Annotated in this window: 36 protein-coding genes; 18 read left to right on the top strand and 18 right to left on the bottom strand. The window is 70.5% G+C overall.

The window, feature by feature from the left end; all coding sequences use genetic code 11:
• Positions 1-105 precede the first annotated feature (105 nt).
• Positions 106-501: a VOC family protein gene (locus Pka01_RS12390; protein WP_203882840.1), complete on the top strand. Its 396-nt coding sequence runs from the start codon at positions 106-108 to the stop codon at positions 499-501.
• Between the two features lie 141 nt (positions 502-642).
• Here Pka01_RS12390 and Pka01_RS12385 read toward each other — a convergent pair whose 3' ends face one another.
• Complete coding sequence (locus tag Pka01_RS12385) at positions 643-1,113, bottom strand: Lrp/AsnC family transcriptional regulator (RefSeq protein ID WP_203882839.1); 471 nt, start codon at positions 1,111-1,113, stop codon at positions 643-645.
• Positions 1,114-1,245: 132 nt separating this feature from the next.
• Between Pka01_RS12385 and Pka01_RS12380 the strand changes: the two genes are divergently transcribed.
• Entirely contained in the window at positions 1,246-2,130 is an 885-nt protein-coding gene (locus tag Pka01_RS12380; protein WP_203882838.1) for a phenylalanine 4-monooxygenase, read from the top strand.
• 30 nt (positions 2,131-2,160) lie between these two features.
• Here Pka01_RS12380 and Pka01_RS12375 read toward each other — a convergent pair whose 3' ends face one another.
• From Pka01_RS12375 to Pka01_RS12360, 4 genes are all read right to left on the bottom strand, one after another.
• Entirely contained in the window at positions 2,161-3,723 is a 1,563-nt protein-coding gene (locus tag Pka01_RS12375) for a phosphodiester glycosidase family protein (protein WP_203882837.1), read from the bottom strand.
• A 128-nt stretch (positions 3,724-3,851) separates the two neighbouring features.
• The gene (locus Pka01_RS12370) at positions 3,852-4,058 is read right to left on the bottom strand and encodes a hypothetical protein (RefSeq protein ID WP_203882836.1); all 207 of its coding nucleotides are present in this window, start codon (positions 4,056-4,058) and stop codon (positions 3,852-3,854) included.
• 154 nt (positions 4,059-4,212) lie between these two features.
• Positions 4,213-5,823: a PucR family transcriptional regulator gene (locus Pka01_RS12365; protein ID WP_203882835.1), complete on the bottom strand. Its 1,611-nt coding sequence runs from the start codon at positions 5,821-5,823 to the stop codon at positions 4,213-4,215.
• Positions 5,824-5,861: 38 nt separating this feature from the next.
• Entirely contained in the window at positions 5,862-6,605 is a 744-nt protein-coding gene (locus Pka01_RS12360; protein WP_203882834.1) for a TetR/AcrR family transcriptional regulator C-terminal domain-containing protein, read from the bottom strand.
• Between the two features lie 83 nt (positions 6,606-6,688).
• On the opposite strand from Pka01_RS12360, the gene Pka01_RS12355 reads away from it, so the two are divergent.
• The 4 genes from Pka01_RS12355 to Pka01_RS12340 all read left to right on the top strand — a co-directional run bounded on the left by Pka01_RS12355 (position 6,689) and on the right by Pka01_RS12340 (position 12,339).
• The gene (locus Pka01_RS12355) at positions 6,689-8,152 is read left to right on the top strand and encodes an MFS transporter (protein ID WP_203882833.1); all 1,464 of its coding nucleotides are present in this window, start codon (positions 6,689-6,691) and stop codon (positions 8,150-8,152) included.
• A 107-nt stretch (positions 8,153-8,259) separates the two neighbouring features.
• Positions 8,260-9,588, top strand: coding sequence for an aspartate aminotransferase family protein (locus tag Pka01_RS12350; RefSeq protein WP_239114926.1), 1,329 nt, complete (start codon positions 8,260-8,262; stop codon positions 9,586-9,588).
• Entirely contained in the window at positions 9,575-11,068 is a 1,494-nt protein-coding gene (locus Pka01_RS12345) for a CoA-acylating methylmalonate-semialdehyde dehydrogenase (protein WP_203882831.1), read from the top strand. The genes Pka01_RS12350 and Pka01_RS12345 overlap by 14 nt, the downstream gene beginning before the upstream one ends.
• A 50-nt stretch (positions 11,069-11,118) precedes the next feature.
• Positions 11,119-12,339 carry an extracellular solute-binding protein gene (locus Pka01_RS12340; protein ID WP_203882830.1) on the top strand — a complete coding sequence of 407 codons (1,221 nt, stop codon included), beginning with the start codon at positions 11,119-11,121 and terminating at the stop codon, positions 12,337-12,339.
• On the opposite strand, the gene Pka01_RS12335 is transcribed toward Pka01_RS12340, so the two are convergent.
• From Pka01_RS12335 to gabT, 3 genes are all read right to left on the bottom strand, one after another.
• Entirely contained in the window at positions 12,260-12,781 is a 522-nt protein-coding gene (locus Pka01_RS12335) for a DoxX family protein (protein ID WP_203882829.1), read from the bottom strand. The genes Pka01_RS12340 and Pka01_RS12335 overlap by 80 nt on opposite strands.
• Positions 12,782-12,821: 40 nt before the next feature.
• Positions 12,822-13,070: a hypothetical protein gene (locus Pka01_RS12330; RefSeq protein WP_239114925.1), complete on the bottom strand. Its 249-nt coding sequence runs from the start codon at positions 13,068-13,070 to the stop codon at positions 12,822-12,824.
• Between the two features lie 171 nt (positions 13,071-13,241).
• The gene (gene gabT, locus Pka01_RS12325; RefSeq protein WP_203882828.1) at positions 13,242-14,603 is read right to left on the bottom strand and encodes a 4-aminobutyrate--2-oxoglutarate transaminase; all 1,362 of its coding nucleotides are present in this window, start codon (positions 14,601-14,603) and stop codon (positions 13,242-13,244) included.
• Positions 14,604-14,706: 103 nt separating this feature from the next.
• Here gabT and Pka01_RS12320 point away from each other — a divergent pair, with 103 nt between their 5' ends.
• Complete coding sequence (locus Pka01_RS12320; RefSeq protein ID WP_239114924.1) at positions 14,707-16,140, top strand: PucR family transcriptional regulator; 1,434 nt, start codon at positions 14,707-14,709, stop codon at positions 16,138-16,140.
• Between the two features lie 18 nt (positions 16,141-16,158).
• On the opposite strand, the gene Pka01_RS12315 is transcribed toward Pka01_RS12320, so the two are convergent.
• Positions 16,159-16,785, bottom strand: a complete 627-nt coding sequence (locus Pka01_RS12315; RefSeq protein WP_203882826.1) for a TetR/AcrR family transcriptional regulator — start codon at positions 16,783-16,785, stop codon at positions 16,159-16,161.
• A 215-nt stretch (positions 16,786-17,000) separates the two neighbouring features.
• On the opposite strand from Pka01_RS12315, the gene Pka01_RS12310 reads away from it, so the two are divergent.
• From Pka01_RS12310 to ppk2, 4 genes are all read left to right on the top strand, one after another.
• Complete coding sequence (locus tag Pka01_RS12310) at positions 17,001-18,446, top strand: aldehyde dehydrogenase family protein (protein ID WP_203882825.1); 1,446 nt, start codon at positions 17,001-17,003, stop codon at positions 18,444-18,446.
• A 94-nt stretch (positions 18,447-18,540) separates the two neighbouring features.
• Positions 18,541-19,686, top strand: coding sequence for an inorganic phosphate transporter (locus tag Pka01_RS12305; RefSeq protein ID WP_203882824.1), 1,146 nt, complete (start codon positions 18,541-18,543; stop codon positions 19,684-19,686).
• A complete protein-coding gene (locus Pka01_RS12300) occupies positions 19,683-19,913 on the top strand; it encodes a hypothetical protein (RefSeq protein ID WP_203882823.1) in 231 nt (76 codons plus the stop codon). Before Pka01_RS12305 ends, Pka01_RS12300 begins: the two co-directional genes overlap by 4 nt.
• Before the next feature lie 85 nt (positions 19,914-19,998).
• Positions 19,999-20,928, top strand: coding sequence for a polyphosphate kinase 2 (gene ppk2, locus Pka01_RS12295; protein WP_203882822.1), 930 nt, complete (start codon positions 19,999-20,001; stop codon positions 20,926-20,928).
• 21 nt (positions 20,929-20,949) lie between these two features.
• On the opposite strand, the gene Pka01_RS12290 is transcribed toward ppk2, so the two are convergent.
• Positions 20,950-22,452, bottom strand: a complete 1,503-nt coding sequence (locus Pka01_RS12290; RefSeq protein WP_203882821.1) for a hypothetical protein — start codon at positions 22,450-22,452, stop codon at positions 20,950-20,952.
• Positions 22,453-22,588: 136 nt separating this feature from the next.
• On the opposite strand from Pka01_RS12290, the gene dxr reads away from it, so the two are divergent.
• Positions 22,589-23,740: a 1-deoxy-D-xylulose-5-phosphate reductoisomerase gene (gene dxr / locus Pka01_RS12285; RefSeq protein ID WP_308442236.1), complete on the top strand. Its 1,152-nt coding sequence runs from the start codon at positions 22,589-22,591 to the stop codon at positions 23,738-23,740.
• A gap of 19 nt (positions 23,741-23,759) precedes the next feature.
• Here the strand turns inward: dxr and Pka01_RS12280 are convergent, their stop codons facing one another.
• Entirely contained in the window at positions 23,760-24,725 is a 966-nt protein-coding gene (locus Pka01_RS12280) for an oxidoreductase (RefSeq protein ID WP_203882819.1), read from the bottom strand.
• A gap of 109 nt (positions 24,726-24,834) precedes the next feature.
• On the opposite strand from Pka01_RS12280, the gene Pka01_RS12275 reads away from it, so the two are divergent.
• From Pka01_RS12275 to Pka01_RS12260, 4 genes are all read left to right on the top strand, one after another.
• Positions 24,835-25,440 carry a TetR/AcrR family transcriptional regulator gene (locus Pka01_RS12275; protein ID WP_203882818.1) on the top strand — a complete coding sequence of 202 codons (606 nt, stop codon included), beginning with the start codon at positions 24,835-24,837 and terminating at the stop codon, positions 25,438-25,440.
• Between the two features lie 330 nt (positions 25,441-25,770).
• Positions 25,771-26,934 carry a flavodoxin-dependent (E)-4-hydroxy-3-methylbut-2-enyl-diphosphate synthase gene (gene ispG / locus Pka01_RS12270; protein WP_203882817.1) on the top strand — a complete coding sequence of 388 codons (1,164 nt, stop codon included), beginning with the start codon at positions 25,771-25,773 and terminating at the stop codon, positions 26,932-26,934.
• Between the two features lie 116 nt (positions 26,935-27,050).
• Positions 27,051-28,664 carry an alpha/beta hydrolase gene (locus tag Pka01_RS12265; RefSeq protein WP_203882816.1) on the top strand — a complete coding sequence of 538 codons (1,614 nt, stop codon included), beginning with the start codon at positions 27,051-27,053 and terminating at the stop codon, positions 28,662-28,664.
• A 90-nt stretch (positions 28,665-28,754) separates the two neighbouring features.
• The gene (locus Pka01_RS12260; protein ID WP_203882849.1) at positions 28,755-29,597 is read left to right on the top strand and encodes a GNAT family N-acetyltransferase; all 843 of its coding nucleotides are present in this window, start codon (positions 28,755-28,757) and stop codon (positions 29,595-29,597) included.
• Here the strand turns inward: Pka01_RS12260 and Pka01_RS12255 are convergent.
• From Pka01_RS12255 to Pka01_RS12235, 5 genes are all read right to left on the bottom strand, one after another.
• Positions 29,578-29,964 carry a DUF3037 domain-containing protein gene (locus tag Pka01_RS12255; protein WP_203882815.1) on the bottom strand — a complete coding sequence of 129 codons (387 nt, stop codon included), beginning with the start codon at positions 29,962-29,964 and terminating at the stop codon, positions 29,578-29,580. The two genes, Pka01_RS12260 and Pka01_RS12255, sit on opposite strands and share 20 nt — an antisense overlap.
• Positions 29,961-30,785, bottom strand: a complete 825-nt coding sequence (locus Pka01_RS12250; RefSeq protein ID WP_203882814.1) for a HipA family kinase — start codon at positions 30,783-30,785, stop codon at positions 29,961-29,963. Before Pka01_RS12250 ends, Pka01_RS12255 begins: the two co-directional genes overlap by 4 nt.
• A gap of 546 nt (positions 30,786-31,331) precedes the next feature.
• A complete protein-coding gene (locus Pka01_RS12245; protein ID WP_203882813.1) occupies positions 31,332-32,654 on the bottom strand; it encodes an alkyl sulfatase dimerization domain-containing protein in 1,323 nt (440 codons plus the stop codon).
• Between the two features lie 57 nt (positions 32,655-32,711).
• A complete protein-coding gene (locus tag Pka01_RS12240) occupies positions 32,712-35,306 on the bottom strand; it encodes an AAA family ATPase (RefSeq protein ID WP_203882812.1) in 2,595 nt (864 codons plus the stop codon).
• Between the two features lie 129 nt (positions 35,307-35,435).
• On the bottom strand, positions 35,436-35,849 hold the full coding sequence (locus Pka01_RS12235; protein ID WP_203882811.1) for an organic hydroperoxide resistance protein: 414 nt from the start codon (positions 35,847-35,849) through the stop codon (positions 35,436-35,438).
• Positions 35,850-36,039: 190 nt separating this feature from the next.
• Between Pka01_RS12235 and Pka01_RS12230 the strand changes: the two genes are divergently transcribed.
• Positions 36,040-37,158 carry an acyl-CoA dehydrogenase family protein gene (locus Pka01_RS12230; protein ID WP_203882810.1) on the top strand — a complete coding sequence of 373 codons (1,119 nt, stop codon included), beginning with the start codon at positions 36,040-36,042 and terminating at the stop codon, positions 37,156-37,158.
• Positions 37,159-37,277: 119 nt separating this feature from the next.
• Here the strand turns inward: Pka01_RS12230 and Pka01_RS12225 are convergent, their stop codons facing one another.
• Positions 37,278-38,810 (bottom strand): CHAP domain-containing protein, encoded by a 1,533-nt coding sequence (locus Pka01_RS12225; protein ID WP_203882809.1) that lies wholly within the window; start codon positions 38,808-38,810, stop codon positions 37,278-37,280.
• 153 nt (positions 38,811-38,963) lie between these two features.
• Between Pka01_RS12225 and Pka01_RS12220 the strand changes: the two genes are divergently transcribed.
• Entirely contained in the window at positions 38,964-39,659 is a 696-nt protein-coding gene (locus Pka01_RS12220; protein ID WP_203882808.1) for a PaaI family thioesterase, read from the top strand.
• A gap of 24 nt (positions 39,660-39,683) precedes the next feature.
• Here Pka01_RS12220 and Pka01_RS12215 read toward each other — a convergent pair whose 3' ends face one another.
• The gene (locus tag Pka01_RS12215; protein ID WP_203882807.1) at positions 39,684-41,606 is read right to left on the bottom strand and encodes a serine/threonine-protein kinase; all 1,923 of its coding nucleotides are present in this window, start codon (positions 41,604-41,606) and stop codon (positions 39,684-39,686) included.
• Positions 41,607-41,673 lie beyond the last annotated feature (67 nt).

Raw genomic sequence — 41,673 nt, 5'->3', positions numbered from 1 at the left:
GGGGTGGCCCCACTTTTGTTTTCCCACGAAATCCAGCACACCCGGATTATCGTTGGCCACGGAACACGACCCTGAGCCGACTTCCCCCCGGAAAGGGATCATGCCGTGATCGGTGCCCTTCAGTGCGTGGTGCTCGACTGCCCGGAGCCGGTGTCGCTCGCGCGGTTCTATCAGGCGCTCGTCGGCGGCACCGTGAACAGACGTGATCGTCGATGGGCGCTCAACGACGAATGGGCGACCCTTCATCTGCCTTCCGGGCAGGTGCTCGCCTTCCAGGGCGTGGACGACTACCGCCCTCCGCGCTGGCCGGATGGGACCCATCCCCAGCAGTTCCATCTGGACGTAGGAGTGGCGGATCTCGACGCCGGCCATCAGCAGGTGCTGGCATATGGAGCGAAACTGCTCGACGACGGTGGCGGCACCCGCGGCTGGCGCATCTACGCCGATCCCGCCGGCCATCCCTTCTGCCTGGTGCTCGAACGACCGCCTCAGTCCACGTGACCGACCGGTAGGCATGCGCACCAGATGGTGCATGATCACGCAGGATGTCCGTCCAGCTCAGGTAGAGTGCGCGCGAATCCGCGCATGAGCACGGCCGGTGTTTCCGCAGGCCGTCCGGCATTCACACGAAAGTGTGCATGATCACGCCGGGGGTGGGACGGCGGCGCTGAGGAGAGGCTCGATCCGGAACGGGATCTGAGTCGACAGCGCGATGGTCGTATCCGTGCGTTGCACCGCGGGTGAGGCCAGGATCTCCGCAATGATCTCCTGGAGATGCGGAGTACTCCGGGCGACCACCCGGCACAGCAGGTCGGCCTGGCCGCTGGTGCCGTACACCTCGAGGATCTCCGGGATCTCGCCCAGTGTGCGCACCGCTTCGGTGAGCCGTCCCTGTGCGATCTGGAGGGATGCGAACGCGAGGATCGGGTAGCCGATCTCTTCCGTCGCCACCGTCGGCCCGAAGTCGTTGATCACCCCGCGCGCGGTGAGCTTCTCCAGGCGGGCCTGGACCGTGCCCCGGGCCACCCCCAGGAGACGGGCGAGCTCGGTCAGCCCGATCCTGGGATGAGCACGCATGGTGATCAATAGTTGACTGTCGAGCGCGTCGAGCATGCGCCAGAGGCTACGCCCCGACTGAACGAATCGGCTAGCACGATCCGCCATATTGGCCACAGATTGTGCGTTTCGCCCACTCTGATTGGTCGCTCTTGTCAGTCAAACGGCGGCTTGCTGTCATATGGGGTTATGTTCGAGGAAGCACAGTACTTTGCTCCGGTCGCGACGCGCGACGACGGATCGGTCGTCGTCGAGTTGGCCAGCGGCCACCCCGGTTTCGCGGACACCGTGTACCGGAACCGCCGCAACGCCATCGCGGCTCTGGCGCTCGGCCACAAGCCAGGTGAGCCCATTCCCCACGCGGAGTACACCGACGAGGAGCACCACGTGTGGGCGCTCGTCATGCAGGAACTCGCCGTCAAGCATGACAAATACGCTGTGCGGGAGTTCATCGACGCCGCCGTCCGGCTGGGGTTGCCGACGGACCGCATCCCGCAGCTCCAGGAGGTCAGCGACCTGCTGAAGCCGATCACCGGTTTCGGCTACCTGCCCGCGGCCGGGCTCGTCCCGTTACGGGAGTTCTACGGCGTCCTCGCGGACGGCCTGTTCCACTCGACCCAGTACATCCGGCACCACTCGGTGCCCTTCTACACTCCCGAGCCCGACATCGTGCACGAGGTGATCGGGCATGCGAACACGCTCGCCTCGCCGCGTTTCGCCGCGCTCTATCGGCTCGCCGGCCAGGCCGCGCGCCGGGTCGAGACCGACGAGGCACTGGAGTTCGTCTCCAAGGTCTTCTGGTTCACGCTCGAGTTCGGCGTCATGCGCGAGGACGGGGAGTCCAAGGCGTACGGCGCGGGCATCCTGAGCTCTTCCGGCGAGATCGAGGAGTTCCGCGGGATGGACATCCGCCCGCTCGACCTCAAGGCCATGGGCTCCACCCCGTACGACATCACGAAGTACCAGGAGGTGCTTTTCGAGGCGGAGTCGTTCGATCACCTGGAGGACGTGGTCGGCACGTTCTGGGACACCTGCGACGACGACTCGATCGCGCGGCTGGCCGCGTCCCGCTGACGGCGCGACCCTCGCGGCCCCGCAGCGGGGTCACTTGCCGATGACGAGCAGGGCGTCGCCGACGCCGCGCTCTGCTCCGTCGGAGGGGTGGTTGACCACCTTCCCGCCGACCACCATGGTGCTGGAGCCCCCGCCGTCCAGGCTGATGGCGTCACGCGCGCCGAGCCACCGCATGAGTTCCGCCGACTCGAAGAAGGACGCGCCGACGGTGGTCCCGGGGGCGCGGCCGTCCACGACCGCGATCACCAGTCCACCCGACGCCGTCACTCCCGCGAGGGTGCGAGGGTGCCGCCGGACGATCATGTTGACGTTGGCCATGCCGTCCGTCGCAGCGGTGATCGAGGTCCGTCCGTCCCGGACGAGGCCGATCCCACCGCCGATGATGCTGGTCTCCGAGGTCAGCGGGACGACCTTTCCCGTACGCAGGTCGGTGACCGTCGCCGTGACGTCGACCGTCATGCCTGTGGCGGCGTGCGCCCTCAGCCAGTCGGCTGAGGCTCCTCGCCCGTGAAGCACCCGGGTTCCGCGCGCCACCGGGGCGCCGGGACCGCGTGGCCGCAGGACCTTGCCCGACGTGTCGAGCACCACTTCCACTCCGTGGTCGGCGGGAGTCGCGCGGCCGAGTTCCTCGGTGTACATGACCAGCTCGTCGGGCCCGGCGACCCGGTTGAGGCCCCCGACCTCCAGCTTCGCCCCGTCTTCGGACACCGCCATGACAGACGACGCCAACTCGGTGACGCGAGCCCTCCGCCCTGCGAGGACCAGTGCCGTACGGCCGGAGACCGCCTCGCTGAGCAGGTCACCGCTCACCACGGAGATCCCGGTCGGATCACCGCTGAAGTCCTTCAGCGTGTGGATGTCGAAGAAGCCGCCGTTGACCGCCGCGAGGGCGCCCGCCGCTGACGCCATCGACGAGACCGTCTCCCGAGCAGCCACTCCGGCTCCGAGGGACGAACGGAAGACGCCTTGGAAGGAGCGGGGGTCGACCATCAGGACCCGCACGGTCCAGGGGCCGCCGGTCTGGAACCCGTCGTCACCGCCGAAATCGATCTTGGTGGTGATCCCGTCCTTCTTGAGTCGCTTGACCACGCGAGCGGCTTCGGCCTGCTCCCCGAGCGGCCACGCGCCGACCCGGACCATCCAGAAGTCGGCAGCGGGATAGTCCGCCACGGCCGGCCGGGTGAACTTCACGATGGAGGGCTGGAAACCGGCCTCCTCGATCGCGAGCGCCTGGGCGCGTGCGGTCTTCTCGGACAGGGCGTCCTTGCCGCGCACCACCACGCTCACGGTGTAACCGTCGGTCGGGGCGCCCTGCGTCAGCGTGAAGTAGTCGACGCCCGGTGCGACCCGGTCGGTCACCACCTTCGGCGCCTTCGCGGATCCGAGGGGGAAGCCGGTCGAGGGGAGCGACGTCGTGGGGCGGCGCGGCGGTGGGGGAGGAGCGGCGGGCAGGTCAGGAAGGCCGGGGATCTCCGGAAGCAGACGCAGCATGGAGCGGGGGCCGGGGAGCGGGGAGTTCGCGCTGGCGAAGGCCGAAAGCGTGATCATCGTCAGGGCCACGGTGGCGGTTCCGACGATCAGATGGCGTCGCATGCGGTCTTCTCTCACTCGTGATCCCTCGAAGGACCATGGTGACGAGGATCGACGGCTGCATGTGCCGTACACGCCAAAGAACGTGAGAAATGGTCACTACGTTCCGGTGAAACCGCCCGCGCTGACGATCACGGCGTCTGCGCGTCGATCTCGCGTGCCTGCTGAACGAAGTCCTGAGCCGACCTGGCCTCCACGTGGAGGAGCAGACCGTTGCGGCGCCGGGAGACGCCCCAGTAGTGCGTGGTGGCCTGACCCCACCAGATGGTCCACCGGGGGAAACGGGCGGACAGGGCTCGCACCACGATCGCCGGACTGATCTGAGGTTCGCTCGTCATCTGCACCCTTCGAGACAAGCACGATTCTCACCGTGTGCGCGAGTGCACGGAGAGTAGCGGGGTGCCATAAGACTTACACCCGGGGAGGCAGACCTCTATCCGCGTATGCGGCCTCATCCCGATCCTCATTCGGGTAGGGAGGTGGCTTCACAGGTCACGGACTTTCGCGGCGGAATGTCTCCAGAGCCAGCAATGCCACGTGCAGGGACATGCACGACTCGACGTCGTCGAGGTCGGTCTCGAGGATGCGCTCGAGCCGCCGGAGCCGGTCGTAGAACGCGGGCCTGGACAGGTGGGCCTTCTGCGCGGCGACCGCCTTGTTCCGCCCGGCGTCGAGATAGATCCGCAGGATCCGCGTCAGATCGCCGTGCCGCTGGGCGTCGTGGGCGAGTAACGCGCCGAGTTCGCGCTCGGCGAAGGTCTGCAGCCGCGCGTCGTCGCGGAGCAGGTGGAGCAGGCCGCGCAGGCGAAGGTCGGGAAGGCGGTAGAACGCGCGTCCGTCCGGCTGCCGCACCGCCACGTCGGCCACCTGCTCGGCCTCGAGGAAACTGCGCCGTACGTCTTTGATCGATTCGACCACGGAGCCGGCCGCCAGCACGAACGGCGTGGAGAAGGTGGTCCGCAGGCGGTCGGCGAGGGCGCCGAGGGCCGCTTCGGCGAGCGTACGCGGCGGAAGAGGCAGCAGGACGCCCACCCGGCTCTGGTCGAGCGCCCCCACCAGGGCGGGCAGCCGCGCGTCGCGGCAGGCGGCCGCCGTGGCCTCGGCGAGCTCGCCGAGCTGGGCCTGCTCTCCCAGCGCGGTTCCCGTGGAGGCGGTCAGCCGGATGACGGCGCTGATCAGCTTGCGGCCGCTGAGCGGCACCCCGACCGCCCGGGCGCGGGCCGCCGCCTCGTCCGGATCGGAGTAGGCGTGGGTGAGGATCCCGGCGATGATCGTGCCGTGCGCCTGTCGTTCGAGTGACTCCTGATGGCGCTCGAGCAGCCGGCTGAGCGCGAGCGTGGTCGCCGCGCGTTCGGCGAGGACGATGTCGTGAGGACTCGGCGAGGCGTCGCACAGGAGGATGAGCCGTCCCCAGTCCTGTCCCCGGGCGCCGACCATGGTGACGAGCCATCCGGCGGCGGACTCGTACGCGGTGCGGCCCTCGGGCGAGACCGAGCGGGACCGCATCTCCCAGTTGGCCAGGATGGTGCCGGTGTCGCCTCCGGAGGCGTCGCAGGCGAGTACCTGGTGGGCGAGGTTCTCCAGGACGACGGGCCGGCCGGAGAAGCGGGCGACCTGCGCCAGCACCTCGGACGGCGACGCGCCCTCGACCGACAGCTCGGTGAAGACCTCGTGCAGCTGCTCCGACGCGCGTAGCTCCTGGAGCTGGATGTCGATGATCCGCGCGTGCACCGACTCGGTGATCTGCACGAACGGCGTCTCGCGCGTGAGGGTGACGAGCGGCAGGCCGTGATCTTCCGCGGCCTTGATCACCGCCGGGGGCAGTTCGCGGACGAACCGGCGGCCCAGCTCCACGACGAGCCCGGAGGCGCCGACGGAGGCGAGGTCGGAGATGTAGTCGGCGAGCTTGTCCGGCTCGCTCGGCAGGGCCACGCCCGTGGTGAGCACGAGCTCGCCGCCGCGCAGCAGATGAGCGATGTCGGTGATCTCGCCGACGTGCACCCAGCGGACCAGGGTGTCGAGCCGGTCGCCGCCCGCCACGACGCGCGGATCACCGCGTCGGACCGCGTCCAGCGCGAGCACATCGGCGACCGTGGGCAGCATGTACCGAGGCTACCTGATCATTGTGTAAAGGCGATGGGTCAGTCCCTGACAGGGTGGTCTCGCCTGGCCGCCGCGGGAAGCCGGGCGGCGAGGCCGTCCAGCAGCGCCACCAGACCGAAGTCGAACGCGAGCCGCCGGGCCGTCAGGGGGTCGGTGGACGTGCCGGTATAGGCGCGGTACCGGTCGATCAGGTGGGGGTAGTCCGCGGCCACCTCGTGGATGATCGGCTCCATCACGGCCTGGGCGCCGGTCACGTCGGTGCCGGCCCGGGCGAGCGAGTTGAGATAGGCGACCTCGGGGATGGTGGCGCCCAGGGTGTAGGACACCACGGCGGCGACGGCGTAGTCGACGTCGGGGCCGTCGAAGCCCGCGTCGGAGAACGCCGCCATGAGCCGGTCGGCGGCGGTCAGGGCTTTGGGGCCGAGGCCGGGCAGCACACCGATGAGCGTCACGCACCACGGGTGTGTGGAGACGGCGGTGTGCATGCCGTACGCGAACGCGGTGGCGGCGTCGTGCCAGCTCGCCCCCTCGGGGATGACGACATCGGCGTAGACCTCGTCCATGACGAGCTCGAGCAGCTCGTCCTTGTTCGCCACGTGCCAGTAGAGGCTGGTCGCCCCCGCGCCGAGCCTCGCCCCGAGCTTGCGCATGCTGAGCGCGTCGAGTCCGTCCTCGTTGAGGAGTTCCATCGCCGCCCGGACGATCTGGTCACGACTCAGGCCCTGATCGCGGAGGCCCCTGCGCTCACGCGTCCAGACCGAGGAGAACGGCTTCGCTGACACGGCCTCAGAATATTCGCTCGCACACTGTGCGGCGCTGTCGTACAGTGTTCCAGTCTTATCGCACACTGTTCGAGGTGGCCTTCATGTCGCATCCCCGCCGATGGTGGATCCTCGGTGTCCTCTGCCTGAGTCTGCTGACACTCGTCGTTGACAACACCGTGCTCAACCTGGCGATACCGTCGCTCATGCGCGAACTGGGCGCCTCTCCGTCGGACGTCCAATGGATCATCGACGCGTACATCCTGGTGTTCGCCGGCCTCCTGCTCACCGCGGGGAGTCTCTCCGACCGGTACGGCAGGCGCCTGTTCCTGATCCTCGGCCTGGCCTTCTTCGGCGGAGCCTCGGTGGCGGCCATGCTCGCGACCGAGCCGTGGCAGCTCATCGGCGCCCGGGCGCTCATGGGTGTCGGCGGCTCCCTCGTCATGCCGTCCACCATGTCGATCATGATCACCGTGTTCGACGAGAGCGAGCGCAGGAAGGCGTTCGCCGCGTGGAGCTCGGTGGCGATGGCCGGCGTGATCGCCGGTCCGACGCTGGGCGGATTCCTGCTCCAGCACTACTACTGGGGATCGGTCTTCCTGCTCAACGTGCCCATCGCGATCCTGGCGATCATCGCGGCGCTCGTCCTGATGCCGGAGTCGAAGGGGGAGGCCCGGACGATCGACCCGGTGGGCGTCGTGTTGTCGATCGTGGGAATGAGCGCCCTCGTCTTCGCGGTCGTCTCCGCGCCGGCGGAGGGGTGGAACCCGATCGTGGTGGCGGTGGCCGTGCTCGCCCTGCTGGGCTTCGTGCTCTGGGAGCGCAGGGCCGAGCAGCCGATGTTGCCGCTGTCGCTGTTCGGCGACCGGTCGTTCAGCGGGGCGTCGTTCTCGATCGTCCTGCTGTCCTTCGGGTCCGGCGCGCTGATGCTCGCCCTGACGCAGTACCTCCAGTTCGTCCTCGGCTACGAACCGCTGAAGGCCGGCCTGGCCCTGCTGCCGTACGTCGTGGCCGCGCTGGTCTTCAACGGCCTCGGGGCGACGCTCGGCAAGAAGCTCAGCAACCGGACGCTCATCGTCGCCGGGCTGCTCGTGATGGCCGCGGGCTTCGGCGTCCTCGCCACGCTCGACGGCGGGTACGGCATGCTCATCACCAGCCTGATGATCATGGGCGTCGGCGGCGGCCTCGCCGGTCCCGCGGCGTACGCCACGCTGATGGGCGCCGTCCCGCCGGAGCGCGCGGGCGTCGGCTCGGCGCTGAACGACACCGTGCAGCAGGTCGGCATGGCCCTCAGCGTCGCCGTGCTCGGCAGCGTGCTCGCGGCGGTCTACACGTCCTCGATGCCGGACTCGGCTCCCGCGGCCGCCCGTGACTCGATCACCGGAGCGCTCGCGCTGGGGGATCCCTCCGTGGCGGCGGCGGGCCGTGACGCCTTCGTGTCGGCCATGTCGGTCGGATCCCTGGTCGGGTTCGGCTTCTGCCTCGCCGCGGCCGTGATGGCGCTGCTGTTGCTGCGCCGCACCCCGGCCGCGGAGAAGGTCGTCCAGAAGGAGGCGGCCGCGGTCTGAGCTGCGTGTTCTCGCGCAGCGGGCCGTTTCCAGCATGTAAGGCGAATGTCTCGCATGCCGACATGGTGAAGGTGGGAGCGGCGGCTCGGAGCGGCGATACTCGACTTATGTCTTCCCGTGAATCCGAGTCGCCCTCCGGCACCGCCGACCTGCTGGCGCGCCATCGCGCGGTCCTCCCGAACTGGATGGGCCTTTACTACGACGAGCCCATCGAGATCGTCGGCGGCAAGGGCAACCGCGTCGTCGACGCGTCCGGGAAGAACTATCTGGACTTCTTCGCCGGCATCCTCACCAACATGATCGGGTACGACGTGCCCGAGGTGCGGGAGGCCGTCGAGCGGCAACTGGCCACCGGCGTCGTCCACACCTCGACGCTCTACCTGATCCGCGCCCAGGTGGAGCTGGCCGAGAAGATCGCCCGGCTGTCCGGCATCCCGGACGCCAAGGTCTTCTTCACCAACTCCGGCACCGAGGCCAACGAGACGGCCCTGTTGCTCGCCACCTACGCCCGCAAGACGGACCAGGTACTCGCGATGCGGCAGAGCTACCACGGCAGGTCGTTCGGCGCGATCAGCGTGACCTCCAACCGCTCGTGGAAGAACAACTCGCTGTCGCCGCTCAACGTGCACTTCCTGCACGGCGCCGACCGCCACCTCGCCCAGTTCCGCGGGATGTCGAACGCGGACTACATCAAGGCGTGCGTCGACGACCTGCGCCATGTGCTGGCCACCGCCGTGTCCAACGACGTCGCCGCGCTCATCGCCGAGCCGATCCAGGGAGTCGGCGGCTTCACCATGGCGCCCGACGGCCTGTTCGCCGCCTACAAGGAGGTCCTCGACGAGGAGGGCATCCTGTTCATCTCCGACGAGGTCCAGTCCGGCTGGGGCCGTACCGGCTCGGCCTTCTTCGGGATCGAGAACCACGGCGTGACGCCCGACATGCTGACCTTCGCCAAGGGCACGGGGAACGGCTTCGCCGTCGGCGGTGTCGTCGCCCGCGCCGGCCTGATGGACGGCCCGCACGCCGTCGGCCTGTCGACCTTCGGCGGCAACCCGATCTCCATGGCGGCCGCGAACGCGACCCTCGACTACGTACTCGACCACGACCTGCAGGCCAACGCCGCCAGAACCGGGGAGATCATCATCGCGGGCCTGCGCGAGGCCGGCCGGCGGCTCGGCGTCGTCGGCGCGGTGCGCGGCAGGGGCCTGATGTTCGCCGTCGAACTGGTCGACCCCGCCACCGGCGCCCCCGCGCCCGCCCTGGCCGTCCGGCTCCTGGAGGAGACCAAGAAGCTCGGCCTGCTCGTCGGCAAGGGCGGCCTGTACGGCAACACCCTGCGCATGGCCCCGCCGCTCACGCTCACCGAGGACGAGGCCAGGGAAGGCCTGGGCATCCTCGTCACCGCGCTGGAGACCGTCGACGATGAAGCACGTTAGCCACTGGATCGACGGCGCACGCACCGGGGGCGACGGCCGGACCGCTGAGATCTTCAACCCGGCGACCGGCGCGGTCAGCGGTCGGGTGGCCCTGGCGTCCGTGGCCGAGGTCGACGCGGCGGTCGGCTCCGCCGCGCGCGCCTTCCCCGCCTGGCGGGACACGTCCCTGGCCAAGCGGGCCCAGACGTTGTTCCGCTTCCGCGACCTGATGGACCGTCACCGTGACGACCTCGCCGCATTGATCACGGCCGAGCACGGCAAGGTCCACTCCGACGCCCTCGGAGAGGTCGCCCGCGGCCTCGAGGTGGTCGAGTTCGCGTGCGGCATCCCTCACCTGCTCAAGGGCGGGTTCTCCGAGAACGTCTCGACCAGGGTCGACTCCTACTCGATCCGCCAGCCCCTCGGCGTCGTCGCCGGGATCACGCCGTTCAACTTCCCGGCCATGGTGCCGATGTGGATGTTCCCCGTGGCGATCGCCTCGGGCAACGCCTTCATCCTGAAGCCGTCGGAGAAGGACCCCTCGGCGTCCCTGCTGATGGCCGAGCTGTGGGCGGAGGCGGGACTGCCCGACGGCGTGTTCAACATCGTCCAGGGGGACAAGGTCGCGGTGGACCGGCTGCTGGAGCACCCGGACGTGCAGGCCGTGTCGTTCGTCGGCTCGACCCCGATCGCCCGGTACGTCTACGAGACCGGCACCGCGAACGGCAAGAGGGTCCAGGCGCTGGGCGGAGCCAAGAACCACATGCTGGTGCTGCCGGACGCCGACCTCGACCTGGTCGCGGACTCGGCCGTCTCCGCGGGCTTCGGCTCGGCAGGCGAGCGCTGTATGGCGATCTCCGTCGTCCTCGCCGTCGAGCCGATCGGCGACGAACTCGTCGAGAAGATCGTTTCCAGGGTGGCCCGGCTGAAGGTCGGTCCCGGCGACGACCCGGCGTCCGAGATGGGGCCGCTGGTGACGGCGGCACACCGCGACAAGGTGGCCTCCTACCTCGACCTCGGCGTGGAGGAAGGGGCAAAGATGGTGGTGGACGGCCGCGAGACGCCCGTCTCCGGCGGCCGCGGCTCTGGCTTCTGGCTCGGCCCCACGGTGCTCGACCACGTGCCGGCGAACTCGCGCGTCCACCGCGAGGAGATCTTCGGCCCGGTGCTGTCGATCGTGCGGGTGAAGTCCTTCGAGGAGGGGCTGCACCTGATCAACACCGGCGAGTACGGCAACGGCACGGCGGTCTTCACCAACGACGGCGGCGCCGCGCGGCGCTTCCAGAACGAGGTCGAGGTCGGGATGATCGGGGTCAACGTGCCCATCCCGGTGCCGATGGCCTACTACAGCTTCGGCGGGTGGAAGTCCTCGCTGTTCGGCGACACCCATGTTCACGGGACCGAGGGAGTGCACTTCTACACCCGGGGCAAGGTCGTCACCTCGCGCTGGCTGGACCCCTCCCACGGCGGAGTGAACCTGGGCTTCCCCACCAACGGCTGAGGAACAGCGAGGGCGGGAGGCGGCCACCGGGGACAGTAGGCTCGTGGCGTATGTCTCGTGAGGGGGTCGGCTCGGTGAGGCTTCGCCGTACGCAACTCGTGGTCGCCGTCGCGGCCGCGGGGTTCCTGGCTGCGGCCTGCGGAGGAGGCGGAGACTCCCGGGTGGTCGCGGCAACCCCCGGGACCGGCGGCGCCGCGCCCAAGACCCCCGTCAGCGCCTCGGCGACGGCCTCGTCCCCGGCGCCGAGCGGCTCCGCGGCCCCGACGCCGATGGCGTCGACCGGACCCGGCGAGGGCGCGCTGCGCGTTCTGGCGATCAGCGGATACGCCGAGTGGGGCGGGACCGACTCCACGGTCAACTGGGTCAAGCCCTTCGAGGACCAGACCGGCTGCAAGGTCTCGCTGTCGTTCTACGACCCCGGTCTCGAGGCGACGCCGGCAGGCGCCTCCCTCGGTCAGTTCGACGTGGTGTCGGCCACGCCGGAGATCGCGGGAAGACTGATCGACGAGCGCACGGTCTCACCGATCAACACGGCCCTCGTCGAGGGCTACGAGAAGATCCCCACCCACCTGCGCGAGCTCCCCGCGTACACCAGGGACGAGCAGGTGTACGGCGTGCCGTATTTGTGGGGGATCGACCAGGTGCTCTACACCGGTGCCAAGCCGAAGGACGAGGGGGCCCTGTTCACCGGCAAGGGCCGGGTGCTGCTCAGGGACGACCCGCTGACGATCGCCGACGCCGCGCTCGTACTCAAGCGGCGGGGCGCGGACATCAAGGATCCGTTCGATCTCACCCCGTCCCAGTTGGACGCGGCCGTGGACCTGATCACCTCGAACAAGTCGGCGGACAGGACCTTCTGGCGCGATCCCATCGACGTGGTTGAGGGGTTCGCCTCCGGCTCCACGCGCCTCGCGCAGGGCACTCCGTACCATCTCGACGTGCTGAAGACCGGGAACAAGCCCGTCAAGGCGCTCGACGGCCGGCCGTTGACGGGCTGGTCGGACTCGTGGATGGTCGCGGCGGGCACCGCCCATCCGTCATGCGCCTACCAGTGGCTGGACTGGACGGCCTCCGCCCAGGCCCAGGGCCCGGCCGCGGCCTGGACCGGCCTCGCTCCCGCGAACCCCGCCGCCTGCACGGGCGACGCGAAGCGGGTGTGCGCTGACTACCACGTGGGAGAGCCCGCGGCCTTCAAGGGCGTCTACTTCGCCGCTCGTCCAGGTGACTACGCTCAATGGGCGGAGCGCTGGTCGAAGATAGCTCACGGTTAGCGATCCAGACGCCGAGGTCGGGTCCGCCCGACCGTGCGCGGTTCCTGCGCCGCCGTACCAGCGTGTCCAGCGCCCATGTGCCCGGGCCGAGTACGGCGATGAGGAAGAACGACCAGCAGAACAGCGCCGACAACTCGCCGCCGTTGACCAGAGGCAGCACGCCTCTCGGCTGGTGTGCCATGAAGTACGCGAAGGCCATGGAACCCGACGCGAGGAGCGCCGCGACCCGGGTGCCGAGCCCGACGAGGACGAGCGCCCCGCAGACCGCCTGGATGAGTGCGGCCCACCAGCCCGGCCAGGTGCCGAACTCCACCGCGTGACCCATGCCGCGGCTGCCGCCGAACACGTTGAACAACGAAGCCACCCCGTGGCACATGAACAGCATGGCGGCCACCATGCGGAACAGCGAGAGGACCGGCCCGTGGAAACGGTCGAGTCTCATGAGATCACCTCTCGGGTTCGCGTGCGGTGCCGCCCGCGCGTCAAGACATGGCGGCGCGGGAGCGGCGAGGAAGCGGCACCTTGCCCTCCGGGGCGGGCAGCAGCGCCTCGGCGCAGTCGTCGCAGGCGTGGACCGGGGCGTTGTCGGGAAGCAGGCCGACCTTCACGCGGGGGCGGGGCCACTTCTTGTGGCAGACGACGCAGGCGTCGCCCTCGCGTTGGACGGGGGTGAGGCCGGCCGGGTCGAACGTCAGCATGAGCCGCTCGGCACCGTTCGGTTTCCAGCCCATGCCCCGTCCCCCCTCGATCGAGTATCGAAACCGTTATAACGCGGTTACGGGCTGTGATCGGCGCGTGTCAGGCCAAGGGGCGGTTAAATCGCGGCATGGTGCGGGCGTTACAACAACAAAAGGGACACCCGGCGCCAAGCCGGGTGTCCCTTTTAATCTTATTTAAGGGCTCTAGTCAGCACTGATTGCTCTCTCCAGGATGGAAAGCCCTTCCTCCAGCAAATGGTCCGGAATCACCAGTGGCGGAAGGAATCGGAGCACATTGCCGTAGGTGCCTGCGGTGAGCACCAGGAGCCCTTCGGCGTGGCACCTGGCCGCGATCGGGCCGGCGGGCAGCGGGTCCTTGGTGCCCGGGACCACGAGCTCGATCGCCGTCATGGCCCCGCGGCCGCGGACGTCTCCCACGATGCCGAACCGCTCCTTGAGGGAGCGAAGGCGAGGCAGCATGATCTCGCCGATGTGCGCGGCACGGTCGACGAGCTTGTCCTGCTCGATCGTCTCCAGGACGCCGAGGGCCGCCTCGCAGGCGAGGGGGTTGCCGCCGTAGGTTCCCCCGAGCCCGCTGACGTGGACCGAGTCGAGCAGGTCCGCGCGACCGGTGACGGCGGCCAGCGGAAGACCGCCCGCGATGCCCTTGGCCGTGCAGATGATGTCGGGGACGATGCCCTCGTCCTCGCAGGCGAACAGGTGACCGGTCCTGGCGAAGCCCGTCTGCACCTCGTCGGCGACGAAGACGATCCCGTTGGCCCGGCAGAATTCGGCGATCTTCGGCAGGAACCCGCGCGCGGGCTCGATGAAGCCGCCCTCGCCGGCGATCGGCTCGATGACCACGGCGGCGACGTTGCCCGCGCCGATCTGCTTCTCGATCATGTCGATGGCCTGGGCCGCGGCCTCGTCCGCGCAGTTCTCCGGTCCGGACGGCCAGCGGAACGGGTAGGCGAGCGGCACCCGGTAGACCTCGGGGGCGAACGGGCCGAAGCCGTCCTTGTACGGCATGTTCTTGGCGGTCAGCGTCATCGTGAGAAGGGTCCGGCCGTGGTAACCGTGGTCGAACACCACGACCGCCGGCCGTCCGGTGGCGTGCCTGGCCACCTTCACCGCGTTCTCGACGGCCTCGGCGCCGCTGTTGACCAGGAACGTGCGCTTTTCATGATCGCCGGGGGTGAGCTCGTTGAGCTTCTCGCACACCGCGACGTACGACTCGTACGGCGTGACCATGAAGCAGGTGTGGGTGAAGTCGGCCACCTGCCGCTGAACCCGCTCGACCACGCGGGGGGCTGAGTTCCCCACGCTCGTCACGGCGATGCCCGAGCCGAAGTCGATGAGGGAGTTGCCGTCCACGTCCACGACGACGCCGCCGCCGGCGTGGGTCACGAAGATGGGAAGCGTGGTGCCGATGCCCGGGGGCACGGCGGACTGCTTGCGCGCGAACAGTTCACGCGACCGGGGGCCCGGTATCTCGGTGACGAGGCGGCGTTCCTGCGGAAGCCGCGGGCCGCCATGGACGGTGCCGGTGGTGCCTTCGACGGTCATGTCATCGACGGTACGGCCGCCGCCTCCACCTGCCGATACGTCGTCATGGCAGAATAAGGCCATACTTTTGGCCAACTCGGACAAGTTGGGCTTTGGGGGGCTGGTGGCGCCGACGCTGCGCCGGGTGACGGCGATCACGCCGCTCCACCTGGAGGTCCTGGCCGGCCACGACACGTTGGATCGGCCGGTCCGCTGGGTGGCGGTCAGCGAGCTCGAGGATCCCACACCGTTCCTCGAGGGCGGGGAGCTGGTGCTGACGACCGGCATGCGGCTCACCCCGGACGACGCGGTGCCGTACATCTCGCGGCTGGTCGCCCGGGGCGCGACCGGGCTGGGATTCGGCGTGGGCCTCGGCCACGATCTGGTGCCGCCTTCCTACGTGGACGCCGCGGCGGCCGCCGGTCTGCCGCTCGTCGAGGTGCCGCGAGACACCCCGTTCATCGCGATCGGCAAGGCCGTCAGCGAGCTCATCGCGGCCGAACAGTACGAGGAGATCAGGGGGGCCTTCGCGGCGCAGGGCCGCCTCACCCGGGCAGCGCTCCAGCCGTCGGGCACCGGGGCGGTCATCGACCGCCTGGCCCGGGAGATCTCCGGATGGGCGCTCCTCCTCGACGACGCGGGAGCGGTCAGGCATTTCGCGGACGCCACGGGGACGGGCCCGCCGGCGGAGGAGAAGGCCGCCGCGTTGCGGCCCGAGCTGGCCCGGCTGAGGCGGACGTCGTCGCCGGCCAGTCTCGCCCTGGCCACTCCCGGCGAGCACGTGATCGTGCAGCCGGTGGGCCGCCGTGGATTCGTCGTCGTGGGGGCCGTGCGGGCGTTCTCGCCGATCGAGCACACCGTCGTCAACGCGGCGGGCTCCCTGCTCACGCTCGCCCTGGAGCAGGGCCGCGACCAGCGCGCCGCCGCGGGCCGCGTCCGGGCGGCCGTGTTCCGTCTGCTGCTCGCCGGTCAGGCGGAGGCCGCCGCCGACGTGCTGGCGGCGCTGGGCGGGACACTGTCGGAGGGAGCGGTGGCGGTGCTCGCCTGCGAGACGGCCGACGCTGAGGCGCTCGCCGAGGCGCTGCCGTGCTTCACCGCTCCGTGGGGCCGGGTGGTCGTCGCGCTGGCCCCCGCGGGCGACGTGGAACCGCTCGCCCGCCGCGCGGCCGGGCACGGCCGGGTCGGTGTGGGCGTGCCCGGAGCCGGTCTCGCCCTCGGCCTCGATCAGGCCGAGCGCGCGCTGGCCTCGGCCGACCCGGTGGCGTACTTCGCCGAGCTGGCCGGTCAGGGGCTGCTCGCGCTGCTGGACCCCGGCCAGGCCACGGCTTTCGCGGCCGCGCTGCTGGCGCCGCTGCGCGAGTACGGCTCACGAGGCGACCTGGTCGAGTCGCTGCGCGCCTACCTCGCCAGCAACGGTCACTGGGACGCGGCGGCGCAGCGGCTGGGGATCCACCGGCACACGCTCAGGTACCGGATGAAGCGGGTCAGCGAGCTGCTCGGCCGTGATCTCGACGATCCGTCGGCGCGGGCCGAGCTCTGGATCGCGCTGCGCCTGTGAGGCGCCGCCTGCGGTCGGTCAGCCGTGCCTGGTCAGGAACGAGGAGATCGTCGCGGTGGTGACGGTCTCGAAGGTCTTGGAGTCCTGCAGGTGACCGGCACGTTCCAAGCTCAGCGCCCCCTGAGCCGCGGCCCACAGCGCGTCGGCCACCCTCCTGGGCTGCGTGGGGACGAGGTGACCGGCCGAGATGCAGTCGGCGATCACCCGGTCGAAGATGTTCAGCGCGGCGCGGGCGAGCGTCCTCGCCCGCTCGCTCGGCACGAATCCGGGGATGGCCCGCTCGAACATGAGGCTGTAGTAGCCCGGCTCGGCGAGGGCGGCGTCGCGGTAGGCGACGCCCAGGGCCGCCAGGTAGTCGAGGGGGTCGCTGCGCAGCGGCACGGTCTCGAGACGCCGGCGGAACCGCTCGAAGCCCTCCAGGTACAGCGCCTCCGCCAGACCTTCCTTGCTGCCGAACATCGTGTAGATGACCTGGGTCGGGCAGTCGGACTCGGTGGCGATCCGCCGTACGGTGAGGCTCTCCGGGCCGTCCGTCGTGAGGAGCCCGCTGGCGACGTCGAGGAGCTTGGTACGGAGCTCGTCGTAGTTGCTCCGTTGGCCGCGCGCGTAGGCACCCTGAAGACCGAGCGGCGCCGGCGTACCCATCAGCGACGAGCCCTTCTCGAATTAGAGTCCTCCGTCGAACCCGGATGATGACTTAACCATGCCGCTCGGCTTTCAAACCGCTCTGAAACGGAAAACATCCTGAAATTGCGCTGCATTTGTGACGTACCAAACTTGTCCACATCGGTACACCTCTGCCGGAGGGTTGTGCCGGAAGGCGTAGAGCCTGTCCCGACCTGCTGACATACCGTCAGAACATGGACGTGCGCCGTGACACCGACCTTCGCCCCTTCTGGCTCGCCGGCCGCCCCGCGACGGGGGACGCCGAGCTGACCGTGACCAACTCCCATGACGGGCGGATCGTCGGCGTCGCCTCCGTGCCGACCGCGGATCAGGTCGAGGAGGCCGTGGCGGCCGCACACGCCGTCAGCCGGCAGGCCGCGGCGCTTCCCGTCCACGTCCGGGCCGAGGCCCTCGCTCACGTCTCCCGGCGTCTCGCCGAGCGCTCGGAGGAGATCGCCCGGCTGATCACCGCGGAGAACGGCAAGCCGATCCAATGGGCCAGGGGCGAGGTCGGGCGGGCCGTGGCCACGTTCCGGTTCGCCGCGGAGGAGGCCCGGCGGTTCAGCGGCGCCGTACAGCGCCTCGACACCGAGCCGGCGGCCCAGGGACGCCTCGCCTACGTCACCCGCGTGCCGTACGGGCCGGTGCTGGCGATCACGCCGTTCAACTTCCCGCTGAACCTGGTCGCGCACAAGGTCGCCCCGGCGATCGCCGTCGGCGCCCCGATCATCGTCAAGCCCGCGCCCGCGACCCCGCTCTCCTCACTCGTGCTGGGGGAGATCCTCGTCGAGACCGACCTGCCCGAGGGCATGTTCTCCGTCCTGCCCGTCCCGAACGACCGGGCCGGAGCGCTCGTGACCGACCCCCGGCTTCCGGTGGTCTCGTTCACCGGCTCGGGGCCGGTCGGGTTCGCGATCAAGGACCAGGTCCCGCGCAAGCACGTCACGCTCGAACTCGGGGGCAACGCCGCCGCGGTCGTCCTCGGGGACGCCGACCTCGACTGGGCGGCGAGCCGGATCGCCCTGTTCTCCAACTACCAGGCCGGCCAGAGCTGCATCGCCGTACAGCGGGTGATCGTCGAGGACTCCGTGGCCGAGGAGTTCACCGGGAAGCTGCTGTCGGCCGTCGGCACGCTCGTCACCGGCGACCCCGAGGACGACAAGACCCAGGTCGGGCCGCTCGTCAGCGAGGACGCCGCGGTGCGTGTGGAGAACTGGGTCGCCGAGGCCGTCTCGGCCGGCGCGCGGCTGTTGACCGGGGGCACGCGGGACGGCGCGACCGTCGCTCCCACCGTGCTCACCGACGTGCCCTCGGACGCGAAGGTCGTCAGCGAGGAGGTCTTCGGCCCCGTCATGGTCATCCAGCGGGTGGGCTCCGTCGACGAGGCTTTCGCGGCGGTGAACGACTCCAAGTACGGCCTGCAGGCCGGCGTCTTCACCCGGAGCCTCGACGCGGCCTTCCGGGCGAACCGCGAACTGGAGGTCGGCGGCGTGATCATCGGCGACGTGCCGTCCTACCGGGCCGACCAGATGCCCTACGGCGGGGTCAAGGAATCGGGCATCGGGCGCGAAGGGTTGCACTCCGCGATGGACGACCTGACCTACGAGAAGGTCATGGTCCTCACCGGTCTGGCGCTGTGATCCGAGGCTCCGAGCACCGAAACTGAAGGTGAACGCGAGGCGAAAAATCGGATAAAAGGGATTATCGCCCCGAAGTTGGTGCAGGGACCGTGGCATGGACGCCAGCACCCTGCTCCTGGGAGTAGTCGTTGTCACGGCGCTCGCCTTCGACTTCACCAACGGTTTCCATGACACCGCCAACGCCATGGCCACGTCGATCGCGACCCGTGCGCTACGTCCGCGCATCGCCGTCGCCCTGTCGGCCGTGCTCAACTTCGTGGGCGCGTTCCTGTCGCTGAAGGTGGCCGCGACGATCGCGAGCGGGATCGTGGAAAGCGGCGCGATCACGCTGACCGTCGTCTTCGCCGGCCTGGTCGGCGGATTGGCCTGGAACCTCCTGACTTGGTATTTCGGCATACCGTCCAGCTCGTCCCACGCGTTGATCGGGGGCGTCGTGGGAGCCACCCTCATCGCGGCCGGAACCGGCGCCGTGAAGGTGGACGGCCTGATGTCCAAGGTGATCGTCCCCGCGTTCCTGTCGCCCGTCTTCGCCGCCTTGGTGGCCATCGCGGGGACCTTCCTGGTGTACCGGATCACGCAGAGGGTCCCGGCTTCGACCAGGACCCGGGGGTTCCGGCTCGGCCAGATCGGCTCCGCCTCGCTGGTCTCACTCGCGCACGGCACGAACGACGCCCAGAAGACGATGGGGGTCATCACGCTGGCGCTGATCGCCAACCACACGATCAGCCCCGGCGCGGGGACGCCGTTCTGGGTGATCGTCGCCTGCGCCCTGTGCATATCGCTCGGCACGTACATCGGTGGCTGGCGCGTGATCAGGACGCTGGGCAAGGGGCTGACCGAGATCGAGAGCCCCCAGGGCTTCGCGGCCGAGGGCTCGTCGGCGGCCGTGATCCTCGCTGCGACCCACTTCGGATTCCCGCTCTCCACGACCCACGTCTGCAGCGGGTCGATCATGGGCGCCGGGGTCGGCAAGCGCCTGGCGGAGGTCCGCTGGGGCGTCGCGGGCCGCATGGTCACGGCCTGGCTGTGCACGATTCCCGCGGCGGCGCTCGTCGGAGCGGGCGCGTGGAAGGGAGCGGACGCCATCGGCGGCGTGGGAGGCGTCGCGGTCGTCTTCGGCGCCGCCGTGCTGTTCGCCGGAGGGCTCTATCTGGCGGCGCGGAGGATTCCCGTCACGCACGCCAACGTCAACGAGGAGTGGACGGGGTCCCTGGCACCTGACAAGGAGCAGGTGGCATGAACCAGTACGTCGACGTCGACGCCCTGTGGAAGGTGCTGGTCGCCGGTCTGGCCGGGGGCGTCGGCCTGGTCGCCCTTTTCGCCGTGGGACTGGTCGGGCTGTCCATGCGCACATCGGAGCACGCGGCGTCCCGGACCGGAGCGGCGGGCCTGGCCGTCGCGCTGGTGTGCTTCACGCTCGTCGTCGCAGGGGCCGCGCTCGGGTTGTACGTGATGTTGAAGAAGTGACGGTGCCCTGCCGCAATCTCCCGTTTGAGATGGTTGTGTAGTGTCACCGACTTCTGTGGGACTTTCGAGGTCAGGAGATGCTCACATGACCGAACTGCCGGACAAGGTGGGCGACTGGGAACTGCTGCGCCGCACGCCCGGGCTGACGGTGGTGGACAACGACGACGACGATCCCATCCTCGTACGTGAGGACGGCCGGCCGGTCGACACCTGGCGCGAGCACTACCCCTACCGGGAGCGGCTGCCCAGGGCCGCATACGACCGCGACAAGAGGCTGCTCCAGATCGAGCTTCTCAAGCTGCAGTACTGGCTGAAGGACACCGGCGGCCGGTTGGTGATCCTCTTCGAGGGGCGCGACGCGGCAGGCAAGGGCGGCACGATCAAGCGGTTCATGGAGCACCTCAACCCGCGCGGGGCCAAGGTGGTCGCGCTGGAGAAGCCCTCCGAGCGTGAGCGCACGCAGTGGTACTTCCAGCGTTACGTCAACCACCTGCCGGCCGCGGGGGAGATCGTGCTGTTCGACCGGTCCTGGTACAACCGGGCCGGGGTCGAGCGGGTCATGGGCTTTTGCAGCCACGAGGAGTATGTGGAGTTCATGAACCAGGCACCGCAGTTCGAGCGGATGCTGGTGCGCGACGGGATCCACCTGGTCAAGCTGTGGTTCTCCGTGTCCCGGGCCGAGCAGCGCACCCGCTTCGTGATCCGCCAGGTCGACCCGGTCAGGCAGTGGAAACTGTCGCCGATGGACATCGCCTCGCTGGACCTGTGGGACGACTACACCCGCGCCAAGGAGGACATCTTCCTCAACACGGACACGGCCGACGCGCCCTGGACGATCATCAAGAGCAATGACAAGAAGCGCGGGCGCCTGGAGGCCATGCGCTACGTGTTGTCGTTGTTCGAGTACGAGGACAAGGACTTGTCGGTCGTCGGCCTGCCCGACCCGGTCATCGTCAGATCCGCCGTCGACATCGTCGACGAGGACAACGCGGAACCGCTGAATCCGCTCGTCTGATCCGGCGGACCTGGGCCTCCGTCAGGCGCCCTCGGCCAGCCGGAACAGGTCCCTCGCGGCCGTGCTGAAGTAGGGCCCGTACATCGTGCCCTGGTCGTTGCTGTACTTGAAGCTGCTCACCGAGGTGAGCGTGCCGCGACCGGTCGCGGGGTCGAAGTCGGTGAGCCACGGCCCGCCGCTCGCGCCCGCAGTCAGGTCGCACCGCAGGCCCTGGTCCTGGGTCTGGCGCTGCGGGTCGCCGTGGACGGTGCCGGCGCAGTACAGCAGGTGCTCGCCGTCATAGGGCGGGTCGGCGGGGAACCCGAACCCGTAGGTGCGCACGCCCCGCTTGGGGTAGAAGCCGATCTCCTGCCCGCCCACCAGGTCGGTCAGGTGCCGCCCGTCGCGGCGGGTCACCGCCACCATGCCCATGTCGTAGTCGTCGTCGCCCCCTCGCGACCACGGTCCGGGCACGAACATCCGCCGGGCGGAGTAGGCGCCGTACGGCTGCCGGCCCCCCTGGTAGCCGGGGACGAAAGTCCAGTTCTCCGCCCAGGGCCCGGCGCCGTCCTTCACGCAGTGGCCGGCGGTGACGACGACGTCGCGGTTCGCGCTGCGCACGGCGCTGGCGGAGCACACGAAGTCGACGCCCTTCATGGTGAGGAAGACCCGGCCGGTCGTCCTGGTCACCGAGCCGCCCGACCCCCAGTGCGAGCCGTTCGTGGTGGACGCGGGAGCGGCGATCGCGGCCTTGCCCCTCGCCGAGCCGGGAGCCACGGCCTGCCCGGCCGACTTGAACTGCCTCAGGCGCGCCGCGTCGCCGGTCTCCCGCACCGCCGCGCCTGGCAGGGCGAGGCCACGCCGCAGGGTGCCCGCCGGCTCGGCCCCCCGTGGGAGTGGGCGGCCGTGGTCGCGCAGGAACTTCGCGGGGGGCGGCAGTAGGCGCCCCGCCGCGAGCAGATCCGGATTCGTGAGCGCCTGGCCCGGAACAGCGAGTGTGCGTTTCGGCCTGGCGAGCGTCTTCCCCGGCTTCGTGAGCGTCTTCCCGGGTGTCGCGAGCGCCTTACCCGGCGTCGCGAGCCTCTTCGCGGGGTCCGTGAGCGTCGCGGCCGGGCCGGTCTCGAGAGGGCCGGTCTTCTCGTGGGCGGTCGTCTCGCGCGCGGCCTTCTCCGCGCGGGAGGGCTCCTTCGCCCCGGCGGTCAGGTCGCGCGCGGTGAGATCACGGGGGAGCGCCTTGCCGGCCCCGTCCAGGCCGCCGACGGGCGCCGGCAGGATTGCGGCCGGTCCACGGCCGGTTCCGCCGGGTGCGGGCAGCACCTCCCGGGCCATCCCGCCGATCTTCCCTGCGCCGCCCACGTCGCCGAGCGCGGGCAGCAGGTCGATCGGGATCGCCCGCGCCATCCGCTCGGGCGTCCAGTAGCCGCCGAGCGCCGGTGCGACGGCGTGCTCCACGATGTCCGTCACGGGATCGCCCTGACCTGCGGGAGGCGTCAGAAGCCCGGCGGCCAGCGTGACGACGGCAAGCAGGGGGAGGCTCGGAGTCATGGCACCCGAGTTTGGACCACCACCAGTGGCCGTGTGACTACTTTCGGTAAATCGTGCATCGCCTGGCTCCGCGCGTGCCGTGAACGTCCCGCTCCTCGGGGACAATGGGACGGTGACTTCCCAATCCCGGTCGATCGTGGTGCTCGGCTCGACGGGCTCCATCGGCACTCAGGCACTCGACGTGGTGGCCCGCGCGGCGGACCGGTTCCGGGTGGTGGGACTCGCGGCCGGCGGCGGCAGAGTGGATCTGCTGGCCCGCCAGGCGGCCGCGTACGGCGTGGAGGCGGTGGCCGTCGCCGACGCGGGAGCCGTGCCGGCGCTGGCCGAGGCGCTCGCGGCGCACGGCGTCAGGCCCAAGATCCTCGCCGGCCCCGAGGGTGTGGCCGAGCTCGCCGCCTGGCCCTGCGACGTCGTGCTCAACGGGATCACCGGGGCGCTCGGGCTGACCTCCACGCTCGCGGCCCTCGAGGCCGGGCGAGTGCTCGCCCTCGCCAACAAGGAGTCGCTGATCATCGGCGGGCCCCTGGTGAAGCGCCTGGCTGCTCCGGGACGGCTGCTGCCCGTCGACTCCGAGCACTCTGCCCTGGCCCAGTGCCTGTGGGCGGCCGGCCCGTCCGGGGCCGAGGCGAAAGCCGTACGGCGCCTGATCGTGACAGCGAGCGGCGGCCCGTTCCGCGGCAGGACGCGGGCGGAGCTGCGCGATGTGACGCCGGAGATGGCGCTCAACCACCCGACGTGGAGCATGGGCCCGGTGATCACCGTGAACTCGGCCACCCTGGTCAACAAGGGACTCGAGGTCATCGAGGCGCACCTGCTGTTCGACATCGGCTTCGACCGGATCGAGGTCGTGGTCCACCCCCAGTCGATGATCCACTCGATGGTGGAGTTCACCGACGGTTCGACGATCGCGCAGGCGAGCCCGCCCGACATGCGGCTGCCGATCTCGCTGGCCCTCGGCTTCCCCGAGCGGGTGCCCGACGCCAGTCCGGCGGTCGACTGGACGGCCGCCCACACCTGGACCTTCGATCCGCTCGACGACGAGGCGTTCCCCTCTGTGGCGCTGGCACGTCACGTCGGGGCCGCGGGCGGCACGGCTCCCGCTGTCTACAACGCGGCCAACGAGGTGTGCGTGGAGGCCTTCCTCAAGGGAGGCCTGCCGTTCCTCGGCATCGTCGACACCGTGGAGCGGGTCGTGGCCGAGCATTCCGCGGGCCCCGCGTCGTCGGTCGAGGAGGTCCTCGCGGCCGATTCCTGGGCCAGGGCGCGGGCCGCCGAACTGGTGGGCTGAGTCGCTGGGCCAGGACGGCTCAGGACGGTGCGACACGTGCCCTCTCGCTGAGGGGGTAGGCGACTCCGGTCAGCCGTTCGGACTCCTGCCACAGGCGGAGTTGTGCCGCGGCGACGTGTGAGGCGGCGCTGGACTCGACCCGGGCGGGATGTCCGGTGAACTGGGCTCGGCCCGGCGGGCCGTAGTATTCGCCGCCGCGCACGTCCGGGTCGACTGCGGCGCGTACCGCGGCCAAGGCCGCCACCTGCGGACTCTGCATCAGCCACCAGGTGATCATCCGAAACCGGGGGCGCATCAGGACCCTGACAGGAAGAGGCATCTCGCGGCCGAACTCGGTGCGCGCGTTGCCGGGATGGGCGGCCACGGCGACGGTCGGCGCGCCGGACGCCGCCAGCCGCCTGTGCAGCTCGTAGGTGAACATGAGGTTCGCCAGCTTGGCCTGAAAGTACGCGTGCGTGTACCGGTACCGGCGGGTGAAGTGCAGATCTTCGAAGTGGATGGCGCCCCGGCGGTGCCCGATGCTGCTCACCGTGACGACCCGGGATCCGGGTACGGCCAGCAGCCGGTCCAGGATCAGCCCGGTGAACGCGAACGGGCCGAGGTGGTTGGTGGCGAAGGTCGACTCGAAGCCGTCCTCGGTGACCGTGTACCGCGGCCTGACCCCGCCCGCGTTGTTGATGAGCAGGTCGAGCCGGGGGTGTTCGGCCCGGAGCCGTTCGGCGGCGCTCCGGACGGACGCCAGTGACGCGAGGTCGAGTTGCAGCGTGTGAACCGTCGAATCCGGCACCGACGCGGTGATGGCGGTCGCGGCCTTCGCCGCCTTGTCGGCGTTCCGGCAGGCCAGGATCACTGTGGCGCCGTGCTCGGCGAGCAGCTTGGCGGTCTCGAAGCCGATCCCTGTGTTCGCGCCGGTGATCACCGCGGTGCGTCCTCGCTGGCCGGGTATTTCGGCGGACGTCCAGCGCCGCCTGGTGCTCAGGGTCATCCGATGCTCCGATTCGATCGAGTAGAATCGGGACAGTCATCCCGGTTCTTCGAACGATACGGGACGGCCATCCCGTTTGTCGATGGTTGAGATGAGGTGCCGCGCCGCGATGGCGAACCCGCCCGCCGCGACCGATGCCGACGGCCAGAAGCCCGGCAGGGCGCTTCGCGCCGACGCCCGGCGTAACCGTGCCCGGGTGCTGCAGGTCGCGGCCGAGGTCTTCGCGACAGAGGGACTGTCCGTGCCGGTGCATGAGATCGCCCGCCGCGCCGGCGTGGGCACCGGCACCGTCAGCCGCCACTTCCCCACGAAGGAGGAGTTGTTCGCGGCGATCCTGCTCGACCGCATGGAGCACCTCACCGGGCAGGCGGACGCGCTCGCCGAAGGCCACGACGCGGGAACGGCGTTCTTCACCTTCTTCGCCACGCTGGTCCACGAGGGCGCGCAGCACCGTGGACTGGCCGAAGCCCTAGCCGGCGCCGGCTATGACGTGGAGACCGCCGCCGGCGAGGCCGGCTACGACGTGCGGGGCCGGCTACGAACCATGCTCGCCCGTGCGCAGGAGGCGGGTGCGGTGCGGGCCGACATCACGTATCCGGATGTGAAGGCCCTCATGGCGGGCTGCCTTTCGCGCGAGGCGGACGACACCCACGGCGAAGCGCTGGGCCGGCTCGTCGCTGTGGTGTGCGAGGGGCTCCGAGCCCGGCAGGACTGAATGGACCGAGGCCCGCGTGAGGACGGGTGGCGGCGGTCGGGCTCATGGGGCAGTAGGTGGATCGCCGGTCGGGCTCATGGGGCAGTAGGTGGATCGCCGGTCGGGTGGAGCGTTCACGGGTTCCGGACTTCGACGCGGATCATCCCGGCGCACGAAGGAACCGGGGGTGCCAGGGGCGCCGGCCGCTGGACGTCGTCCCAGGTCAGACGGGAGAGGGCGCGTGAACGGCGATGGCACCGCCATCCTGTGACACCCGGCTGCCGCTCAGCGCGCCCGCTGCATTGCCTAAACTGATGACGTCGCCCGATAGCCAGCGCAAAAGGGACTGAAATGTCTGTTGATCTCGGCATTCCTTCGGTTAGATCCCAGCCGATCGCTTCGAGGAGGGTGTCCCGGCAGATCATGGTCGGTTCGGTTCCGGTCGGTGGTGACGCACCCGTTTCGGTGCAGTCGATGACCACCACGCTGACCTCCGACGTCAACGCGACGCTGCAGCAGATCGCCGAGCTCACCGCGTCGGGGTGCCAGATCGTGCGGGTCGCCGTGCCTTCGCAGGACGACGCGGACGCGCTTCCCATGATCGCGAAGAAGTCGCAGATCCCGGTCATCGCGGACATCCACTTCCAGCCAAAATACGTCTTCGCGGCCATCGACGCCGGTTGCGCGGCGGTCCGGGTCAATCCGGGCAACATCAAGAAGTTCGACGACAAGGTCGGCGAGATCGCCCGTGCCGCCCAGGACGCCGGCACCCCGATCAGGATCGGCGTCAACGCCGGCTCGCTCGACCCCCGCCTGCTCCAGAAGTACGGCAAGGCCACCCCCGAGGCGCTGGTCGAGTCGGCGCTGTGGGAGTGCTCGCTGTTCGAGGAGCACGGCTTCCGCGACATCAAGATCTCGGTGAAGCACAACGACCCCGTCGTGATGGTCCAGGCCTACCGCCTGCTGGCCCAGCGCTGCGACTACCCGCTGCACCTAGGCGTGACCGAGGCCGGTCCTGCCTTCCAGGGCACCATCAAGTCGGCCGTCGCGTTCGGCGCGCTGCTCGCGGAGGGGATCGGCGACACCATCCGCGTCTCGCTGTCCGCGCCTCCGGTCGAGGAGGTGAAGGTGGGCATCCAGATCCTGGAGTCGTTCAACCTGCGCAAGCGTGGCCTGGAGATCGTCTCCTGCCCCTCCTGCGGCCGGGCACAGGTCGACGTCTACACGCTCGCCGAGCAGGTCCAGGCCGGTCTCGAGGGGCTCAAGGTGCCGCTGCGGGTCGCCGTCATGGGATGCGTCGTCAACGGACCCGGCGAGGCCAGGGAGGCCGACCTCGGTGTCGCCTCCGGCAACGGGAAGGGCCAGATCTTCGTGAAGGGCGAGGTCATCAAGACCGTCCCCGAGTCGCAGATCGTGGAGACCCTCATCGAGGAGGCCCTGCGCCTGGCCGAGGAGATGGGCGTCGACGTGGATCTCGAAGACGACGCCCCCGGCCCCGAGGTCGTCGTCCGCTGATTTACAGTACGCAACCGGTTCGCTACATCGTGTCAACCGTTCCTGTGTGCGCGGGGTAGCCGCACGATCACGTCCGGGAAGCTGGCCTCTGCCGTATGAGCAGAGGGAGCATGCCGGTGAAGCGGGTCGTAGGGGTGGTCGCGGGTGTCGCGATGCTGGGTGCCGTGCTCGGGATCGGGCCGGACGGGGCGCGGGCCGCGCCCGCCCGTGAGATCGCCTGGGGGCCGTGCAACCAGAACGGGACGTCGCCGCTGAGCACGGCCCTGAACTCGGGGACTCAGCCCCTCCCGCGGACCGAGCCGCCGCCCGGCACGATGGAGTGCGCGCGGGTGCGGGTGCCGCTCGACCACTCCGAGCCGCTCGGTCAGCAGATCTCCCTGGCCCTCACCAGGGTCAGGGGTTCGGCCGGCCGTGACGCCGGCCATCTCGGCGTGCTGCTGGTCAACCCCGGCGGGCCGGGCGCGTCCGGCCGGTCGCTGGCGAGATACGTGGCGGCCACCCTGCCGAGGGACGTGGCCGCGAGGTTCGACGTGATCGGCTTCGACCCCCGGGGAGTGGGGGCGAGCGAGCCCGCGCTCAGCTGCGTCGATCCCGAGCGCTTCTACGCCGCGCCGCGTCCGGACAACATCCCGCGCGTCAAGGCGGACGAGGACCTGCTGGTCTCCCGGGCACGGGCGTACGCGCAGGGCTGCGGCAACCGGTACGCCTGGTTCCTGCCGTACCTCACGAGCGAGAACACCGCGCGGGACATGGACTCGATCCGGGCGGCCCTGGGCGAGGACAAGATCAGTTTCCTCGGCTACTCGTACGGCACGTACCTGGGGGCCGTCTACGCCACGCTGTTCCCGCAGCGGGTCCGCCGGATGGTGCTCGACAGCGTGGTCGACCCCTCCGGCGTCTGGTACGACACGAACATCGCCCAGGATTACAGCTTCGACCGGCGGCACAGGGACTTCATGTCGTGGGTGGCGCGCAACGAGAGCGTGTACCGCCTTGGCCACTCGCAGGCGGCGGTGAGTTTCGCCTGGTACGCCATGCGGGCCCGGCTCCACGCGCGGCCCGCCGGAGGCGTCGTCGGCTCCAGCGAACTGGACGACATCTTCACGGCGGGCGGCTACTCCAGCCGGTTGTGGCCGAGGCTCGCCCAGGCGTTCTCCGACTACGTCCTCAAGGGCGAGGTCACGGGTCTGGTGGCGCTGTTCCACAGCGATTCGAAGGTGGACGCGAAGGAGGAGAACTCCTACGCGGTCTATCTGGGCGTCCAGTGCCGTGACGCCGCATGGCCGCGAAACTGGGAGCGGTGGCGCGCGGACGCCCAGAAGGCCAGCGAGAAGGCGCCCTTCATGGCCTGGCCCAACGCGGTCTACAACCTGCCCTGCGCGTTCTGGCCCGAACGCGGCGGAACACCGGTCAAGGTGGGGACCTCTCAGGTGCCGCCCATGTTGCTGATCCAGTCGGTGCACGACGCGGCCACGCCGTACGCGGGGGCGTTGAGCATGCTCAGGCTCTTCCCGACCGCGCACCTGCTCACCGAGGCGGGCGGCGATCATGGTGTGTCGCTCGCGGGCAACCCGTGCGTCGACCGCCATCTCGCCGCGTATCTGCGGGACGCGACGCTGCCCCCCGAGCGCAGGGCGGCGAGGAGCACGGCCGGCAGCTGCCCGGCCCAGCGCGAACCCCGGCCGGTGACCCGTCTGTCGGCGGGCCCACCGGTGGCCGCGATCCGGTAGGCCGCGGCGGGCATCCACGAGCGTGAGCTGCCGGTCGTGTCTGATCGGTAACTCCAAATGCCGTTATGCTCGCGTAGGCTTGGGGCCGTGATGCTGCGAACATCGGCGTCGCGCGTGCTCGACGACAATGATCGCGAAGAGGTGCTCGCGCTCCTCGACGCCGATCCGGTCGCCAACGTTTTCGTCGCCTCTCGGGTCAGAACCGTGGGATTGAACCCCGCGCGTCTCGGCGGTCAGATGTGGGGTGTCGGGCCGCGCGGTGGCCTCGTGTCCCTCTGTTACGCCGGTGCCAACCTGGTGCCGATCAACGCCGGCCGGGAGGCCGTACAGGCTTTCGCCGACCGCGCGCGCAAGCAGGGCAGGCGCTGCTCCTCGATCGTCGGGCCCGCGACCGCCGTCGAGCAGATGTGGGAACGTCTCGAACCGCACTGGGGGCGAGCCCGCGCGATCAGGTGGGCGCAGCCCGTCATGGTGACCGACTCGGCGCCCGCGGCCGAGCCCGACCCGCTCGTACGGCGGGTCAAGCCCGAGGATTTCGGCACCCTGCTGCCGGCGTGCGTGGCCATGTTCACCGAGGAGGTGGGCGTCTCGCCGGACAACGGCGACGGCGGGGCGCTGTACCGGTCGAGGGTCGCCGAGCTGATCCGCATCGGCCGCTCCTACGCCCGGATCGAGGACGGCCAGGTCGTCTTCAAGGCCGAGATCGGCGCGGTCACTCCCCAGGCGTGCCAGATCCAGGGCGTGTGGGTGCATCCCGACTTCCGCGGGCGCGGCCACGCCGTCGCGGGCATGGCCACCGTGGTCGAGCAGGCGCTGAAGTACTTCGCGCCGCTCGTGACGCTCTACGTCAACGACTACAACCTGTCGGCCCGGGCGGCCTACCGGCGGGTCGGCTTCCGCGAGGTCGACACGTTCATGTCCGTGCTGTTCTGACCAGCCGGCCCATGAGGTGGTCGAGCTCGGCCGCGGGGTCCCCGGTCAGCCCGGCGTGCACCGGGCCCGTCTGCACGATCGTGCTCTTGGGCGCGGTGAGCCACCGGAACCGGCTGCCGAGCGACTCCTTGCGAAGGGGTCCCGCCTCGTCGCCGCAGGCGAGCTCGTAGGCCGCGAGCGCGTGCCGTACACCGGCGAGGTCGACGGTGGCGCAGAGGGAGAGCAGCCGGGCCTCGTCGAGCTCCACCCGGGCGCAGAGGTAGCCGCGCGGCTGGCAGTAGACGATCACTCCGGCGTTGACCAGCTCCCCGCGCTCGACGCTCGGCATCACGCGGATCACGGCGTATTCGTATACGTCGCGGCTCATCCCCGTCCTCCTCGCGTGGCGCGCCAGAAACCGCCGATGGTGCTCTCCTGGCGCCGTTGCACGGGCGGGGACGCCGTGAGGTCGGGCAGCCACTCTCTCGGGCCCTGAGCTCGCGCGAACAGGTGGTCGCCGTAGGCCTGCCGTACGGCGGAGGCGTCGGCGAAGCCCGGTTCGCCGTCGAGCCATTCGTCGGGGACCAGCCCGATGACCTCGTCGAGCAGTTCGCGGGTGACGAGGGCGCTGAGATCGGCGTCGGCCGCGGCGAGCTCGGTCGCGAAGGGCGCGAGCACGTGATCGTTCGCGTCGTAGCGTCGCCGGGGGTCGGCGGTCGGCCAGTTGTGATGGAACCACAGGGCGGCGCCGTGGTCGATGAGCCAGACGTCGCCGTGCCACACCAGCAGGTTGGGGTTGCGCCAGCTGCGGTCGACGTTGTGGATCAGGGCGTCGAACCACAGCAGCCGCGAGGCGAAGGCGGCGTCGGGCTCCCAGGCCAGGGGGTCGAAACCGAGCGCGCCGGGGAGGAAGTCGACCGCGAGGTTGTGGCCGGCGCTGGCGGTGAGCAGATCCTGGATCTCCTCGTCGGGCTCGCGTACGCCGAGCTGCGGGTCGAGGTCGATCACCTTGAGGTCGGGGGTGAGGAAGCCGAGCCGCCGTGCCAGTTCGGCGCAGATGATTTCGGCGACGAGGACGCGACGACCCTGGCCTGCGCCCCGGAATTTCACGACATAGGTGCCGAGGTCGTCGGCTTCGAGTACGCCGGGAAGCGAGCCGCCCTCGCGCAGGGGAGTGACGTATCTCGTCGCCGTGATCTGATCCAGCACGAGACGAGGCTACCGCCCCCACCTTGGTGTGATCATGCACAGGTTCGGCGGCCTGCGCTGCGAGCTGTCCCTTCTTTGTTGGTGATCATGCACGAGTTCGGAGAGGTCCCCGTTGACCTGGTTCTCTGCGAGGCGTGATCATGCACTCTTTCGGAGACTCGGGTCCTGGCCTGGCTGGATCCATTTCGTGATCATGCAGTGTTTGCTCGTCGTGCGAGAGGCGGTTGTGCCGGCGGGGGTGTGGACGTCTGCTCAACTGCATGATCACCGTAGGCGTACGCGCAGGTCGAGTGGTGTCGCGCCGAACCTGTGCATGATCACGAACGAGCGATCTGCAGGTCGGCGGGCACGTCACCGAATGTGCGCATGATCACGACCAGTGAATGCACTGGTCGCGCGGGGATTGCACGAACCTGTGCATGATCACAAACAAAGAGAGTGCAGGTCGGTGGGCATGTCACCGAATGTGTGCATGATCACGGCGAGTGGGGGGTGGAGAAGACCTGCGGGGCGGGCGTGACCCCTCCGCACGCCCGCCTGGCAGGGTCACCGGGCAGCGCCCGGTATCCACCACATCTGGCCGCCGGCCACCTCGTGGTACACGTCGAGGATGTCCAGGCCAGTGATCTTGCTTCGGGACTCGGCCGCCGCCCAGGCGAAGATGCCGCGCGCCAGCGCACCCGTCTCGTTCTGCACACGAAGGGCGTAGACGCGTGCCCTGATCTCGTGCACCTTGTGGTCCTCGGGGTCGGCCTGCGCGGCGAGCTCCGCGAGCTGGGACGCGAGCCGCAGGTCACCGTCGGCCGCCGCCACGATGGCCCGCCCGGCGAGCGAGGCCGCGCCCGAGGCCAGCTCGGCGACGGCCTTGGCGAACACCGCGTCCGGCGCCGGCTTGAGATGGGCGGGGTTGCCGTCGTGCCATCCGCCGTGCAGGCGCCAGATGTTGCGGACGATGAACTCCGGCTCGTCGTAGAACGGTTTGAGATAGACCCGGTCGGCGAGCTCCCGCGGCGGCTTGACGGTGTGCAGGATCTCGTCCAGACGGACGCCGGCGTTCATCAGGTCGAGTGTCTGCTCGACCAGGCTGTCGAGGTAGTCGGCGGTGTCGACGAGCGCCTGCCGCACCCGATCGGCCCCCGCGATCGGCAGTCCGTGCCCGGGGAGCAGCAGCTCGGCGTTCATGGTGGCCATCTTGCGCAGCGCGACGGCCCACTCGTCGGGGTAGCGCTGCACCTTCTGCGGGCCGCCCGCGCTGGGCGCCACCCACACGAACAGGTCGCCGGTGAGCAGGACGCCGCGTTCGGGCAGGAAGGCCCAGGTCGCGTCGTCGGTCTCGCCGCGGGCGTGCCGCAACTGGAAGGTGACGTCGCCCAGCGACAGGTTCATCCGGTTCTGGTAGGTCAGGTCGGGCACCCGGTAATTGGTCGGCCAGCTCATCCGGATGAAGCCGAACTGGCGCTGGTCGATCACCGAGTTGTAGCCGGCGGTCCTGCCGTACCGGGCGAACCGTCTCGCGATGCCCTCATGGGCGACGACGATGGGCCTGGGCCCGTCCTCCTCGTCGAACGCCTCGGTGCCCGCGACGTGGTCCATGTGGCCGTGCGAGAAGATCGCGTACTTGATGGGCTGGTCCGACCACCGCCTGATCGCCTGGTACATGGCCGGCGCGTCGACCGCGTTGCCCGTGTCGAACAGCGCCAGGCCCTCGTCGCCCCGGACCGCGTACACGTTGCCGAACGCGGGCCACATCGCCACGCCGTGCGTCAGTTCCTGGGCGCCGGCGGCGCGCAGGACGCTGAGGGGCACCTCGTCGGCGCGCACCACCCCACGCCACACCTTGTCGGCGTATTCGAGGATCGGCGAAGTCATGTCCTCGATACTCGCGGTCGCTCGCCTCCCACGGCAGTAGGGAGGTCCCTAGAACACCTAGAGCTCCCCGCGTTCCACGGCGAGCGCCAGCTCCACGCGGGATCGCAGGCCGGTCTTCGCGTAGACGCGGGTGAGGTAGACCTCCACGGTCTTGCGGCTGTAGTGCAGCTCCTCGGCGATCTGCGGATTGCTGAGGCCGTCGGCGACCAGCGCGATAACACGGCGCTCGCTCGGGGTCAGACCGCTGTCGGCGGTGGGGGCGAGCCCGGCCTCGCGCATGCGGCGCTCCGCCGCCCGCTGCCACGGCGTCGCGCCGAGTCTGACGAAGATCGAGTGAGCCCGGGTCAGCTGGATGTGGTCGCCGAGCACCCCGAGGACGAACCGGGCCTGCGCCTCCTCGAACGGCAGGCCGTCCGCGCGCGCCTTCTCCAGCGCCGCGTCGGCCCGGGCCCGGTCGCCGAACGCGCGGCCCATCGCCAGGTCGGCGGCGAGCTGCGCGCGCGGCGTCCCGGTGGCCGCGTGTTCCGCGAGCCGCGCGGCGGCCCCGCGCGCCGACGCCTCGTCGCCCGACGACACGTGCAGCAGCACCTGTACGGCGAGAGCCCGGTGGAGCACGTCGGGGATGCCGCACCCGACGGCGTTGTCCAGCTCGCGCCGCGCCGTGGCCCGGTCGCCGCGCAGCAGCGCGAGCCTGGCCCGTGACGTGCTGCGCAGCCCCGTCTGCATGGGGCACTCGGGCGGAGGGTCGGCCAGGACGGCCTCCGCCTCGTCGGTCTTGCCCTGGTCGAGCAGGATGTCGAGCTGGATGTTCCGCAGCAGCCCGAGGTTCTCCAGCAGCCCGGCCTCCGCCATAGCGCCGGCGCCGGCGGCGATCTCGTCGAGCGCCTGGTCCCATTCGCCGCTGAGCCGCCGCGTCACCGCCATCGTCCGCACGTATTGGCCGGCGATGTCGTGCCAGCCCAGACCCCGGTGGATCTGCTCAGCCTGGGCGAGCAGATCGATGGTCCGCGAGCGCAGCCCGGCCACGGACATCACGTGGGCGGCGGACTCCAGGGCCGCCAGCCGGGCGCCTGGCGGCAGGGCCGCGGAGTATCCGAGGAGGTCGTCGACGGACCTCTGCGTCGCCGCCCAGTCGCCCTGGATCACCGCCCGGATGGCGAGCGAGCCTGCCGCGATGACGCGATCCTCGGGCGGGCAGTCGGGCAGGCCCTCCTGCGCGCGCCGGACCAGATCGGCGTCCGGATGGCCCAGTTCGGCCTTGATCAGCGCCTGTTGCGCGAGCAGCGCCGTCGGGTCGTCGGCGTGGGGAAGCTGCCGTGCGGCCACGGCCAGGGCCACCTCGTACCATCCCATCGCGTGGGCGGCCGCGACGGCGGTGCAGGCCGTGCGCGTGTGCCTGCGCCCCGGGGGCAGCACGGCTAGCGCACGCTGCCCCGAGTTCAGCGCCAGCGCGGGCCGGGAGCCCTTCCAGTAGGACATCGCCTGCCTGGCCAGCAGGTCGCCCTTGTCGTCGGCGATCTCCGCAGCCCTGCCGTACCAGTGGGCGGCCGACAGCGGCGCCGTCCAGCGGGTGAGTTTGGCGGCGTGCATCATCGCCTTCAGCGCCTCGTCGGGGGAGCCGCCCTCGGCGACGTGCGCGGCCCACTCGAGGACGCGGCGGGTCCCGGCCAGCCCCTCCCGCTGCAGGCGTTCGGCGATCCGGGTGTGCACCCTGCGCCGTTCCGTCACTCCGAGGTCGTCGTACAGGGCCTGGGCGACGAGCGGGTGGGCCAGGGCGTAACCCTCGGGGGTGCGCGTGACGACGCCGTCGCGGACGAGGCCGTCGAAGGCGTGCTCCGCCTCGCGCGCCCCGAGGCCGGCGAGCTCGGCGAGTGGCTCGAGGTCGGTGCTCTCCCGCGTCCGCGACAACGCGGCGAGCACCCTCGCGAGGGTACGGCCGCCCTGGTCGCGCTGGAACAGGCGGCGCAGGATGGCGCCCCGCCGGGCGCCCGGGTCGGCCGACCACACGGCGCCGCCCTGGACCAGGCTCAGCACCGCCTCCTGGGCGAACCACGGGTTGCCCCGGCTGATCATGTGCACGCGCCTGACGATGGTCTCGCTGGGCGTGCGGCCGAGCACGGTGGTGACGAGCCCGGCCACCTCCTGCATCGACAGCGGCTCCAGCCGGACGGCCAGGTCCACCTCGAGGGCAGGAGGCCGGCGCGCGGTGCCCAGGACGGCCACGCGCGGGACAAGGCGCGGGAGCCGGCGGAGCACGCTGAGCGTGTCGGCGTCGGCGAGGTGAAGATCGTCGATGGCGACCAGCGTGCGGCCGGGCAGAGATTCGAGCAGCTGGGCGGCGAGCACGGCAGGGGCCACGGGGGAGTGGCCGAGCGCCGCCTCGTCGATCGCGCCGTACAGCTCGGCGAGGCCGCTCGGCGCCTCCTCGGCCAGCATCGCGAACGCCCCCGCGAGCGGCGCGTAGGCCAGGCCTCCGTCGAGCTCCCTGGCCTGGCCGCGCAGCACGCGGAAGTCGGGAAGCCGCCCGATCACCTCGCCGAGGAGATGCGTCTTCCCGATGCCGGGCTCGCCCCCGATGAGGACCATCCGCGGCGTCTCAGAAAGCGCGGCGACCACCTTGTCCAGAATGTCGGCGCGGCCCACAGTGACCACAGGCGAATCCACGGCCGGCGGTCACCCCCTTCACACCCGTTCCTCTTGTACGAGTAGGACGCGGCGCAATGCTTGAACGTTCACAGGAAATGTGACGCCGGATGGCCGTGATCGCAAGCGGTTCCGTGTTTATTCGATGACGAGATCGACGGGGATGTTGCCGCGCGTGGCGTTGGAGTAGGGGCAGACCTGGTGAGCCGTCTCGACAAGCTCGGTGCCCACCTCGCCCTGAAGCTCGTCGGGCAGTTCGACCCGGAGCACCACACCCAGGCCGAACCGGCCGCCTTCCACGGGGAGGAGGCTCACCTCGGCGGTCACCGAGGCGTCGGATGCGTCCACCTTCATCCGCTTGGCGACGAGCGAGAGGGCGCTGGCGAAACAGGCGGAGTACCCCATGGCGAACAACTGCTCGGGGTTGGTGCCCTCGCCGTCGCCGCCCATCTCCACGGGCCGGGACAGTCGCAGGTCGAGCTTGCCGTCGTTCGTGCGGGCGCGGCCCTCGCGTCCGGTGGCGGTGCCGACCGCGGTGTAGATCGCTGACATGTCGTCTCCCTCAGATGTGTGTGTCACCAGTCGCCTACAAGACCCAACGTCGTGTCGATAATTCCCGGTGGTGTGTTGGTTAAGGCGGATCCCGATTCATCCGCATCTAGTGGGTGATGTCCGGCTCTCGGTGCAGCCTTGGCAGCCTTCGCCATGGCGCGCTCCCCGTGCACGCCGTACATGTCGAAGTGTGGAGACGAACTTCCCCTTCCCCGACGACCAGCTCGCGTTCGCCTTCGCGGTGCGGGAGGTGCTCGCGGAGAACTGTCCCGCGGCAGCCGTACGGGAGGCGGGCCGTGCCCTGCGAAGGGAGGGGCGGCTCCCCGCGTGGCCGCAACTCGCGGACCTGGGGTTCTTCGGCATGCTCGTGCCGGAGGAGCATGACGGCCTGGGCCGCGGGCTCGCCGGCTCCATTTTGGCGTTCGAGGAGACCGGCCGGGCCGCGTTGCCCGGCCCGGTCGTGGAGACGGCGGTCGTGGCCCCGCTGCTCGTGCGCGACGGGGACCTGCTCGGCCAACTGGCAGCGGGGAAGCTGTGCGTGTCCGCCCGCCTCGGTGACCAGGTCCACGCACCGGACGCCGACCTCGCCGACCTGCTCGTCCTGGAACGGCACGGCGAGACGGAGGTCGTCCCCGCGGCAGAGGTGCGGCTGACGCCGCAGGCCGGGGCGGATCCCGTGCGCCGCCTGTTCAGCGTGGCCGTCGGGGAGGGAGAGCGCGGTCCGGCGGAGACGGCCCGCCCGTCGACCGGCCATCCCTCGACGGACCGCTTCTCGACTGCCCGTCCTTCGGCCGGCCGTTCGCTGATGGCCGCCTCCGCGCTCGCGTCGGCGGGGGCGACCGTCGCGGTGGCCGGGCAGCTGGTGGGACTGGCCAGGCACGTGCTGGAGGTCTCCGCCGAGCACGCCGCAAGCAGGAGGCGGTCCGGCTTGCCCACGCCCGCCTTCCATGCGGTCACGCGGCGGCTCGCCGACGTCGCGACCGCGATCGATCTCGCCGCGCCGCTCGTCTACACGGCGGCGGCGGTCGTGGATCAGGTCGCACGTGGCGCTGTCGAGCCGTCGGGGCTGGGCCGGGTGGTCAGCGCCGCCAAGGCGAGCGCGGGCGAAGCTGCGACGAGGGCCGCGGAGACGGCGTTGCGCGTCTACGGGTCCGCGGGGTACGCCGAGGAGCCGGCCCTGCCGTTGTGGCTTGCCCGGGTGTGGTCGCTGGCATCCGCCTACGGGGACACGGGGGTCCATCGGGCTCGCCTGCGCGCCGCCGCCCTGGGAGACTCCGCCCTCGTATCCGGCCTGCCCCGGGAGCTGTGACCGCCGGGAAGGCTGCCAGTCGGCCCGCGGGAGGCGCCACTCGCGACAGGGGATCACGACGGGCCGGCTCGTGGGGCGGGAGCTCGTGTGGGGTGAGAGCTCGTGTGGGGCGAGAGGAGTCAGGACTTGCGGTGACGCCCGCCCTTGGTGCGGCGCGGAGGCACGGGAGACGGCCGCTCCTCTGGAGCGGGGCGCTCGGCCTCTGGCGCGGGGCGCTCGGCCGGCGCCGGCGACCCGTCCGCCCATCGCGCGCGCGGCACTTCCCGATGCTCCGGCCTGGGTTCGCCGGCAGATGCCGGCTGCTCGACCGGGGCGGGCGTGCCGGCCGGGATCGGGATGGTCGGACCGTCCGGGATCTCGTCCCCCAGGTTCGTGGTCCAGAAGGCCTGGAGCGCGTCGGCCAGACCGTCGCTGCCCTGGTAGAGGCTCGGTCGGGAGCGCGAAGGCTGGTCGGAGGTCGCACTCTGATCAGGCTGTTCCTGGGACGGCGGTGGTGGCGTGGCCGGTCGGTCCACGGGCGCGGCCGTCCATGGTGGGCGCGCGGACAGGTTCGCCCGGTCGGCGACGGCGTACGTCCGGGCGGGGATGAACCATCCGCCCGGCTCTCCCGCCTCCCCGTGCCCAGGTGCACGGCTCGGGGCCGGTGAGTCGACGACCGCCTGCGCGTCCCCGTCGGCCACCGCATGCCGTACGGAACCTCGGCGCATCTTGAAGTAGGCGGCGGCCAGCACCGCGACGAGCAGCGGGGTGATGACCGCCGTTTCGCCGAGTTGCGGCGGGATGCTCGGGAGCGGCTGGAAGTCGGCGACGGTCCTGGTCGACGCGGGCTCATAGACGGCGGCGGGCACCGTGTGCGACCCCGTCAACGAGCCCGTGTGCGTCGTCGTCCGGGACACCGTCTTGGCGTCGGGATCGCTGTGGGCCGCCGTCCACGTTCCGGGCGCGGTGCCTGTCACCTCTGCCTGCACGGTCGCCGGCGTGCCGCCCGCCAGGGAGTCCGTGCTCAGAGCGGGGGCGGCGGAGAGTTCGGTTTGCGCGGACGTCGCCTGGCTCGCGCGCGACAGGTGGTGCGTCGTGGGTGCGGGGGAGGGCGTCGCGGCGGGCCGGGGGGCGGCCGGAGGCAGTGACATCGTCTGGTGGGCGGTCGCGGCGGCGACGGCTCGCGCCTCCTGCTCGACCTTCACGTCCTGACGTGTCTTGATCTTGTCCGGGTACCCGTATCCCACGACCGAACTCTGGTCGCGGACCTGCTCGAGGACCTCCCCGCCGCCGGTGTTGCCCTCGATGGTGTGGATCTTCTTCCCGTCGACCGAGGCGACGATGCCCACGTGGTCGATGCCGTCGATCGTGCCCGTCCCCGCCCAGTCGAAGAAGACGACGGCGCCGGGCACGGGGACGGACCCCCAGGCGTGGTGCTGCTTGAACCACCGTGCGTGGCCGACCGTGTAGGCGAACTGCCCGAACCAGTGGGCGTAGCCGAGCTTGTGCGCCCCCCACGACAGGAACATGTCGCACCACGGCTGGCTGGTGTAGTCGGCGTCGTTCTCGACGGAGTCGTACCAGTGCCCGAACTTGGTGGAGCCCCCTGCGTGCTCGCTGTACCCGACCTGGGACTGCAGGAGGTGGAGGAGTTTCTTCATCTCGGGGCTCATGCGAAGGGTGGGCCTGTCGTTCGGCGAGGGGATCCTGGTGACGAGGGACGCTACCTTCGCAAAACGGACTATATCTAGACAAAGTCAAATTTATTTACCTAAACATGAACAAACCGGTCGAGCCGGGCTAGAACATGTTCTAGAATCGGCGCCATGACGATCGAACTCGCCAACGGGGAAGCGCAACTGGCGGCCCTGGCGGTGTTGTCCCAGCAGACCAGGGAACTGATGGACGCGGTCGTGCTGACCGACGTGGACGAGACCGAGATCGCGGCCGTGACCGCCGAACTCGTGGCCATCACCGAGCGCCTCCGGGCCGTCCGGCGCGACACCCCGTTGCCGCACGAGTTCGCCCCTGACGGAACGTTCCGGCATCTCGGCAACGCCGTCACTGGCGCGTGCAACCCCCACGCCCTGCCCCTGGAGGTCGAGCGCCCACCGGAGGGAGGCTCCCGCGCGGAGGTGAACTTCAGGCCCATCCACGAGGGGCCGCCCGCCGGGGTGCACGGCGGCGTGAGCGCGTTGATCCTCGATCACCTGCTCGGAGACGCCGTGGCGGCCTCCGGCCGGGGCGGCGTGACGGGCACGCTGACCATCCGCTACAAGCGGCGGGTGCCGTACGGCGAGCGGGTCGTGGCCACGGCCGCGGTCACCCGCGGCGAGGGGCGCAAGACGTGGGCGGACGGTTCGATCGCCCTTCCCGACGGCACGCCGCTGGTCGAGGCGACCGGACTGTTCATCACCCCGGAGATGTGGATTCGACCGGCCGAGCCAGGTGAGGAGCCTGCGCCGGTGAACGGGCCGCCCCCGACGATGACGGCAGCGACGGGGACGGCGCCGCCCGCGTAGGAGGGCGCGGGCGCACGGGCGTGATCACGCCGGGAGAGCGGGCTCGCCCCTGGCCGGCGGGCCGGACTCCTGGGTGCACACCTTGCGGATCGACGCGCGCTGCGGGCCGTTCGCGGCGCCCGGCTCGGTCGTGATCACCGCGGTGTACTCCGTCACCTTCCGCGCGCAGTCGGCCGGGCCGAGGTCGGCGCTCGCGCTGAAGGAGTAGGCCGTCCGCCCGCGCAGCGTGCGCGTCACCCTGTCGACGGCCTCGCCGTTCCGGCTGAACTCGACGGTCACCCGGACGGGACCGGTGCCGCCGGTGCTGATGTCGGCGTCGACCTCGGTGCCGTCCCAGTTGGAGATCTTGATGCTGTCCACCGTGGGTGAGGGACATGGCGACCCCATGACGCGCAGCGACTCCGCCCGCGTGCCGCCCGGTGCCGCCGGAGAGGTCGTGGCCTCCACCCGGCGGTAGACGGCCGTGTCGCACTCGGGGGTGGGGAAACCCTGCTGCACCCCCGTGTCATAGGAGGTCGCGCCCGCCAGGGGGATGACCTGCGGGGGCAGGGGCCTGAGGTCGTCCGGCGCCGGGCCCTCGAGGAAGCGGACCGTCAGCGTGACCTTCTTGTCGTTGGCAGCACGAACGCGGATCGTCGCCGACTGCCCGTCGAATCCGGTGATGCCGAGGCGGGTCACCTCCGGCCGCGCCGGTTTCGGCGTGACAGACGGAGTGGCACCGGGCGGAGACGGCTGCCCGGACGGAGAGGCGGACGCCGGGCCGGAGGGGACGCCGGCCGGAGGGTCACCCGGTGAGGCGCCGGTTCCGGTGGGCGACGGAGAGCGGGACGGCGACGGTGAGGAGGACGGCGTGGCCGCCGGAGGCGAGGCGGACGGGCCGGCGACCTCCGCGTGCACGGGGGGCACGATCGGAGAGTCGTCGGCCACCGGCGTCTGCCGGTTCGCCGCGATCAGAGCGGCGACGACCAGCGCGGACAACACCGCGCCACCGAGCGCGAACCGGGGCAGGAACGAGCGGAGCCTGCCGGTCAGCACCGTGCGGGCGACCGACGTGGCCACCTCGACCGGCTCGGCCGGCTTGGCCAGGGGGAACGTCAGAGCGAGGAGTGTGGCCAGTTCCGCGAGCCGCCGTCGGCCACGCTGCTCCCAGTCGGGCCCGTAGCCCGCGACCGCGGCGTCCTCCAGTTCGCCGAGGAACGTTCCCGCGGTCGGCGGCCGGTCCGCGGGGTTCTTGGCGAGGCCCTGCGTCACCAGGCCACGGACCGCGGTCGGCACCTCCTCCGCCGCGATCGGTGCCGTCTTGTGCAGGTGGCGCAGTCCCGCGAGATGGTCGGCCCGGTACGGCCTGCGCCCGGTGAGGCACTCGAAGAACACGCAGGTCGCGGCGTAGACGTCGGTGGCCGGGCTGACCGAGCCGTCGTTCCACTGCTCGGGCGCCATGTACGGAGGCGTGCCGGCGGGCACGCCGGGCTCCGTGCCGGGGGTGGCGATGCCGAAGTCGGACAGCTTGCTCGTCCCGTCGGCCTGGACGAGCACGTTCTCCGGCTTGTAGTCGCGGTGCACGATGCCGGACGCGTGGGCCAGGGACAGGCCGGTCAGCGAGCCCTTGAGCACCACCAGCGCGGCCTCCGGGCTGGTCGCGCCGTGCTCGCTCAGGATCCGCCGCAGCGGCACCCCGTCGACCAGTTCCATGACGATCGCGGCGCCGTGGCGCGTCTCGACGTACTCGTAGAGCCGCACGATGGCGGGGTCGTTCAGCTCGACCATGATGCGGGCTTCCTGGCGGAATCCCCTCAGGAAACGCGGGTCACCGCGCAGCCGGTCATGCAGGTACTTGATCGCGACGTAGGCCCCGGTGGTCGAGTAGGTCGCCAGCACGACCCTGCCGGCGCCACCGGCGCCGAGCTCTCGCACTTCCCGGTATCCGGGAACCGACCAGGCGTTCATGACGCGGCCCCTTCGGATAGCCCTGAACCAAGGTCTCATCCGAAAGGCGGATTGTCACCGGAGCATA

The organism is Planotetraspora kaengkrachanensis (genome assembly GCF_016862895.1).
GTDB lineage: Bacteria > Actinomycetota > Actinomycetes > Streptosporangiales > Streptosporangiaceae > Planotetraspora > Planotetraspora kaengkrachanensis.
The sequence above is the reverse complement of the archived record's forward strand: the minus strand, read 5'-3'. Positions and strand labels throughout refer to the sequence as shown.

Bases quoted from the DNA above. Each gene is read 5' to 3' on its own strand.
- Pka01_RS12385 (WP_203882839.1), bottom strand. From the start codon at position 1,113: ATGCTCGACGCGCTCGACAGTCAACTATTGATCACCATGCGTGCTCAT.
- Pka01_RS12380 (WP_203882838.1), top strand. From the start codon at position 1,246: ATGTTCGAGGAAGCACAGTACTTTGCTCCGGTCGCGACGCGCGACGAC.
- Pka01_RS12375 (WP_203882837.1), bottom strand. From the start codon at position 3,723: ATGCGACGCCATCTGATCGTCGGAACCGCCACCGTGGCCCTGACGATG.
- Pka01_RS12370 (WP_203882836.1), bottom strand. From the start codon at position 4,058: ATGACGAGCGAACCTCAGATCAGTCCGGCGATCGTGGTGCGAGCCCTG.
- Pka01_RS12365 (WP_203882835.1), bottom strand. From the start codon at position 5,823: ATGCTGCCCACGGTCGCCGATGTGCTCGCGCTGGACGCGGTCCGACGC.
- Pka01_RS12355 (WP_203882833.1), top strand. From the start codon at position 6,689: ATGTCGCATCCCCGCCGATGGTGGATCCTCGGTGTCCTCTGCCTGAGT.
- Pka01_RS12350 (WP_239114926.1), top strand. From the start codon at position 8,260: ATGTCTTCCCGTGAATCCGAGTCGCCCTCCGGCACCGCCGACCTGCTG.
- Pka01_RS12345 (WP_203882831.1), top strand. From the start codon at position 9,575: ATGAAGCACGTTAGCCACTGGATCGACGGCGCACGCACCGGGGGCGAC.
- Pka01_RS12340 (WP_203882830.1), top strand. From the start codon at position 11,119: ATGTCTCGTGAGGGGGTCGGCTCGGTGAGGCTTCGCCGTACGCAACTC.
- Pka01_RS12335 (WP_203882829.1), bottom strand. From the start codon at position 12,781: ATGAGACTCGACCGTTTCCACGGGCCGGTCCTCTCGCTGTTCCGCATG.
- Pka01_RS12330 (WP_239114925.1), bottom strand. From the start codon at position 13,070: ATGGGCTGGAAACCGAACGGTGCCGAGCGGCTCATGCTGACGTTCGAC.
- gabT (WP_203882828.1), bottom strand. From the start codon at position 14,603: ATGACCGTCGAAGGCACCACCGGCACCGTCCATGGCGGCCCGCGGCTT.
- Pka01_RS12315 (WP_203882826.1), bottom strand. From the start codon at position 16,785: ATGGGTACGCCGGCGCCGCTCGGTCTTCAGGGTGCCTACGCGCGCGGC.
- Pka01_RS12310 (WP_203882825.1), top strand. From the start codon at position 17,001: ATGGACGTGCGCCGTGACACCGACCTTCGCCCCTTCTGGCTCGCCGGC.
- Pka01_RS12305 (WP_203882824.1), top strand. From the start codon at position 18,541: ATGGACGCCAGCACCCTGCTCCTGGGAGTAGTCGTTGTCACGGCGCTC.
- Pka01_RS12300 (WP_203882823.1), top strand. From the start codon at position 19,683: ATGAACCAGTACGTCGACGTCGACGCCCTGTGGAAGGTGCTGGTCGCC.
- ppk2 (WP_203882822.1), top strand. From the start codon at position 19,999: ATGACCGAACTGCCGGACAAGGTGGGCGACTGGGAACTGCTGCGCCGC.
- Pka01_RS12290 (WP_203882821.1), bottom strand. From the start codon at position 22,452: ATGACTCCGAGCCTCCCCCTGCTTGCCGTCGTCACGCTGGCCGCCGGG.
- Pka01_RS12280 (WP_203882819.1), bottom strand. From the start codon at position 24,725: ATGACCCTGAGCACCAGGCGGCGCTGGACGTCCGCCGAAATACCCGGC.
- Pka01_RS12275 (WP_203882818.1), top strand. From the start codon at position 24,835: ATGGCGAACCCGCCCGCCGCGACCGATGCCGACGGCCAGAAGCCCGGC.
- ispG (WP_203882817.1), top strand. From the start codon at position 25,771: ATGTCTGTTGATCTCGGCATTCCTTCGGTTAGATCCCAGCCGATCGCT.
- Pka01_RS12260 (WP_203882849.1), top strand. From the start codon at position 28,755: ATGCTGCGAACATCGGCGTCGCGCGTGCTCGACGACAATGATCGCGAA.
- Pka01_RS12255 (WP_203882815.1), bottom strand. From the start codon at position 29,964: ATGAGCCGCGACGTATACGAATACGCCGTGATCCGCGTGATGCCGAGC.
- Pka01_RS12245 (WP_203882813.1), bottom strand. From the start codon at position 32,654: ATGACTTCGCCGATCCTCGAATACGCCGACAAGGTGTGGCGTGGGGTG.
- Pka01_RS12235 (WP_203882811.1), bottom strand. From the start codon at position 35,849: ATGTCAGCGATCTACACCGCGGTCGGCACCGCCACCGGACGCGAGGGC.
- Pka01_RS12225 (WP_203882809.1), bottom strand. From the start codon at position 38,810: ATGAGCCCCGAGATGAAGAAACTCCTCCACCTCCTGCAGTCCCAGGTC.
- Pka01_RS12220 (WP_203882808.1), top strand. From the start codon at position 38,964: ATGACGATCGAACTCGCCAACGGGGAAGCGCAACTGGCGGCCCTGGCG.
- Pka01_RS12215 (WP_203882807.1), bottom strand. From the start codon at position 41,606: ATGAACGCCTGGTCGGTTCCCGGATACCGGGAAGTGCGAGAGCTCGGC.